Below are 55430 nucleotides of genomic sequence, written 5' to 3'. Positions count from 1 at the left end.
TGACCCGTTGATTGAGCAGCTGGCGTCCGAGTCCCGGGAGTTTGATGGCACGGGTCGGGATCCGGAGCGCAACTGCTGGCTGGCCGTGCATCGGTATGTGCACGGTGTGCTGCCCAGCGAATACGACATCCGCGAGGTGCCGGAGGAGCTTTATCTGGCCGTGCTGGCTGCCCGCCGAGGCCAGAACTGAGATCCGGGCAGAATTTTCCCGGATGTTCGCTCGGCTTCGGTGGCCAACAAAAAACCCCGACCTTGGCCGGGGTTTGCTGAAGGACTAATTGGATAATTGAGTCAGGAAGACCAGCCCAGGAAGACCGGCCCCGGAAGACCAGCCCTTAGATCAGGCCCAGCCCTTAGAAGACATGTCTTCGACGTAGGCAGCGACATCGGCGATGTCACCTTCGCTGAGCTTGCCACCGAAGGCAGGCATGGCGTTCTTGCCGTTGGTTACCTGGTAAGCAATGGCAGCTTCGTGGCCTTCGCTGTAGTTGGCCAGGTAAGCGGTTAGGGCATCCTGCTTAAGGGTGCGCTCGGCGTTAACAACGTTGCCACCACCCATGTGGCAAGCGGCGCAGTTGGCGGAAAAGATCTGGCCGCCATGGGCCACATCGGCAGCGAAGCTAGGAGCAGCACCCAGCACGAGCGCCAGGCAGAGAGCGATCAGAGAGAAGAGACGGCGCATGGGGGGCGCTTAAAAGCATGGGCAACTAGACAAAATTAAGGCGTGAACCGGGCTGATGTGACCCCTGGCAACCAGGTTCGAAACAATTGCCACAAAGTTGGCTGTGCGGTGGGATCAGCCAGGTGCCAAGACGTTGATTTCAGCGGTCATCCCTGCTGCCCGATGGGGCTCACACCAGATCGCGTAGCGGCCGGGCGTATCAAATTTTTGCTCCCAGCTTTCGCCCAAAGCGAAGCTGAGCGGTTCATGGCTCCATTCGGGATGGCCTGCAACGATCAAGTTGTGGGGGCCGAGCCCCCGCACTTCAAAGCTCACTGTGTCTCCGGCGTTGATCGTCAGCTGCTCGGGTTGGAACACCAGAAAGCCTTCGTCGTTACCCAGCAGCATCGTGAACACGAGGCAGCCCAGCAGCAGCCTCCCGATCAGCCAACCATGCCTGTGCTTACTCATCTGTGCGGCAGGCCAGCGGTTTCGAACACCGCTTGGAGCGTTGGTGCGTAGCTCACCAGGCCGAAGCGTTCTGGTGGGCTCACCGGCTTGTGCACGAAGTGGCGCTGGCGAATTGAGAAGCGATCCCAGGCATTGACTTCAATGCGTAACAGTTTGATCAGGGCTTCGATCAGCCAGCCCTGCAGGTCGATCCCAAAGGGTGGCTGCCAGCTGCGGCGCCAACGGCAGAGCTGGGTCACGGTGTTATTGACGCTGATCGGCGCCTGGCCGAGCACCAGGCGCCGCAGAGCTCCCTGGTTTGGTTCCGGATTGGGCTGATGGGGCTGGGTGGCCAGATGGGCGCACACCAGGGCTATGTCGGCGGCGTGGATGAAGTGGAAGCTGGCCTCGGCGCGTAGCCACTTAGCAAGCCACAACCAGCGGGTTGCCTCCCTCAGCCCGGCGGTGAGATAGCTGGTGGGATGGCGGTCGCCCGGACCCAGCTGACCCCCAAATACCAGGGTGGGAAATACGGCCACAATTTTGGCGGCCAGGGGGTGGTCCTCCAGTTGCTGCAGGCAGAGGGCCTTGGTTTGGATGTATTCGGTGCCAAATTCCGCTGCCTCGGGCAGCAGCTGCAACTGGCGATCCAGAATTGAGGCAGTGGAGAAGTAGATCACCTGCTCTAGCCATACAGGGCTGGTGAAAGCCAGCAGCTGCTTGACCGCGTCCACGTTTACCTGCTGGGCTCTTAGGGGATCGCCCCAGGCGGTGGCCGTGTGGATGATGCGAGTGGCGGTGGCGATTGCACCGGCATGGGGCGTTAGCTCCCGCAGGTCACCGACCAGCAGGGTGACCCGAGGATCATCTGCAGAAACAACCGTGAGCTTGGCTGGATCACGGAGCAGGAGCAGCAACTCCGCATCGCTGTGGCGATAAAGCTGCTCGGTGATGTACTGGCCAACGCAGCCACTAGCCCCTGTGATCAGGATCCGCTGGGGCCGGGATCCTGCCGCGGGGCTGCTCAAGCCGCCGCTCCGATGCGCTCCATCACACTCTTGCCGGCTTCAAAGAAGGCGCGGCCGTTTTCTTCTGGAGTGCCCGGCAGGATGCCGTGGCCCAGGTTGAGAATGTGCTTGCGGCCGCGGGCTTTGCGCACGGTGTCGTCGATCCGGGCCTGGATGGCCGCTGGGGTGCCGAATAGCAATCCGGGATCCACGTTGCCCTGCACGCCAATGTGCTCGGGTAGGCGGGCCAGGCCCTCGGCCATGTCCACGGTCCAGTCGAGCGAAATGATGTCTACCCCTGTGCCTGCCATGCGCTCGAGCACGCCGGCGCTGCCGGAGATGTAGAGGATGAAGGGGGTATCGGGGTGGGTTTGCTTAACCAGATCCACCACCTTCTTCTGGTAAGGCGCCGCGAAGCTGTCGTAATCCATGGGGCTGAGCTGGCCGGCCCAGGAATCGAACATCTGCACCACCTGGGCGCCGGAATCGATTTGAAAGCGCAGGTAGGTGGCAATTGACTCGGCGAAGTGGTCTAGGAGCTTGTGCAGCAGCTCCGGCTCTTTGAAAGCCATCGCCTTGATCACGGCGTAGTTCTTGCTGCTTTTGCCCTCCACCACATAGGCGGCCAGGGTCCAGGGGGCACCCACAAAGCCGAGTACAGCAGCTTCATTGCCAACAGATTGACGTAGACGGGTGAGCACCTCACCCACAAACGGCATGCTCTCGGCCGGCTCCAAGGCCCGCAGTGCCTCTACTTGGGCAAGGTTGCGGATTGGGTCCTGGATCAGGGGCCCCTGGCTCTCAATGATGTCGAAGTTGATCCCCATGCCCGGTAGGGGCGTGAGGATGTCTGAGAAGAGGATCACGCCGTCGGGCTTGAAGGCCTGGAAGGGCTGCATGGAGATCTCGTAGGAGAGATCTGGGTTTTCCGAGCGCTCGCGGAAACCGGGATGGCGGTCGCGCAGGTCGCGATACACCTTCATGTAGCGCCCGGCCTGGCGCATCATCCAAACCGGGGGCCGCTCCACCTGCTCACCTCGGGCGGCGCGCAGCAGCAGGGGGGCGGCTTCGGTCATGATTGCAAGCAGAGCGAAGCGAGAACTTACCCGAGCAGGGCCCCGGAACCGGTGGCTTCGTTACAGGTGTCTTCATCCAACTGCTGGCTGCGGATTTCGTCCCGACGGAAGACGAGCACTGCAAGGGGTGGTAGGCAGAGATCCAGGGATTGGTCATAACCATGGATGCCCCACTGGTCGGTGAATTTGCCGCCCAGGTTGCCCAGGTTGCTGCCGCCATAGCGCTCAGCATCGGTGTTGAAAGCTTCCTCATAGAAGCCCTCCAGCGGCACGCCCACTCGGTAGTGGGAATGGCTCTGGGGAGTGAAGTTGGCCACCACAACAAGCCACTTGCCCGTTGCACTTTCACGCCGCATGAAGCTGATGATCGAGTGGCGATTGTCGTTGCAATCGATCCACTGGAAGCCGAATTCACTGAAATCGTCGCCCCAGAGAGCCCGCTCCGATTTGTAGAAGACGTTGAGATCGTCGACGAGACGCTGGAGCCCCTGGTGAGAGTCGTGCTGCAGCAGCTCCCACTGCAGATCGCCCCATACGTTCCACTCAGCCCTCTGGCCAAATTCCATCCCCATGAAGATGGTTTTCTTGCCGGGATGGGTCCACATATATGCCAGCAGTGCCCGCACGTTGGCAAATTTTTGCCAGTCGTCACCAGGCATTTTGTGCAAGAGGTTGCTCTTGCCATGCACAACTTCGTCGTGGCTTAAGGCCAGCATGAAGTTCTCTGTGAAGGCGTACCAGATTGAGAAGGTGACGTTGTTCTGATGGAACTGGCGGAACCAGGGATCTAGCTCGAAGTAATCGAGCATGTCGTGCATCCAGCCCATGTTCCATTTGAGGTTGAAACCGAGGCCGCCAATATTGGTGGGCTGGGTAACCATGGGCCAGGTGGTGGATTCCTCGGCGATCGAGAGTGCTCCAGGGAAGTGCTCGAACAGCACGTGGTTGGCCTGTTGCAGGAAAGTGACGGCCTCGGTGTTTTCACGGCCGCCATGGTCATTCGGCAACCATTCACCATCTGGGCGCAGGTAGTCGCGATAAAGCATGGAGGCCACCGCATCTACGCGGATGCCGTCGATGTGGAACTCCTCAAACCAATAAACCAGGTTTGCCACAAGGAAGTTGCGCACTTCGTTGCGGCTGTAGTTGAAGATGAGGGTGCCCCACTCCTTGTGCTCGCCGATGCGCGGATCGGCATGCTCATAAAGATGGGCGCCATCAAAGAAGGCCAGGCCGTGGGCATCTTTGGGGAAGTGGCCTGGCACCCAGTCGAGAATCACGCCAATGCCTTCGGCGTGGCAGCGATCCACGAAGGCGCGGAATTCATCCGGTGTGCCAAAGCGGCTGGTGGGGGCGTACCAGCCCGTGACTTGGTAGCCCCAGGAACCATCGAAAGGATGCTCCGAGATGGGCATCAGCTCGATGTGGGTAAAGCCGCGGGCTTTCACATAGGGGATGACCCGATCAGCTAGCTCCGGATAGGTGAGCAGGCGAGCGCCTGGTTTGAGATCGGCTGCAGGCACCGGCGGGCGCGGTGTGCCGTCAGCTTCGATGTAGGGCTGGTCGGCAGCGCCGTGCATCCAGCTGCCCAGATGCATTTCATAAACAGACACCGGCTGGTCGAGGGGGTTGCGGCTATCCCGCTCCTGCATCCAGCCCGAGTCTTGCCATTGGTGCCCCGCAAGCGACTCAACGATCGAGCCATTGTTGGGACGAATCTCATGGCGGAAGCCATAGGGGTCTGCTTTTTGATAGCAGTGACCGTTTTGAGCTCTTACCTCGTATTTGTAAATCTCACCTGGCTTAAGCCCGGGAATGAATAGCTCCCAGGATCCACCCACCCTTGCCTGCATCGGATGGTGGCGGCCATCCCAGCCGTTGAAATTGCCCAGCACCGCCACGCTGCGGGCATTGGGGGCCCAGAGGCAGAACTGAACGCCCTTGACGCCGTTGTGCTCCACCACGTGGGCACCCATGCGGCGCCAAATGTGGTGGTGGTTGCCCTCTGCAAACAACAGGCGATCCAATTCGCCCATCCATTCATGGCGAAACGACCAGGGATCGGGCTGCACGTGTTCGATGCCGCCGCGGTTTACCCGCACCTGGTAAGCGGTACCGGGATCACTGCCCCAAGCTGCTTCGAAAATCCAAGGGTGATTCGGAGTGGCCATCGGCAGCGATTGGCCATCGATCAGCAGCTCAACACGCTCTGCCTCAGGCATCCAGACGCGCAGCACCCAACCGCCCGATTCGAGGGGCTGGGGACCCAGCACCGCAAACGGGTGGTCGTGCCGGCACTCAGCCAGCCGCTGGCAATCCTCCGCCATCCAGTTAAGGGTGAGCAAGGACATGTACCAGCAGCGATCGGAAGGCGAGCTTAGGCGGCTTAGGGCTCAGCGCACCGGCTTGGGGGTGATTGGATCACTGGGAAAGTCGATGCCGATTATTTCGTTGTTGGCATTAAGGATCACAAAGAGGGAATCGCTAAGTCGATTGAAATCGCTACTTACCAGTACAAGGCGCTGGTCGCCGCCGCCCTCGGCCACCACAACCTTGCGGATCCGTACAAATTCGCCGGTTTGACGTTGCAGCTGCTGCCAGCGCAGCTGCAGGGTGCTCGCGGAGATTTCCTTCTGCAGTGACAGGCTCAAAAAGCTGCGCGCTGAGATGAACTGGCCACTGCTTAGGGCGGTGACAAATCTCTTGGCAACCGCGCCGGGCGCCTCATCGGTTACATCCAGGTGGTAACCAGCGAGTTTGCCCTCGGGGTTGAGCACGATGAACAGCTCTCGCTTGCCCATGCTTGTGGTGATGCTGGCCTCAACAGTGGTGTTGCGCAAACCTCCTTGCACGCTGAGCAGGGTCCAGCTCAACAGTTTCGGCTGGGTGCGCATTGTCTCCGCCACCATCGAAGGGCTGCTAACCGCCTTGAGTTCCTCTGAGAATTGGCTGTAGCGCAGGTTGGCATCGCGGCTTTTTACTGCTGCCAAGATCCGATCAGCCGCGGCTCGGGCTGCTTCGACGCTGAGGGCTGGGCGATCCACACCACCGCTCTGACTCTGGGCCAAAGCCGCACTGCCTGATGTTCCTGGCAGTGCCGCCATGGTGATGCCCAGGCCGGTGGCCAGCGCAAGCATGCCGAGAGCCATGCGGCTGAGGGCCTGGGGCTGTTGAACAGGGCGCAGGTGGCGCAGCGACATCGCAAAAACAAACATTTGGCTCAGTGTGCCCCAAATTTGCCGCCCAAGAGTGGCAGCAGCTGCAATTGGGAACCAGCCAGTTCAAGCTCCAGCGTGATCACTCGATGGTGCGGGCCGGTAGGCCCGAAGGTCTCGAGGCCGTCGCCGGGGTTTACGGCAATCTGCGGCCAGGCCGCTCCCGCTAGGGAGAGTCGCAACCGTTCCCCGGGGCAGAGCTCAACTAGCAGGGGCTGCAATTGAACTTGCTGCAACGATTTTTCGCCTGCTAGCTGCTGGGTCCTGGCCACGCCCGTGCTCAGTTGGAGCACCCTTCCCTCGGGATCAACCACCGAGAGAGCTGCACAAAGGTCAAAGCTGGGTTGGTCGGCCCGCACAGAAATGGTCAATAGGGGCCGACCTTCCAGCTCCAGGGGCGTGCTGAGTGGTGAACTGCTGAAGCAGATCACATCACTACGGCGGTCCAGGTCGCCGCGTTCACACGGGCCTGGATCGAGGCCAAGGTGGCCGCCCCGGCCTGGAACTGGTCGCCAGGGATCGTGCACCAGGGCGACCTCGCCGCTGCCAAATCGATCGAGCAGCAATTCGCCCTCCTCCGCGTCGATTGTGGCCAGGCCACAACTGCGTAGCCCCCAGCTCAGGGGGCTGCTGTCTGAATTGGGGGCCTGCCAACGGCGGCTTGAGTTTTTGCCGCTTGTAAGGGGGTCTTTCTCTACAAGAACTGCAGCGCTGAGTTCTTCTGTAGCGGCTTGATCCTGAAGATGGTGCTGAAAGAAGGCCAGTTGCAACCGATCAAGGCCGCCGTTCCAGTCGAGGTGGGTGTAGGCGCCAATGCGCAGCAGCGGCGAGCCACCTGCGGCGCGAGCTTGTTCGAAGAGGTTCAAGATGCCGCGCAGATGGGGGTCATACCAGCCACCGATCAGCAGCATCGGGCGCTGCCATAGAGCTGCGACTGGTTGGTGGCAAACCCACCTGGGGGCCTCGCTTGCCGGCAGCTGCAGCCAGCGGCAGGCCATGCCTTGGGGGTCATGGCGCTTGAGCAGGTCCAAGCCTTCAGCCAGAAAGTTGCCCGAGCCGAGGCTGCGGCGAATCGCTTGCCAGCCGGCATCGTCCCCAAGTTTTTTGCAGCGCAGGGCTGCCAATTGCAGTCCCCAGGCGAGGCCTAGGGCCCACCAGTGGGCTCCTCCCTCGCAAGCCCAGTCGCCGCGCTCGTCCAAACCAGCCATGGCCGGTGCCAGGCAGTCGGGCAGGGCCGCCGGATCGTCGCTTAGCAGTTGGGTCAGGCCTTGGTATGAAAATCCATAGCAACCGACTCTTCCGTTACTGCCATCAAGTTTGCGAACCCAGCGGATGGTGTCTGCCCCATCGGATAACTCCTGCTCGAAACCTTGGAACGTCCCCTGGGAAGCACCTTGACCGCGCACATCTTGAACAACTACCAGAAAGCCATGGGCTGCGTACCAGCTGGGATGGGCGTAGGTAATAGTTGAGGCAATCGCTCGGCCGTAGGGCTGGCGCATCAGCAGCACCGGCCATGGTCCCTGGTCTGCTGGTTGCCAGACTCGGCTGATCAGCTGGGTGCCATCCCGGCAGTCCATGGCCTCGTCTCGCCATTGAACCTGCAAAAGGTTTGGAGCCGGGCTGCTCACTCAGCGCACGTCGGGGCAATAAAGCCCAATCACATAGGTGATAAGAACCTCAGAATCCATGAGGCTGAGGTTTTCTTGGCGGGCGATCTGGCTCACGGCCGAGCTGGATGTGGCGGAGAGCCCCTGGGCGTTGAAGCCCTGAAACTGGCTGCAAAGCGCCTTTGCCCTCGCAGGGTTTTGCTTCACGGACTCAAGCAATTGGGATTGGGCCAGGGCAGGTGACCACAGGGCTGCCAGGCTGATCAGCAGAAGCGGCACCAGGCCGAAGATGTAACGGCCGCAGGTCGAATTAATGGGGGGGGAGTGGAGATTTGACAACGTATGCAGCCCCAAAGCTTCTCCATTTGAGCCACCAGTGGCGGCGGCTGGTGGCTGCTCTGGATCAGTTCGTGGAGCGGCGCTGAGCGCGCCGGATCCATTCGCTCAAGGTGGTCAGATCGAGCAGGGGGGAGGCCATGCCGGTGAGGCTTCGTTGCAGCCGGCCCATCTGTACCAAGAGTTGGTGCGGATCACTGGCCGCCAATCCAGCCCTGCTAGCGATGCCGGCGTAGAGCAGCAGGGCGGCTTCTGCCGGCTCGAGTCCCACCTCCACCACTAGCCGGGCCTGGCCCCGAAGCTTGATCAGCCGGGCCTCGCTGGCGCCGCCGCTGCGGCCGAGCCGGCGCAGGTCCTGGTCTTGGAGACCGGCGAGTTGGGGCCAGTCATCGATGCCGGCCAGCTCCAATTGGCGTTGTTCACGCTGAAAGTGAATCGGCAGTTGCCACATGGCTAGGGCTGTAGCTCAACATCACCACTTGTCAGGCTGCGGGTGGCTTCTGCCAGCACCACTGGCTTGCTCAGCCCCGGGGCGATCGTCTCGACGCGGCGCAGTCGCACATGCACCAGGTTGTCGGCGCTGCTGCGGCCGCCACCCCTGAGGTTTTGGGCTACTTGCTGAACTGTTGGTGCGGCGGCCCCATCCGCTAGGCCGTCTGGCGCTGCTGCCACCACCAGGTCGATGCCGTTGTCAAACACCACCGGCACACTCACGGCCCCAGCTAGCTGCACCCGAGGGGTGTAGCTCACCGCAAAGGCCAGGCAGGAAACGGCGAGCAGGGCCGTGAAGCTGGTGACACCAACCAGCCGAAAGCGAATCCCCCAGCGGCTCAGATAACCAACAATCGTGGTCAAAGCCAGGACCCCACTGGCGGCCCCCAGCCATTTGCCCGCTGTCAGCAGGATTGGATCAGCGGCCATAGGGCTGGTTGTTTGGGTTAGTGCCTTTATATTGCGCCCGTCGCAGGGGTGGCAGCCCACGGGAATGGCGGAGTTGCCAGAACAGAACCCTGGGCCAGTCACCGCTTCGCCGTCACTTGCACCCCCACCCTCGCCCCAGGGCCAGGGCAGCTTCCGCTTGCTGGCGGCGGTTACAGGCGGCTGCGGTGCCCTGCTTCTTTTGGTATGGGGCGGGGATCAGGCCCTGAGAAAGCTCTACGAGCACTGGAGACCTCGGCTTGAGCAGCCGCTCAGCCAGCTTGCTGGCCATCCCGTTGAGCTTGGCGAATATCAGGGTCTGGGCTGGGGTGGTCTGCGCATTGGGCCCAGTCGCATCGCCCCTGGGCGGCTGGATGGCTCCTCAGTCTTGGTGCGTTCGGTTTTGATGAGCGTGGATCCGCTAGCCAGCCTGCGCCAGCGGTTGCCAGTGGTGCATGTAGGCCTGGCTGGTGTGCGCGCTGAGTTGCGGCGCAACTCCCAAGGTCAGTATTGGGTGCCAGGGCGCCTTGCTAAAGGCAGCGAGCCGCCGCGCCTGGATCTCAGGTTGCGCCTGGTGGATCCCGCCTTGCTTAACCTGCAGCCTTCCGGTACGAGCCTCCGCCTCACGGGCCGTTGTGCAGTGCGGCCCCATCGCCGGGAGGTTGAACTGGCGGCATGGCTGCGAGCCGATGGAGCTGGTGACTCTCTGGCCATGGAGCTCAAGGGCAATTGGCAGAGTCAGCGCTGGGATGGAACCCTGCGGGCAAAGGCCTTGCAGCTAGCCCCTCTGCAGCGCCTCTTAGGCCTGCCTGGTCAACTTGCAGGTCGCGCAGATGGCACGTTCGCCTTGGCCTGGAGGGATCGACAGCCCTTCTGTCGAGGTGGAGCCCAGCTGCGCCAATTGCGCTGGCGGCCTGCGACCGGCCTATCCCGACTGGAGTTGCCATCCAGCCAACTGCGCTGCAGCGGCCAGGCGCTCGAGTTGGACCGCTCTGCTTGGCGCTGGGGCGCACCGGGCAGCAAGGGCCTGCAGGGCACCCTGCGGCTTGAGGGGCTGTGGCAGCGAAACCAGCTTCAGTTGCGCCAGTTTGAGCTGGCCCGCGGCCGCTCCTGGCTAAGGCTCAAGGGGAGCTTGGCCAGGCGTTTCGATCTGACGGGTCAATGGCAGCTCCGGCCCGGTGACCTCCCCCTGCAAGCCGGCACCCCCGCCTGGGTGTTGAACCAGCAAGTGGGCGGTTCAGTGACCGCCAGTGGGTCGTGGCGCCTGCCCCAGCTCCAGGCCCGCTTTGGTCAGCCCAGTAACCCGTTGCTGGGTCGCTGGGATGCGGTTTTGGATTGGCGCGACAAGCGCCTAGTGCTGCAGCGTTTCAGTAGTGCCCACCTCTCCGCCCGTGGCGTGTTGCCCCTGGGCCTGCGGGCCGGTGAGGGGCTGGTGCCAGGCCAGCTCGATCTCAACTTGGAGCTGCAGCGCTACCCCCTCGAGCGGCTCGATCTGCTTGTGGGCACCCAATTGCAGGGAATCTTGCAGGCCACTGGCCGGGTTCGGGGCCCTCTCAAAGCCTTGAAGCCAGACCTGGATCTCCGGATCGACCAGCCCGGTGCCGGCCCCCTTAGCTTGAGGGAAAACTGGCAGGGCCAGTGGTTTGGTGATCCGGCTGGTGGTGGGCGCCTACGCATGCAAGCCCTCGCCCCTGCGCCGGTGGGGGTGCTTACGGCCCGCCTCGATTCCCATTGGGTCCCCCGTGCAGTTCGCCTTGACCGGGCCGGCGGCACTCTGGAACTCAACGGCAGCCCTCGGGCCTACCGCTGGCAGGCATCCCAGTTGCCCCTCGACGGATTGCAGCTAGCCCTGGGGCCAAATTCGAGGCGGCAACCCCTGCAAGCCCGGCTGAGCGGTCAGGGCCTGCTTGAACTCCAACCCCTGGCCTTCAGCGGTAGCGCCCAGCTTGATCGACCGGTGTTTTTGGGCGTCTGGGGGAAATCGGCCCAGGCGAATATCCGCTATGCCAAGCGTCGCTACTCAGTCCAAGGAGCTATCTCTCCCCTTGCTGGGGGCAACCTTGCCATCGATTGGAGTGGCGTGTGGCATGGCGCCTTCCGAGCCCGCCTTCAGGGTGAGCGATTACCGCCGCTGTTTTTGCAGCAGTTGGTCAGGGCCTGGCCCCAGTGGCGCGGAGTGAGCGCGCCGATCCTGGGCCGGGCCAGCGACATCGGCACCCTGCTGATCGATACCTTTAGCGGCAGCGTTCAGGACCAGCTGCGGGCCCTGGAGCTTGCTCGAGCTCGGCTGAGCGCTGCCCGGCTGGAGCGTGACCGGCAAAGCAGTCCTCAGGAGCGACTGCAGCGGCTGGCAGGTCAGATCGACGCCGACCTGCGCCTTGACGGAGCCAGCCTGCTAGAAGCCCGCGCCGACCTCCAGGCCCGCGCCCACCTGTGGTTGCCTGAGGCAAACCAGGACCAGCCCCTTACCTCCGTGCCGGTGCTGGTGAAGTTCACCGGGCCCCTGCGGCGGGGGGCTGGCAATTTCAGCCTGGCCGACCTGCCCCTTGAGCTGTTGGCGCTGCTTACCCCTGTGCCCGCGGGATTGCGGGGCCGCCTATCTCTGCAGGGGCGCTACCGCCTCGGAAATCCCCAACCTGAGCTTGCCCTCAACATCAGCCTGGTTGATGGCTACCTAAGGGAAACGGCTTTGGTGCTGGAGCGGAGCACCATTCAGCTGGAGCAGGCCAGGCTGCTCCTCGATCTTTCTTTGCGGGCGGCCGGGGCTTCAAGCAGCGTCGAATTGGCGGGTGTTGTGCCCTTGGATCCGGGGAAGCAGGGTCTTGAACTGCGCCTGGCTAGTCGTGACGACGGCTTGCGTTTCCTGGCGGGGCTTGCCCAGCCTGCCCTGCAGTGGAATCAGGGCAGCGGCGACCTGCAACTGCTGGTGCGCGGCAGCGTCAGAGAGCCGATCGCTAACGGATTTTTGCGTTTCAGGGGTGCTCAGTTGCAGTTCATCGGCCAAAAGGTTCGTGACGTCGATGCCACCGTGCTGTTCGACTTTGAGCAGCTCCTGCTTCAGGAGTTCAACGCCAAGGTGGGAGATAAGGGAGTGGTGCGTGGTAGAGGAAGCCTGGGGCTGTTTCGCCCTGAGGCCACAGCTGATGGCAAAGACGCCAACCTGAAGGTAGAGCTTGAAAAGGTGCCCTTTGCCATGTCTCGGATCAAGGCCGTGGCTGATGGGTCCCTTCAAATCGGAGGCAGCGTTGCTGCCCTTGATATTGGCGGGGAGCTGGCAATATCAAGGGGCAGCGTCAACGTTCAGCCGGCCCGACTGGCCAGTGAAGCCAATCTTGCGGCACCGGTAGCTAGCGCTGTTGAATTGCTCGAATCCCGCTGGAATTACGACCAGCCCTTGGTACTGCTCGGTCCCGATGTGGAGAGCAACGCTAGTGAGGCCCTGCGTGCCGCCGTACCTAACGCCAGCTTTGTGGGTTTCGATGACCTGAAGCTGAAGCTGGGTCCCGACCTGAAGGTGGGTATACCCAACCTGGCAAGTTTTGGTACCAGTGGGCTGCTGCGTCTCAATGGACGGCTGGATCCGAGCCTGCGCTTGCAGGGTGTGGTGAGGTTGCTGAACGGCCGACTCAACTTGTTCACCACCACCTTTGGACTCGACCCCGAATCTCCAAACGTTGCGGTGTTCACACCCTCCATGGGATTGATTCCTTTTCTTGATATCTCCCTGCGTACCAGGGTCTCCGACAACCTGCCGAGCACCAGTGGTATTGGGACCGCCGGCAGCCTGTCGTTGCAAGACTTTCAGGCGGCTGGCGCCACCAACTCCCTCGACCAGCTCAACTTGGTGAGGGTTTTCCTGAGTGTGAGCGGCCCGGCGGACCGGCTTGCCGACAACCTGGTGCTGCGCAGTTCGCCACCGCTCTCGGAAGATCGGCTACTGGCCCTGATCGGCGGCAATACTCTGGCCGGCCTGGCGGGATCGGCAGGCGGCACTGCTCTTGCCACCGCCCTAGGCCAAACCCTGCTTTCGCCCCTGCTCGGCACCCTCGGCGATGCCTTCGGCCAGCGCCTCAGCTTTGCCCTTTATCCCACCTACGTGAATCAAGCTGTTTCCAGTGGCGCCGCACGTCGATCAGGCCGGGTGCCGCCCCAGCTGGTGCTGGGAGCTGAGATAGGTCTTGATCTCTCGGAACGCTTCAATGCATCCGTGTTGGCTGCCCCCAACCGCTCCGACGTACCCCCCCAATTAAATCTGAATTTCAAAGCCTCAGAATTGCTCAACCTGCAAGGGGCCGTCGACGCCCAGGGTGCCTGGCAGACCCAGTTGCAGCTGTTTTTCCGCTTCTGAGCTTGTTTATTTCGATGCAGCGATTCCGATGAACCAGTTGATCGGGGTGGATCTCGGTGGTAGTGCCATCAAGTTGGGGCGCTTCAGCGAAGCCGGCGATCTGCTGGCGGAGCTGCAGGTGCCTACGCCCCAGCCAGCGGTGCCTGGTGCAGTGACAACTGCGATCGTGGCGGCGGTGCAGCAACTAGATCCTCAGCGGCTGGCCGATCGAGTTGGGGTGGGCCATCCGGGGCCGAGTGACCAGGCCGGCCGGGTGGCGCGCATCGCCATAAACCTGCCGGGTTGGCTGGATGTGCCCTTGGCCAATTGGCTCGAGCCCCTGCTGGAGCGCCCGGTGACCCTGGCCAATGATGGCAACTGCGCCCTGCTCGGTGAGCACTGGCTCGGGGCGGCCCGCGGAGTTGGCGATGTCTTGCTGCTCACCTTGGGCACGGGCGTGGGCGGAGCGGTGTTGCTTGATGGCCACTTGTTTACAGGTCATCGGGGGGCGGCCGCCGAGCCCGGGTTGATCGGCCTCGATCCCGCTGGTCCGCCCTGCAACAGCGGTAACAACGGCTCACTGGAATCCTTCTGCAGTCGCCGTGGCTTCGATCGCCTCTCCAGCGTGGATCCGGCCGAACTCTGCCGCCGGGCCACTGGCGGCGATGGCGAAGCCCTGGCGGTGTGGCGGGCCTATGGCCAGCTGCTGGGGCAAGGTTTGAGCTCGCTGCTCTATGTGCTCACTCCGGAGCTAGTGCTGATTGGTGGTGGCCTCAGCGGCGCCAGCGATCACTTCCTGCCAGCGGTGTGGCAAGAGGTGGAGCAGCGGGTGCAGGCGGCCAGCCGGGAGGGTCTGACGATTCGTCGCTGCAGCCTCGGCAACGGAGCCGGCCGGCTGGGGGCGGCTCGCCTGGCGCTGCAACGTTTGGCGCCCAGCTTGGGATGATGGCTTGATGATTCCTGATCCCTCCCCTGACCTGCTGGCCCGGGCGGCCCAAGTGCGCCGCTGCGCCATGGCTCTTGGCCAACTCGATGATGGCCAGCGCCGTCTGGCCGTGCTGGCCATGGCAGAAGCTCTAGAGCATGCCAGTGAAGCCATCTTGGTCGCCAACCAGGCCGATCTTGAGGCGGCTGCTGCCGAGGAGCTGGCGCCGGCGCTGGTAGCCCGGCTCAAGCTTGATGGTCCCAAATTGGCAGGGGCGATCGCGGGTGTGCGCCAGGTGGCGGAGCTTGCCGATCCGGTTGGCCGCCGTCAGCTCCACACCGAGCTAGATGCGGGGTTGGTGCTGGAGCGGCTGACGGTGCCCCTGGGGGTGCTGGGCGTGATCTTTGAGGCGCGGCCAGATGCGGTGATGCAGATCGCCTCCTTGGCAATTCGCTCCGGCAACGGCGCCCTGCTCAAGGGTGGCCGCGAGGCCACCCGCAGCTGTGAGGCCATTCATGCAGCGCTGCGCCGTGGCCTTGCCGCTAGTGCGGTGCAGCCCGATGCCCTGGAGCTGCTCACCAGCCGGGAGGAAAGCCTGGGGCTGCTGAAGCTCGATGGTCTGGTGGATCTGATCATTCCCCGAGGTTCCAATGCCCTGGTGCGCTTCATCCAGGACAACACCCGTATTCCTGTGCTGGGTCATGCCGATGGCATCTGCCACCTGTTTGTTGATCGGGCCGCCGACCTTGAGCTGGCCCTGAAGGTGGCACTGGATTCCAAGACCCAATACCCGGCAGCCTGCAACGCGATCGAAACCCTGCTGGTTGACGCGGCGATAGCTGCCGATTTTCTGCCCAGGGCCGTGCTGGCCTTCGGGGCCGCCGGGGTTGAATTGCGCGGCGATGCCGCCGCCATGGCGCTGGGTGTGAGCAATGCAGCCTCAGAGGACGACTGGAGCACCGAATATTCAGACCTGATCTTGAGCGTGAAAGTGGTGGCCGATCTGGATGCCGCCCTCGAGCACATCGCCCGCTACGGCTCGCGCCACACCGATGCGATCTGCACCGGAGCTGCCGCCACTGCCGACCGCTTCCTGGCTGCGGTTAACAGCGCCGGGGTCTACCTCAACTGCTCCACCCGCTTCGCCGATGGCTTCCGCTACGGCTTTGGCGCCGAGGTGGGCATCTCCACCCAAACCATGCCCCCCCGCGGCCCCGTTGGGCTGGAGGGTTTGGTGACCTATCGCTACCGGCTGCGCGGCGAGGGCCATATTGCCGCCGATTACGCCAGCGGCGTGCGCCAGTTCAGCCATCGCCCCCTGCCCCTTTGAGCTTCCTTCCCGTTTGCAATGGCTGGACCGTGAGCGATGCGATTCAGGTGCGAGGCCTGCGGCTTTGGGCCCATGTGGGGGTGCTCGATTTCGAGCGCAGGGATGGCCAGTGGTTTGAGCTGGATCTGGAATTGGGCGTGGATCTCAGTGCTGCTGGCCGCAGTGATGCCCTTGGCGACACCCTGGACTACAGCCAGTTGATCACCGCCCTGCAACAGCAGGCCCGCAGCCTGAGCTGCCAAACCCTGGAGCACTACAGCGAAAGGATTTTCGAACGGATCGAGGAGCTCTATGGCCCGGTGCCGGTCTGCATTGAACTGCGCAAGTGTCAGGCCCCGGTGTCTGGTTTTGAGGGGGTTGTGGCGGTGCGGCGCAGCCGGCATCACTAGGCAAATTTGAGGCAGAACCCGCCTCTGTGGTGAAAGTCAGGTTCGCTGCCGGGATGGGCCACGGCCCAGTATGCCAGCTCTCCGCTGGAGCTTTGGAGCACGGCGGACACCCCAACTTCGAGCCCCGCAGCTGCCCGGTGGGTGCCCAGCGCTGGTGGCAGCGCGCAAGTAAGGCTCAAGCTCAATTGTTTGTCATCGCCCCTCACGCTGAAGGGGAGTTGCTTGTAGGCAGGTTCCTCAGCTAGCCCCTGCCGGTAGCCCTCTAGGTGATAAACGTTCCAGTGACCGGCGGGCGAAAGGTTGTACTCCCAGTAGTCGCTGTTACCTGCAGCGGCAAGAAAGAATTCCAGGCAGGTTGCTTGCCAAAGAAGGTCTTGTCGCAGTGGTGGGCCGCTGCTGCGAGCAATCCTCAACTTGGCTAGTTCGCCCTCAAGCTGGAATGTGATCTGCAGAGTATTCTCAGCCACGTTGAGTTGGCCATGGAGTGAGTAGAGGTCAAGTTCCCCCTGCATTTCGGCTGCACAAGGAATTAATTTGAAGCTGGTGCTGTTCATCGCAGTTTTGCCACAATCTGCCGGATTTTTTCTTCCTGGGCCTCAATGCTTTCGGTGAGACGAAATTGCACTAGAGCCCTTGCGAGGTTGTGGTTGGGATGGGTGGTACGAAAGTAGACATTCCCAGCTAGATGGTCACTTAAGAAGCGTAGGCCTAGCTCGAAGCTGATCAGCCTTACCGACACGTAGATGTAATCTAGGTCCGTATCACTTAGGGATGTTCTTGCCGCGTCCAGGTAGCCCTCCAGGAGGGTCTCGCAGAGATCGAGATCAAATTTGACGCTATCAGGCTCACAGGCTTCTTCCCCCGCTGGATTGCAGGCTGAACGCAAGCAATCACCAATGTCGTAGTGCACCAGGCCTGGCTTAACTGTGTCTAGATCCACCATGCTCACGGCAGTTCCCGTGTGAGCGCAGAGCATTACATTGTTTATTTTGGGGTCACCGTGAATAGGCCGCAGCTGCAGAAGGCCCGCTTTATTGGCGTCCTCAAGGATCGGTGCCAGTTCGCGGCGTTGCTCTACGAATGCAGCACACCATTGCTCCCGACCGTCCTGACCTATTGGGCTGCATAGCAGAGCTTGGTCGTAGGCCGCCAGGTAGGTCGGTGTGACGTGGAAACCCGGCAGGGTGTCGGCTAGTTGCTCTGGGGGCAGCTCGCTGATCAGCAAGTGGAATAGCCCCAGGCCGCGACCTACCTGCCGGGCCTGCTCCCGGTCCGTGATCGCCTCAACCGTCACGGCCTCTTCGATGTAGCTCTGTAGACGCCAAAATTGGCCCTCTGCCCATAGCCAGGGTCGGCCGGTATGGCGGTTTGCGATTAGCCGCGGCACTTCCCATCGTTGTCCGATCAGAGGATGCTGCTCGGCATGCGCGCTGAGCGCCTCCAGGTTTTGCATCACCAGCTCCGGTTGGGGAAACACCCCGATATTGAGCCTTTGCAACACGTAGCGGCTTGCTGTTGACCCCCCCGAGTGCACCTCCAACAAATAGGTGTCGTTGACGTTGCCATTACCAAGGGGCGCAATCGTTGTGACAGGTCCGGGGAGGGCAAAGGCCTCGGCGACCGCCACCAGCTCCGGTGCAGGAGTGGCCATCAGGCGGCCACCAGCCCGGAATGGCGGATCAGCGCCTCGCTGCTTGGCTGACGCCCTCGGAAGGCTTCGAACACCTCAGCTGGGGAGCGGCTGCCACCCAGGCTGAGCACGGTGTCGCGGAAACGGCGGCCGGTGGTCACGATCTCCTCCTCCTGCTCCAGGCCCACCTCCTCGAAGGCACTAAAGGCATCGGCGCTGAGCACCTCAGCCCACTTGTAGGAGTAGTAGCCGGCCGCATAGCCGCCGGCAAAAATATGGCTGAAGGCGCAGAGGAAGGCGTCCTCGGCTATGGGCTCAAGCACCGTTGTGGTGGCAGCGATTTGGCGGCGCAGTTGATCCGGACTCTCACCGCTGTCGGGGGTCCACTGGCTGTGCAGGCGTAGATCGGTGAGGGCAAAGTGCACCTGGCGCAGGGTGGCCCCCCCAGCCATGAAGGTGCGGGCTGCCAGCAGCTTTTGGTATTCGGCTTCCGGCAGTGGTTCGCCGCTCTGCCAGTGGCGTGCCATGCCCATCAAGGTGGCCCGGTCGTAGCACCAGTTCTCCATGAATTGGCTGGGTAGCTCTACCGCGTCCCACTCCACGTTGTTGATACCGGCGGCCTGGGGCCGCTCCACCGTGGTGAGCATGTGCTGGAGGCCATGACCAAATTCGTGGAAGAGGGTTTCGACCTCGTCGAAGGTCATCAGGCTGGGGGTGTCCCCCACCGGTGGGCTCTGGTTGCAGATCAAGTAGGCCACCGGCAACACGGGCTCGCCGGTGGCGCTGCGGGAGCGGCCGAGGCATTCATCCATCCAGGCACCACCGCGCTTGCTGCCAGGGCGGCTATAGGGATCAAGGTAAAAACCGGCCAGGGGCGCCCCGTTACGGGCTTCGAGCACTCGGAAATAGCGCACATCGCTGTGCCAGATCGGTGCTTCCCCATCTGCGGCCACTATTTGTATGTCGAAGAGGCGCTGGCAAAGAACAAACAGTCCCTGCAATACCTGCTCCAGGGAAAACCAGGGTCTAAGGGCCTCGCTGTTGAGCTCGAAACTCTCCTGACGCAGCACCTCTGCCCAGTAGCTCACGTCCCAGGGCTTGAGCTCAGCTGCCTCGGGTGCCCCGTGGCGCCTGGCGCAGGCAGCAAGGGCGGCGAGCTCCTGCTGGGCCACTGGGAAGGCTGCAGCGCGCAGGTCTTCAAGTAGGTCTTCGACCTCTTGCACCGAGCCTGCCATTTTGGAGGCCAGGCTTACCTCGGCCCAGTTGGCATAGCCCAGCAGCTGGGCTTGCTTCAACTTCAGCTCCAGGATTTGGGAAATCAGGGGATTGTTATCCAGTTCGCCGCTGGCGGCCCTGCCCACCTGGGCGCGGTAGACCTTTTCGCGCAGGTCCCGGCGCTCACTGAATTTGAGAAAGGGCACCACCCTCGGCATATCTAGCCCCAGGCGCCAGCCGCTTTCACCGGCATCAGTGGCAGCTTGGGCCAGCAGCTGCCGCAGGCTGGCTGGTAGGCCGGCCAGTTCGGCTTCGCTGTTCAAAGTGAGGCTCCAGCCGTTGGTGGCATCGAGCACGTGGTTGCCGAAGGCGGTGGCGAGTTCGGCGAGCCGCTCACAGGCGGAGTTGAAGGCTTGCTGCTCCTGCCCCTCCAGGCCCACGCCCCGCAACTGCATGTCCCGTAGCTCCGCCGCCAGGATGCGGCTCTGGGTGGCATCGAGCTGGCTGGGATTGGCTTGCAGTGCCTCGAGAGCCCGATATATCGGACGCGATTGCCCAGCGCGGTTGCCGAATTGCACCACGGCCCCCTGCTGCTGTTGGTGGGCCTCCCGCAGGGCTGGTGTGTTGCAGACGCCATTGAGATGGCTCACCACACCCCAGCTCCAGCGCAACCGCTCGCCAAGCTGGTGTAGAGGCTCCATAACCTCCTCCCAGCTGAGCGACTCGGATTCGCCTAAGCGCAGCTCAAGCCTGGCTTCCTGGGCGGAGAGCGATTCGTTTAAGTCACTCAGTAAGGCAGGGATCGCCTGCTCTACCTGCTCCGGCGTGATCGCATCGAAGGGCGGAAGACCCTGACCAACCAGCAAGGGCAGGGGTGCGCTCAGGGTCATGGATGGGTGATTTGGTGCACCCATTCCAGCCGATCCAGCAAGACTTTGTGAGTTAGCCCAGGGCGGTGGCCCGGCCCATGGCAATCAGTGCAGTTGCACTCAATTGCTGGGCCAGGGCGTTGGTTGAGGCCTCATAGACATCGATTGCCAGCCTCGGCCAAAAGCCAATCGCCAGGGTTGGTATCAGCAGGGTGAGACCAATAAAAAGCTCCCGTGGACGCATGTCGCCCACCACAGCTAGGGCCGGAATTCTGGGACCGAAGAACACCCGGCGGCAGAGGCTGAGCAGGTAAACAGGAGTAAGTACTAATCCGATCGCTGCCAGCACGATGGCGATCACCCGGAAGCCGATGGTGAAGTCGTCGTTGGCGGTGATGCCGAGAAACACCGTGATCTCGCTCACAAAGCCACTCATCCCTGGCAGGGCAAGAGAAGCAAGAGAGCTTGCCAGGAAAAAGGCGAAGGTGATCGGCAGGGCCTTGGCGAGGCCGCCCATGTTGGGGATTGAAAGGGTTTTGGTGCGTTCGTAAAACACGCCGGTAACAAAGAACATGGCAGCTGCGATCAGGCCATGACTGATCATCTGCAACATGGCGCCGCTGATGCCAAGGGCATCTACTGCACCAATACCGAGCAGCACAAAACCCATGTGGCTCACGGAGCTGCAGGCAATTCGCCGTTTGACATTGTCCTGGGCAAAAGCATTCAGGGCGCCATAGACGATGTTGACAATGCCCAGCACAATTAGGGCTGGTGCCAACCTCAGATGCACCTCTGGAAGCATCTGCACGTTGAAGCGCAGCAGGGCGTAGCCACCCATCTTCAGCAGCACCCCTGCCAGCAACATCGATACGGGCGCATTGGCTTCACCGTGGGCGTCGGGCAACCAGGTGTGGAGGGGGAACATTGGCAATTTCACCCCGAAGCCCACCAGGAAGCCCAGATAACAGAGCAGGCCAAAGGTGCCACCGGGGGAACGGCTGGCGAGCTCTGAGAGGTTGAAGCTGAAGCTGTCGCCTGAGAAGGCAAGAGCAAGGCCGCTCAACAAGATCAGCAGGGAGGCTGTGGCGGTATATAAAATAAACTTAGTGGCCGCATATTGACGTTGCTTGCCACCCCAGATTGCGATTAACAGATATACCGGTACCAGCTCAAGCTCCCAGGCAAGGAAGAAAAGCAGAAAGTCTTGGGAGAGAAAAACCAGGCCCTGGGCTGAGGCCTGAACCAGCATCAGGGCGAAATAGAGGCGGGTTTTAGTCTTGATGTTCCAGCTGGCTGCCACCGAAAGCAGGGTTACCAGGCCTGAGAGCAGCACCAGCGGCGTGGAAAGGCCATCAGCTGCCAGGGACCACTCCAGGCCCATGGCCGGCACCCAGCTGACCCTTTCCACCAGTTGCAAATCACTGCTGGAGCCATCGAAGTGCCTGCTAAAGCAGAACAGCATCAGGCCAAGGTCAATCGCCAGGGTGGCGAGGGCCAGGGTGCGGGGCCACTTGGGGTCGCTGCCATCTCCTGGCAGCAGGGGCATTACCAGGGCGACTGCTGCTGGCAGCAGCACGATCAGGCTCAGCCAGGGAAAGGCCGATTCCGCTGCTGGAACGCCCAGGCTGGACGCGGCTAGCAGGGGCATGTTGACGTCCATCACGGCCCGATTGCAGATCTGGTGATTCGCTGAACAAGGCCGAGGTCAGGCGGTGCTCAAATCGAGTACCAACCTATCAGCCCCGGTTGCTCGACTGAGTAAATTTACTCACTGGCGGCGAGCTTCTGGTCTGGCAGGTTCTCCCAGCGGCTGCCCAGTTGCTGGATGGCCAGCACCTCGGAGCGGGACTCAACCCCGGCTTGGTGCCAGGCCCGCACCATCGCCCTGCTGACGTTCTCGGCTGCTGGTTTGGGGCACAGGGCAAGCAGGCTTGGACCGGCGCCACTGATCACGCAACCCCAGGCTCCCGCTGCTAACGCCGCCTCCCTCACGGCCTTGCCACCGTGAATCAAGCCCCAGCGGTAGGGCTCATGCAGGCGGTCGTGCATGCCATCGGTGATCAGGTCGCCATTGCCGGTGCGCAGCCCCTGCAGCAGCAAGGTGAGGGAGCCCAGGTTGATCACCGCATCCCCCACCGGAATCGATTTGGGCATGGCCCGCCTTGCTTCGCTGGTAGTGAGCCGGATAGCGGGGATTGCCACCACGGCCTGTACCAGGGGCGACCACTCACAGCGCACCACTCGCCAGCGGTGGGACGCCGCTTTGGCTGTCATGCACAATCCCCCCACCAGGGATGGCACCACGTTGTCGGGATGGCCTTCGATATCAATGGCCAACTCCAGCAGCTTCTCGCGGCTGAGGGGCTCGCCCACCAGCGCATTGGCGCCGATAAGCCCAGCCACGATCGCTGTGGCGCTGCTGCCTAGACCTCGGGCCGGCGGCACCGCCAGCCGCACTCTTGCCTCAAGGGCCACCGGCTCCTCGCCAGCTTCTTTCCACACCCGTTGAGCCGAGCGATACACCAGGTTGTCGGGCCCACCGCGAAGGTGGGCACCTTCGCTGCCTTCAATAATCAGATCAAAGCGCTCGCTGCCTCCCTCGATGCAGCGCATCTGGAAGACGTTGTCGAGATCCAGGGCAGCCCCCAGACAGTCAAAGCCTGGGCCCACATTGGCGGTGGTAGCGGGAACGTGAACCTCAACCCCTTGTCCGACCCGGGGGCGCACCATGGGACAACTTCTGCTGCGCCCAGTGTCTCAGGCCAGCAGCATGCGCGCCCGGCAGGCCGCGCTGAATTGGCCAATGGCCGGATCAACCACGGCCGTGATCGGCATGCTTGCCAGCACCGGCTCTAGCCGACCTTTATTAAGGAATGCCCGGTTAAAGGTGGGCGAACGCAGGTTTTCCAGCAGTTTTCCTGCGGTGCCGCCGGCCAACCACACCCCTCCCCGGCTCAGACCCGCCAGGGCCAGATCGCCACACACACTGCCGTAGCAGCCGATCCAGATCTCCAAGGCTTCGCAGGCCAGGCTTTCCCCTAGGGCAGCGCTGGCTGCCACGGCAGCGGGCAGTTCCGACCCTTCGGCTAGCGGGGAAAGGGCATGGTCTCCGCCGGGGTGGCGGATGTGAAGCAGCCAGCGCGCCACTTCGCCCAGGCCCGTGCCGCTCACCACCCGCTCGATCGAGACTCGCTCCAGGCTCCGCTCTTGAGCGAGCCACCGTTTGAGCTCCCATTCCTGCTGGCTGCGGGGGGCGAATTCAGCGTGGGCGGCCTCGCTGGCCACCGCTACCAGCCCAGTTGGGGTTGGTACCCCGTAGGCCACCCCCAGACCCGTTCCCGCACCTAGCACCAGCAAGGGCGCCTCCGGCCTCGCCACCCCCGGGCGGATTGGCGCCTGTTGCTGTGGGGTGAGGTGGGGCAGCCCGTAGATCAATACGGCGAAATCATTGACCAGCTCAAACCGCCCTATACCTGTGGCCGCAGCCAGCTGGCTGCCATCAAGCTGCCAGTGAAGGTTGGTTAGTTGGGCCTGACCCGCCTCCACCGGCCCAGCCACCGCCAGGCAGGCGGCAGCTGGGCTGGGCTGGCCAACACCCAGAAAGCTGTCAAGCATTGGGGCTAGGTCGTCCCAGTCGGCGGATAGGTAGCGCTCACTGCGCAGCAGCTTCAATTCACCCCCGGCCTGCAGCTGATACAGGGCGAGAAGTGTCTTGGTGCCGCCGATGTCCCCAGCTAGAAGGGTGGTCACTGGCCGGGTGTAGTGACCGCCGGCAGGCCCAAGCCGGCTGCCCGCTCGGCATTTGCCGTCACTGCTGCAGCCAGCAGGTTGGCCACGGCCACGCTGCCGAGCTCGCCTTCGCGCCTGCTGCGCAGGCTCACGGCACCTGTTTCAGCCTCCTTGGCGCCGATCACTCCCAACAGGGGGATTTTCATCTGCTCGCCGTTGCGAATCAGCTTGCCGAGGCGCTCGCCGGAATGGTCCAGGGTGGCGCGGATGCCAGCGGCCTTGAGCTGCTCCAGTAGCTGCTCGGCGTAGGCCATCACCTCATCGGTAACGGGCAGCAGCCGGATCTGCTCGGGTGCCAGCCAGAAGGGGAAATCGCCGGCGTAGTTCTCGGTCATGATCCCGAAAAACCGCTCCAGCGAACCGAAGATGGCCCGGTGAATCATGATCGGGCGCATTCTTGAGCCATCAGCGGCTACGTACTCCAGTTCGAACCGTTCTGGCAGGTTGAAATCGAGCTGGATGGTGGAGCACTGCCACATTCGCCCGATCGCATCTTCGATTTTTAGGTCGATCTTGGGACCGTAGAAGGCGCCGCCGCCTTCATCGATCTTGTATGCCCAGCCCTTGCGATCGAGGGCCTCGATCAGGCCTTGGGTTGCCAATTCCCACACTGCGTCTTCGCCGATTGATTTCTCCGGCCTGGTGGAGAGATTTATTTCGTAGGTCTTGAAATCGAAGGTGGAAAGGATCTCTTCTGTGAGATCAAGGATGCGCAGGATCTCATCGCTGATCTGCTCTGGTAGGCAAAACACGTGGGCGTCATCCTGGGTGAAGCCGCGCACCCGCATTAGGCCGTGCATCACACCCGGGCGCTCATAGCGATAAACGGTGCCCAACTCGGCCCAGCGAATTGGCAGCTCCCGGTAACTGCGCAAGGTGCTTGCGTATGTGAGCACGTGAAAGGGGCAGTTCATGGGCTTGAGCTGGTATTGCCGCTCATCTACTTGCATGGGGCCAAACATGCTCTCGGCATAGAAGTCGAGGTGGCCGGAAGTCTTCCACAGGCTGATATCAGCCACGTGTGGTGTGTACAGCAGTTCGTATCCAGCTGCGAAATGGGCCTGACGCCAAAAATCCTCGATCAACAGGCGCATCCGCGCCCCGCGGGGATGCCAGAACACCAGTCCAGCCCCGGCCTCATCCTCGATCGAGAACAGATTCAGGTCGGTGCCCAAGCGTCTGTGGTCCCGTCGTTTGGCCTCTTCCTTGCGCCGCTTGTGTTCCGCCAGTTGTTCAGCTGTTTCCCAGGCGGTGCCGTAGATGCGCTGCAGCTGGGCTTTGGTTTCATCGCCACGCCAATAGGCGCCGGCGACGCTCTCAAGCTCGAAGGCCTTGGGGTTGAGCTCGCTGGTATTGGCTACGTGGGGCCCGGCGCAGAGGTCCCACCACTCCTCCCCCAGGGTGTAAAGACTTATGGGCTCCTGGATCCCCGCCAGGATCTCCAGTTTGTAAGGCTCGTTTTGGGCTTTGATCCTGGCCTCGGCTTCAGTGCGGCTTACTTCGATCCGCTCAAGCGGCAGACGCCGGCCAATGATCTTGCCCATCTCCTTTTTTATTGCCTTGAGATCGGCCTCGGTGAAGGGATCGGGATTGTCGAAGTCGTAATAGAAGCCGCTCTCGGTCCAAGGGCCAATGGTGACTTGGGCCTGGGGAAAGAGCTTCTGCACAGCCATGGCCAGCACATGGCTCATCGAGTGACGGATGCGCAGCAGCTGGTTGCTTTCGCTGGTTTTGGGCAGGGCGATCGGAGCGGGCTCGGAGCTGCTTGGGTTCACGGGCACTGATCGCGCGGCTAACTAAGGCGAATGTCGATCCTACCCAGCGCTCCTAAGCTGGATCTATGGGTTTTTCTCCTCCAACACCCGAGCATCAATCCCCCGGCGTCCTGCTTGATCAGCTGCTTGGGTCCTTGCTCGACGACTTCAGTTCCTGGTTTGAACGGGGTTTGTTGCTGCTAGATCACTGTCCGGAAACCGTGATGCCCCAAGACCAGCAGCTGATCCCGCGCGATCACCTGGTGCAGGCCCGCAAGGAACTCTGCGCTGCCACCAGCTTGCGCCAGGCGGCTCCGATACCAATGGCCCTCGAGATGGAAACCCTGGCTCCCTGGCATCAACTGATGTTGTCGGTGTGGAATCTTTCGGCGGCCCTGCGCCGGCATGGGGTGACCCTGCCGTGATGGGCGAGCGCCGCAACCTGGCTTTGAGCTACGTCCTCTGGGCCCTAGGCCTGGTGGGAGTGTGTGGCGTGCATCGCTTTTACAACCGTAAGCCCCTCAGCGGCACTCTCTGGTTGCTCACTTTTGGCCTCTGCTTCGTGGGCCAATTGGTTGATCTCTGGTTGATGCCCGAACTGGTTGACCAGGCGAACCGGCCTTTGGTGTTATCAGGCTCGACCCTCTCGGTTGAGCGGCAGCTAGTTCATCTGGCTAGGCGCAGAGGTGAGCTGGGCTTCACCCTCAATGACGCCCTCGTTGAGATGGAGTTGCCGGCTGGGGTGGAGAGTCGCCAGGTGCGTGATGAGATCCAAAGGTTGCTCCATGCTGAGCTGCTGGATGTCGGCAATGACGAGCGGGGCCGGGTGATCTACAAGGAGCCTTGAGACAGCGACGTTTTTTGCTGTTGCTGGGGCTGGCGGCTGGAGCGTCGCTGCCCATGGGGTTGTGGAGTTGCCCCCTGCGTCAGCTCACGGGCATACCCTGCCCCACCTGCTACTTAACGCGCTCCGTGCTGGCGACCCTGCATGGCGACCTCGCCCAGGCCCTGGTGTGGCACGCTTTTGGCCCGGTGCTGGTGGGGCTAGCGCTGGCCCTGGGGCTCTGGACTTTTTTAGGTGGCCGCCTGGCGTCTCGGCGGCTGCTGCAGTTGGCCTGTTCCGCTGCGCTGCTCGCATTTGGCTACTGGCTGCTGCGGCTCTGGGGCTGGAGCCAGGGCCAGCCTTTGCCGACCTGAACTGCCTAGAAAGCTCCTAGGCGGGCGGCAAGAAACCCAGTGTTTCCCGCACCCGTTTGAGGGTCTCATCGGCCACGGCCGCAGCCTTGTGTTGGCCATTGCGCAGCACCTCTGCCACCGCGCCTGGCTGCTGCCGCCACTCCTGATAACGCTGCTGCACGGGCCTTAAGGCCTCTACGGCAGCTTCTGCCAGCAGGGGCTTAAAAGTGCCCCAGCCCATGGCGCCGCACTGCTCGGCTGCCTGCGAGCGGCTTTTGCCGGCCAGCAGGGCGTAGAGCCCCAGAAGGTTGTCTGCTTCCGGGCGCTCCGGATTACCGAATTCCAGCCCCATGGTGGGGTCGGTTTTGGCCCGTTTGATTTTTTTAACCACCAGTTCCGGCGGATCCAGCAAGCTGATCCGCGAGCCCTCGTTGGGGTCGCTTTTGCTCATCTTTGAGCTGCCATCAGTGAGGCTCATCACCCGGGCCCCTTCGCGCAGGATCAAGGGCTCGGGCACCTTGAGCACAGGAATTACTTCACCGTCTGGATTGCGCTTGCCAAAACGAGCGTTGATGCGCTGCTGGGCAATGTCGCGGGCGAGTTCGAGGTGCTGCTTTTGGTCCTCCCCCACTGGCACCAGATCAGCGTCGTAGAGCAGGATGTCGGCAGCCATCAGCACCGGGTAATCCAACAGGCCCACAGACACCTGGTCTCCGTGTTTGATTGCCTTTTCCTTGAACTGGATCATCCGCTCCAGCCAATTGAGCGGGGTGACGCAGTTCAGCAGCCAGGCAAGTTCGCAGTGGGCACTCACGTGGCTCTGCACGAACACGGTTGAGCGATCGGGATCTATGCCGCAGGCGAGATAGAGAGCTGCTGTTGAGAGCGTGTCCTCGGCGAGCTGGGCTGGCTGATGGGGAACTGTGATCGCATGAAGATCCACCACACAAAAAAAGGTGTCGTGGCTGCTCTGGAGATCAACCCAATTACGGATTGCGCCCAGCCAGTTGCCGAGGTGCAGAGCCCCAGTGGGTTGCACCCCAGACAAAACCCTCGGCCGTGCCATGGGACTCAGCTCGCGGTGCTCTCAGGATTTTCGGTGCTCTCAGAGTTTTCGGGGCTCTCAGTGCTCTCGGGGGCAAGATCTTCGGCGGCAGCTTCGATCTGCTCGTCCGGGGCAGCCTCTTCAGAGTTGGTCTCGATGGGCTCAGCCACGGGAGCAGGAGGCTTGCTTGGGCGAGCAAAGGGATCGATTCGAGGTGCCCGCTCCTGGCGGATCACCCGGTTCTCGCCACCCCCCGGCCGGCGCTCCGCGCGGGGTGCATCACCCCGTGGACCGGCCTGGGCCCTTTGCTGAGCGACTAGTTCGTCGAGCTTTCCATCCTCGAGCAGCTGGGCCACCGTGCGAATGGCGAAGCCCAGGGCAGCCACTGTGGAGCGCAGCGCGAAGCCCTCCTGAATGGCTCTGGCGGCACGCATCTCGTTGTCGCTGAGCCGGATGCGGAATCCGCCGGGTTCGCGGTTGCCTGGCGGCCGGCCGCCACCGGCGCGCCCTCCCTGGTCATCGCGAGATTGAGAGGGGGTGGTTTCGTCGGCCATCGCCTCAGCCTGTGCAGTCAGGGGCAAGTGTGCCGCATCGGCTGGCCAAGGGGGGGGTGAGCCAGTGCAGCCGATGGGGCTCCCGCTGCCCGCTGCGAGCTAGCACGATCAGGGGCAAGGACCGCACGGTTCCTGGTTGAAACTGGTTTCTATAGGTCTCCAGCAGCTCCAGATAGGCAGTAAAAGTCCAGCCGTGGTTGCCTCGCTCCTGGTGACCCCAAAAGTGGCGCAGCGCCTCCTGGCAAGCCGGTTGACCGAATTCCTGCCAGCAGCGCAGCTGGGCTGACCAGGCCGGCTGTCCGGCGGCGATCCAGGCCCGATAGCGCACCAGCTCCGGGGCTTCAGCACTGGCATCTGGCGGCAGCACCAGGGCAAGCTGCTCCAGTGATATGCGGCGCAGCCTCAGCCAGCAGCGCTCCAGCAGGGCCACCGGCAGGTTGCCAACCCAATTGGGAGCAGCCTGCAGCTCCACTGCCCAATCCAGCAGCTGGGCCTGCTGCCTCAGTGTCAGTTGCGGCAGGTGCTCAGCCATGGGTGCCCTTAAAGGTGATTGCGGCGCTGGCGTATTCCCGGGGTTCGAGGTGGATCGTGCAGCGCACCCGACCAAACCGGGCCTCTAGGTGCTCCTCCACCAATTCGGTGATCCGGTGCGCAGTTGGCAGGTTATTGGTGTCCACAACCATGTGCATGTCGATGAACACCTGCTGGCCGAGCACCCCGCGGCTGGCGATGTCGTGGCAGTTGAGCACCCCCGCAACTTCCATCGCGACCTGGTGAATGGCCTCCGGAGCAATGGCGATCTGATCAACCAACTGGGGCAGGTTGGTTCGCAGCACCGACCAGCACACCCGCACCAGAAGCAAGCACAGCGGAATTGCTAGGGCGACATCGAGCCAACTGAGGTTGAGCCACAGCGCTCCGGCCAGGCCCACCAGCACCACCGCCGTTGTCCAGATGTCGCTGCTGGTGTGGGCCGCATCGGCCTTGAGCAGCGGACTGCCTAGCCTTCCTCCCTCGGCCCGCTCGTAGCTAGCCAACAGAATGTTGATGCCGAGCACGAGCAGTAGCACCAGTAGCTCCCGGCTGTCCATTCGCAAGGGCTGGAGTCCGGTGCGCAGCCTTCCCAGGGCGGCCTGCAGGATCTCGAAGGCAGTGAACAGGATGAAGGCTGCAATTGCCAGGGCACCCACCGCTTCGTACTTGTGGTGCCCGTAGGGATGGTCCCGGTCTGGTTCGGGATCCGAAAGTGCGTTGGTCACCAGTCCCAACAGACTTGAGAATCCGTCAGTGGCACTGTGCATGGCATCCGCCAGCACGGCTAGTGAGCCACTCAAGAGGCCCAGGAGCAATTTCAACAGCGTCATGCTGATGTTTACGGCCAGGGCCACCAGCAGCACTCGCTTCACTTGTTCGCGAGTGTCTTGGCGAAGCTCCATTGGGTTGTCCAATACTCCTGGAGCTGGCAAGGCAGACCCCCGACTCGCGCCCAAGCTATTGGCATTTGCCGCCTGCGCAGCGTCTCAGGCTGAGCTAAAGATGCATCAGCTTGTCCAGCGCCGTTGACGCCGCCGGTGACCCTCCCCCAGCTCGCCGGGTTAGCCATGGTCCGCCAGGCCATGCCCACGACCCTCAAACCTTGGCTGCCGGCTATCGGCACCGGGGTCATGGGCTGGTTTGCCCTCGATGGGCTGCTGCGGTTGAGCCACCTGCCCATCGCCTCTGGCCTCACCTTGGCGGGCCTGGGCCTGGGTGCTTCGCTGCTGCGGCGCCGCCAACCCCGGGGGCCAGCCCCTACGGATGTGCCCGGCTGGCTGGGGCGCCTGGAGCAGCTTGAGGGCCAGTTTTTACGCTTGGCAGGGGAGTCAACCCCAGCCCAGGCTGAGCTAGCCAGCCGGATGCGCAAGAACCAACTGGCAGCCCTGCGCCAGGAGCTTGATCGGCAGGGCTTGCAGTTGGCCTTAGTGGGTACCTGTCCTCCGGCTCTGGCTCTGCAACCAGATCTGATCGAGGCCCTCCGTGGTGCCGAGACACTTCAGTTGCACTGGGCCCACCCCTTGCCGGCCTGGAGTAACGATTGGTCTTGGCCTGAAGCATTTGCAGCCTGCGACCTGCTGATCCACCATCTGCGCACGCCTCTCTCAGCTGCCGATCTGCGCTGGCTCGAGGCCCTACCCGCCGCTCAGCCCGCCTGGCTGCTGGTGGAATTCAACAGAGGTGACCAGACTCTCGAAGCTCTTGCCGCTGAATTGCGCTCCCAGCTTGGACAGGATCTCTCCCAGCGATTGCTCTTTTGGAATGGCCTGCCCACGACACTTACAGCCAGCATTTCGCCCCTAGCCCGGCAGCTCGCCAGTGCCGGAGCGGAGCTGCGCCGCGGCCGGCAGCTGCGTCGTCTTGAGCAATTGCATGGCCTTTGGCAGTGCGAGCTTGAGCAGTTGCGGCGGCAGCACTTTCTGCCACTGCAGCGGCGCACCCAATGGCTGGTGGCGGCCGGTGTCGTGGCGGCGCCCCTGCCGAGCCTCGACCTGCTGGTGCTGGCGGTGGCGAATGGCTTGATGCTGCGCGAGATGGCTCGCCTCTGGGATTGCCCCTGGACCTTCGAGCAACTGCAGGCCGCCGCTAGCGAGCTAGCCAAGGCAGCACTCGCCCAAGGGGTGGTGGAGTGGAGCAGCCAGCTTCTTACTGGCCTGGTCAAATTGCATGGCGCTACCTGGCTGGTGGGGGGGGCGTTGCAGGCGCTCAGCGCTGCTTATCTCACCAGGGTTGTGGCCAGGTCCATGGCTGACATGTTGGCCCTCTCGGCGGGGGTGAGCGAGCCGGATCTCGCCGAGATCAAACGCCAGGCACCCCTGTTGGTGGCTAAGGCAGCGGCGGCTGAAAAACTCGACTGGCCTGCTTTTCTCGAGCAGGGCCGGCAATGGCTTCGCAACCAGTCTGAGACTGGCTCCCTGGCCGAAAGCGTCTGAGGGAGAGGGCTCAGAACTGCATGAATTCAAATTTATTCGCTAATGCTGCGTTGTCCTTCGCGAGGTTTCGGCAGGATTCAAGATTCAGGCAGGCCACCGCGCTCCTCTTCCCGGCCCTGCTGGTCGGCATGCTGACCGGCTGCCGCCAGCCGCTAGCCGGCTCCTCGGCCTCCACAAGCGATGGACGCCCCCTGGTACTCACCACCTTCACCGTGCTGGCCGATATGGCCCGCAATGTGGCCGGAGACCGCTTGCAGGTGCGCTCGATCACTCGGCTGGGAGCAGAAATCCACGGCTACGAACCCAGCCCCAGCGACCTGGAGGCCGCCCAGGGGGCAGACCTCATCGTCAGGAACGGGCTGGGGCTGGAGCGATGGGTCGATCGCTTCATCCAAGCCGCTGGTAATGGAGCCGAGGTCACGCTCAGTGATGGCATGAGACCCCTGTTGATTGAGGGAGATGCCTATGCCGGCAAGCCCAATCCCCACGCCTGGATGTCGCCCCAGCGAGCCCAGCATTACGTGGACCGGCTGGTGCTGGCCTTCTCAGCCCTCGATCCGGCCGGGGCTGACAGCTTTCGGGCCAATGGCGAGACCTACAAGCGCCGGCTGGGTCAGCTGGATGCGGACCTGCGGGCGGCCCTGGCGAGGGTTGCGCCCGCCCAGCGCCTCTTGGTCAGCTGTGAGGGTGCCTTTTCTTATCTGGCCCACGACTACGGGCTTGAGGAGGCCTATCTCTGGCCTGTGAATGCGGAGAGCCAGGTCACCCCCCGACGCATGGCCCGTCTCATTGAGACGGTGCGCAGGCGTCGAGTGCCCGCTGTTTTCTGTGAGAGCACGGTGAACGCCGATGCCCAGCTAGAGGTGGCCCGAGCCGCCGGTGCCCGCTTCGGCGGTACCTTTTACGTGGATTCGCTCTCGGATACTTCCGGCCCCGCTCCCACCTTGCTGAAGCTGCAGCGTCACAACGTCGATCTGATCGTCAAGGGTCTAGGACCCGACGCAGTTGGCCGCTGATGCGCATCGAAGCCGACCACCTGTACGTCGACTACAACGGCATCGTGGCCCTATTCGATGCTTCGTTGCGGCTGCCCGCCGGTTGCATCTGCGGCCTCGTAGGCATGAATGGCGCAGGCAAGTCCACATTGTTCAAATGCCTGACGGGCTTTGTCCGCCCATCCAGGGGCCGCATCCTCATCAACGGCCAGAGCGTTGCCCAGGCCCAGCGTTACCAGGCGGTTGCCTATGTGCCCCAGAAGGAGGGCATCGACTGCAGTTTTCCCATCTCTGTCTGGGACGTAGTGATGATGGGTCGATACGGCTCGATGAACCTGCTTCGCCTGCCCCGCTCCGCGGATCGGCTGGCAGTGGGTGAAGCTCTCGAGCGGGTTGAGCTGCTCGATCTGAGCGACCGGCCGATCGGGTCCCTCTCCGGCGGACAGCGCAAGCGGGCTTTTCTGGCCCGCGCCATCGCCCAGGGAGCCTCTGTGCTGTTGCTCGACGAACCCTTCAACGGCGTAGATGTTCGCACCGAGAAGCTGATGGCTGCTCTGTTTCTCCAGTTCCGCCAGGAGGGAAGGACGATTCTGATCTCATCTCACGACCTAGGGCAAGTGCGCGATTTCTGTGATCTGGTGGTCTTGATCAACAAGACCGTGCTCGCCTTCGGCGAGACGGCAAAGGTGTTTACCCCCGAAAATTTAGCCCTCGCATTTGGCGGTTTACCAGCGGATCTGCTGGTGCTGGTGAACGGCAGGCATGAGGAAACCGGCCCATGACCTTGCTGTTGGAGCCCCTCAGTCACGCCTTTATGGTGCGGGCCTTACTGGTCAGTGCCCTGGTTGGTGGCAGCTGCGGTCTGCTCTCCTGCTATATGACCCTCAAGGGCTGGGCCCTGATGGGCGATGCCGTCTCCCATGCGGTCATGCCTGGAGTGGTGGTTGCCTACTCCCTGGGTCTGCCGTTCTCCCTGGGGGCATTTGTCTTCGGGGTGGGATCGGTGGCCTTGATCGGCTTCGTCAAGCAGAAGTCGCGGATTAAGGAAGACACGGTGATTGGCCTGGTGTTCACCGGTTTCTTTGCCCTTGGGCTTGTTCTTGTGTCGAAGGTGCGCAGCAATATCGATCTCACCCACATCCTTTTTGGCAACGTGCTGGGCATCTCCAGTTCTGACATCTGGCAGACGTTGTTGATATCGGCGCTGGTGGTGGTAGTGCTCTTGGTGCTGCGGCGGGATCTGCTGCTTTTCTGTTTCGATCCCACCCATGCCCGCTCGATCGGCATCAACACCGGCCTTTTGCACTACACCCTGCTCTCGGTGCTCTCACTGGCGGCCGTGGCGGGGTTGCAGACCGTAGGGGTGATCCTTGTGGTGGCGATGCTGGTCACCCCGGGAGCTACGGCCTACCTACTCACCGATAGCTTCGATCGCATGACCCTGCTCGCCATTGCCAGCAGCGTCTTCTCCAGCCTGCTGGGGGTCTACATCAGCTACTGGAGTGACAGTTCCACCGCCGGCTGCATCGTCCTGGTGCAGTTCGGTCTGTTCCTTCTGGCTTTTCTGCTGGCCCCCCGTTACGGCATCCTGAGGGGCAAAGGCCTCCAAGATCCATAGGCATGCCAGATCAGGGCTGGCCCTGGTGGCCGCTGTTGCCGCTCTACCCCTACGGACGCCGCCGCACCTTGGTGCGCGAACTGATCCCAGGCCAGGTCTGGAGTTTCGAGCAGCTCCAAGGGGTGTTTTACGTGGCAGTGCCGATCCGGATGACGGTGGTGCGTGTGCGGGGTGGTCTGTTGCTCTATGCCCCCGTGCCCCCCACGGGAGAGGTGCGGGCAGCTCTTGCCGAGCTGGAGCACCGCTACGGGCCCGTTTGCACGATCGTGCTGCCCACCAGCTCTGGCCTCGAGCACAAGCTGCCGGTGCCGGCGATGGCAAGGGCGTTCCCCGCTGCTGAGGTGTGGGTGACACCACGGCAGTGGAGCTTCCCCTTACCGCTGCCGCTGGCTTGGCTGGGGTTCCCGGCCCAGCGCACCCGGGTGCTGTTTGAGCAGGGGCTTCCCCATGCCGATGAACTGCACTGGCTACCGCTCGGGCCCCTAGACCTAGGCCTGGGCACCTTCATGGAGGCGGCCTGCCTGCACCGCGCTAGCGGTTGCCTGCTGCTCACCGATGCCCTAGTGGCCATCAGTGAGCAGCCCCCAAAGCTATTTGATGCCGATCCGACGCCGCTGCTTTTCCATGCCAGGGATCGCGGTGATGCGCCCCTGCTCGACACTCCTGATTGCCGCAGACGGGGCTGGCAGCGACTGGTGTTGTTTGCCTCCTATCTCCGCCCAGATCATTTGCAGGTGCCTGGCATCAGGGAGTTGCTTGCCGGCCTGCTGGCCGCGGGGGTGCGCTCTCCGCGGGCCTATTTCGGCCTCTATCCCTTCCGCTGGCAGGAGGGCTGGCAGGCTGAATTTCGGAGTTTGGTGCCCGGCCCTGAGGCCGCACTGCTGGTGGCGCCTGTGTTGGAGCGGCTGGTCTTTCCCCGCTGCCGGGCCGCCCTGGTGACTTGGATCCGCACTTTGGCTGGCCAATCCGAGATCCGCTGGCTGGTGCCGGCCCATTACGAAGCTCCGGTGGCCTGCAGCCCTCAGCAACTAGGGGAGCTTGCAGACTGCCTGGAAGGGCGAGATTGGGCACCAGATAGGGGCAGCTGGGCCTACCTGAGCGGCATTGACAAAACCCTCCTGCGCTTTGGAGTGGTGCCAGAGCAGCCCGCGGTGCCTGGACCAGGGTTTCTGGATTAGGGGATTCTGGATTAGGGATTTCTGAGTTTGGACTAACTCAGAGCCTGAGATCGCCTGGGTCGGCATCGAGGTCGCTGTCCAGATCTCCGCAGCCCAGCAGGCTCGTGTCCAGTTCCATGCGCTGCTCCATCTGGCGCAGGAAGTAACCGGTCATCATTGCCGAAGCCAGCAGGCCAGCCAGGTTTTCTCGGTTGGTCTGAATCTTGACCTCGAACTGCTCGCCGGGGAGCATCCCCAACAGCCCTTGGACGTTGTGGCGAATGATGTCCTGGATGTCGCCACTGGCTGAGCGAGCAACCCTTTGCAGCACATCAGGAGACTGCTCCTGCAAGTACTGAATCAACGAGTTACCGCTGATTGCTTCGTTATCGGTGGTCAGGAACTCCGGGTTGAACATCGCCGGCGTGCGCTGCATCCATATTGCACCTTACCCCAGCTCAATCGTCGTACTAGGGGGGTGGCCCATGGCGGAGATCCGTAACCAGCCAAACCGATTAAGGGGCCAGTAGCGAAGCACCGCCGTGCCGATCAAGGCCTTTTGAGGCAGTGGCCCCCAGAGGTGGGAATCCAAGCTGGCATTGCGGTTGTCTCCCAAAACCAGCAGATGGTCTGGGGGCACCGTGAGGGGTTCCAGCTGGTAGTCCATCGGTTCAGCTGACCAATCAATCGCCGCCTTGCTGCCGTTGCGCCAAAGCACACCATCGCGCACCTCCACTTCATCGCCCGCTTGGCCCACCACCCGCTTGATCAAGGCCGCTTTGGGGTCGTAGCCAGCGGCTATTAGGGCTGTGGGGGGATGGAAAACCACCACGGTGCCGATCGGTATGGGGCGATGCAGCCGGGCGCGCAGCTTCTCCACCAGCACCCGATCCTGCAGTTGCAGGGCCGGGAGCATTGATCCCGAGGGAATCCAGCGGGGTTCCAGCACCGCCCAGCGCAGCACCAGGGCCAGCAACACCCATACCAGCACTGGCACAACCTGGCGGCGCAGGGTTTCGACCAAGCTGGGGATGCTGCTGCGGGGCGAGGACGACAAGGGAGCAGGGGAGACTGGTTCAATCCATCCTGAACCGCCCTGGCGTGGAGTTGGCCCGTCGCAATCTCGAGGCGGCGCTGCTGCTGCTGAAGGCCCTGATGGGCCAGGGGCTCAGCCAGGCTGTGTTGTGTCCGGGCAGTCGCTCCGGTGCCCTGGCCCTGGCCCTGGGCGTGCTCGAGCCGCGCGGGCTGGTGCTGTACACCGCCATTGATGAGCGCTCTGCCGCTTTTTTTGCCCTGGGATTGGCCAGGGCGACTGGAAAAGCAGTTGCGGTTGTCACCACCTCGGGAACCGCTGTGGCAAACCTGCTGCCCGCCGCGGTGGAAGCGGACTATGGCGCCATCCCCCTATTGCTGATCAGTGCTGATCGCCCCACCCGGCTCAAGGACTGTGGGGCAAACCAGACCGTGAACCAGGAAAGCTTTCTGGCCGCCAGTGTGCGCTGGTTTGGCCAGGGCGATGGCACTGGACTGGCTGCCATGACGGACGCTGCCATCGCCGCCCTGGCTCGCCAGGCATGGTCTGAAACCCGGCCCCCTGGCCTGGCCCCCGGGCCAGTGCACCTCAACCTTCCCTTTGCCGAACCTCTACATGCCAACGGGCCGGCGCTGCTTGAGGCAAGCGCCCACGGTTCTCTTGAGCCAATTCCACCTCCATTGGGCTATCTCGCCCTGGGGGCTGCTGGTTCAGGGATACAGGCAACGCTCTTCAGCCCCGCTCCCGATCCAGGCCAGCCAGGCGTGGTTGTGGCTGGTCCCTGGCGCGGCCTGCCCCAGCACTGGCCTGGTTATGTGGAAGCTTTGCTGCGCTGGCAGCGGCGCACGGGCTGGCCCGTGCTGGCAGATGGACTCAGCGGGCTGCGGGGGTTGGCTGACCTCGATTTGATCAGCAGCTACGACCTACTGCTCGAGGCTCCTGAACCCATGCTGCGTTCAGCCCAGGTGCTGCGCCTTGGCCCCTTGCCCGCCAGCCGCCGCCTGCAGCGCTGGCTGGCCGACCAGAACGCTCTCCAGTGGCTAGTAAGTGAGGGTGAGCCGAGATGTCTTGATCCGCTCGGCAGCGGATGGCACGGCAGCGGATGCCAGCAGAGCGCAGCCGGTTTGGCCGGCTGGAGCGCCAGCTTGCCTCCATCTTTTTGGGCCGGCGGCCCCAGCGCCGAGGCCCTGCAGTTTGGCTCTCGCTGGCGCCAGCGGGAGCTGCAATTACAACTCTGGCTGGATCAGCAGCTGGCCAGCGGTGATGGCGCTGAAAATGGAGTTAACGAGCTTTGTTTGGCGCGCCAACTGGGGCTCCTGCTGCCTGCCGGCTTGCCGCTGGTGCTTGCCAACAGCAGCCCCGTGCGCGATTGGGAAAGCTTCGCCAATCCCGCTGCCCCCTGGCGAGCGGTTTATGGGTTTCGAGGGGCGTCAGGCATCGATGGCACCCTCTCGATCGCCTGCGGGGTCGCTGAGGCCCATGGCCAGGCGGTGCTGCTTACGGGTGATCTGGCCCTGCTGCATGACAGCCATGGCTGGCTCTGGCAGCGCCAACTAAAGGGGCGACTCACCGTGATCCTGATCAACAACGGCGGTGGCGGCATCTTTGAGCAGCTGCCAATTCGCACCACGCCTGAGCAGGCCCTGGATTTCGAGAGGCTGTTTGCCATGCCCCAGCAGCTTGATCACTTGGCTTTGGCTGCAGCCCATGGCGTGCCGGGGCGCAGGGTGGAGCAGCTCGCTGACTTGCCATCCCAGCTGGACTGGGCGCTGAATCAGCCGCTGGCACTGCTTGAGCTGGTGAGCGATCGCCGCGCCGATGCACTCAGGCGCCAGACCTTGCGCAGAATGGCCGCCCAAGCCCTGATGCTGTCTTGAGCCCTTCCTCCCCGACCCCGTCAGCGGTGCAGTGGCTGCCCGCCGGCTCCTACGAGGACATCCTTTTTGACCTGTGCGAGGAGGGGATCGCCCGCATCACGATCAACCGACCCCACAAGCGCAACGCCTTCCGGCCCCGCACCGTGCACGAGCTTTGCGACGCCTTTTCGCGAGTTCGCGACAACCCTCGGGTAGGGGCGGTGTTGTTTACCGGAGCCGGCCCAGCGGCTGATGGTGGCTGGGCCTTTTGCGCTGGCGGCGATCAAAGCGTGCGCGGCGATGGGGGCTATCTCGACGAGTCGGGTTTGCCCCGTCTCAATGTGCTTGATCTGCAGCGCCTGATCCGCAGCTTGCCGAAGGTGGTGATTGCCTTGGTGGCCGGTTACGCGATCGGTGGTGGCCAGGTGCTGCACCTGCTGTGCGATCTGAGCCTGGCGGCTGAGAACGCCGTATTTGGCCAGACGGGACCACGGGTGGGCAGTTTTGATGGCGGCTTTGGCGCCGGCTACCTGGCCCGGCTGGTGGGCCAGCGCAAGGCACGGGAGATCTGGTTTCTCTGCCGTCAATACGGGGCTGACCAGGCTTTGGCCATGGGCTTGGTGAATGGGGTTGTGCCCCTAGATCAGTTGGAGACGGAGGGGCTCAGCTGGGCGCGCGAGGTGCTGCAGCACAGCCCCACGGCGATCCGCTGCCTTAAGGCTGCCTTCAACGCTGAAACCGACGGCATGGCAGGGATTCAGGAACTGGCCGGCCAGGCCACCCATCTGTTTTATCGAACAGCGGAGGGCCAGGAGGGGCGCAATGCCTTCCTTGAGAAGCGACCGCCGGACTTCTCCGATGCACCCTGGCTACCCTGAAAACAAACAGATTTCATCTCAGGGCAGTGGGTTGGTTGGGGCTGCTGCGATTGCTTCCGCTCCTGCTTGTGGGAGCCGACTTATTTGCGCCACCCCTTGCCGTTGCAGCTGTGGAGCCATCTCAGCAGCGTCGGCTCGTACTTGACCGGCGCCAGCGCCAGTTGTTGGTACTAGAGGGCAACCAGGAGCGCAAACGCTTCCCGGTGGGTGTCGGCCGGCCGGGTTGGGAGACCCCGGTGGGTCAGTTTTCGGTGATCGAGCTAGCGGTAGATCCCACCTGGGAGCACCCAGCCACCGGCCAACGCATCCCGCCCGGACCTGCCAACCCCCTCGGCAGCCGTTGGATTGGCTTTCACCGCGACTGCAAGGGTCGCGCCGGCTTTAATGGCAGCGAGCACCTTGTGGTGAAGGGTTGCGTCAGTTCTGGCTTCCACGGCACACCCCAGCGGCACAGCGTGGGGCAGGCCGTATCGCACGGCTGCGTGCGCCTACTGGATGAGCATGTGCGGGAACTGTTCGATCTGGTGGAGATGGGCACGCCCGTGACGGTGCTGCCCTAGCGCCAACCGTAGAGTTGCGCCCACCTCCGGTAACTCTGGGATGCGGGTCTTGTTTGCGGCGGCCGAATGCGCGCCGATGATCAAGGTCGGGGGCATGGGTGATGTGGTGGGCTCTTTGCCCCCGGCCCTAGCTGCCTTAGGCCACGACGTACGCATCATCCTGCCGGGTTACGGCAAGTTGTGGTCGAAGTTGAAGGTTTCGCCCGAGCCCATCTGGCGTGGCCACACGATGGGTAATGACTTCGCTGTCTTTGAGGCCCGCCATCCCACCAACGGCCTCATTCTCTATTTAGTCGGCCATCCGGTGTTCGATCCGGAGCGCATCTACGGCGGTGAAGACGAGGATTGGCGCTTCACTTTCTTTGCCAGCGCGACTGCGGAATTCTGCTGGCATCACTGGAAACCTCAGGTGCTGCACTGCCACGACTGGCACACCGGGATGTTGCCTGTGTGGATGCACCAAGACCCGGAGATCAGCACCGTTTTCACAATCCACAATCTCAAGTATCAGGGACCTTGGCGCTGGAAGCTTGATCGGATTACCTGGTGTCCCTGGTATATGCAAGGGGACCACACGATGGCGGCGGCCTTGCTGTATGCAGATCGGGTCAATGCGGTGTCTCCCACCTATGCGATGGAGATCCGCACGCCCCAATACGGTGAGCATCTAGATGGCTTGCTGAATTTCATCAGTGGCAAGTTGCGCGGCATTCTCAACGGCATTGATACCGAAGACTGGAATCCAGCCACTGATGCCAGCCTGCCAGCCCAGTTTTCGGCTGCGGATTTAGACCCCCGTGCCATCAATAAGCAGGCCCTGCAGGAGCGCTTTGGCCTGGCTGTGAATCCTCGCTCCTACCTAATGGGAATGGTGAGCCGGCTAGTCGATCAAAAAGGTGTCGACCTGCTGCTGCAGGTTGCTGATCGGGTGTTGGCCTACACAGACAGCCAGGTTGTTGTTCTGGGCACGGGGGATCGCACCTATGAGTCGGGGCTATGGCAGATGGCAGCGCGCCATCCCGGCCGCTTCGCCGTTTTCCTCACCTACGACGATGCCCTCTCTCGGCTGATCTATGCCGGCAGCGACGCCTTCTTGATGCCGAGCCGCTTTGAGCCCTGCGGTATTAGCCAGATGCTGGCGATGCGCTACGGATCGATTCCGGTGGTGCGGATGGTGGGTGGTCTGGTGGACACCGTGCCCCCCAACGACCCCCTGGCTGGCAGCGGCAACGGCTATGGCTTCGACCGCTATGAACCAATCGACTTCTACACGGCGATCGTGCGCTCCTGGGAGGCCTACCGCAATCAGGCCAGTTGGCAGGAACTCCAGCGCCGGGGCATGGGCGTGGACTTCAGCTGGGCCCGCTCGGCGCTCGAATACGACGCCATGTACCGCGACGTTTGCGGGGTAAAAGAGCCAACGCCTGAGGCTGCCGCCGTTGAGCGTTTCTCCCAGGGTCAAGATGCGGACCCCAGCCGGCGGGGCCTGGCTTCCCTGCTGAAGCGTCGTTGAACCCCTTTTGGTGACGCCACCCACCTCAGCCCCCGAGAGATCGGGCCGTTCGGAGCCGCCAGCTCCCTATCCGGCCCCTTACGTAGAACCTTGGGGCCGTCTTGCAGGGGACCTGCGTGCCGCCCTTGCCAGCACGGTGCTCAAGCTGAGGGAGCTGGTGCGCCGCAACCGCGAGGGGGACTTATCGGTGCCTGGCTTCTGGCCCCAAGCACTAGCGGCTTTTTTTTGGCCGGTGCTGTTAGCCCTGGGCTTGGCAGTGGTGGCGTGTTCGCTGACGCTGCTGATAAAGACTGTCTTCTTTAGCCCCACCCCCACTACTTTTGATATTGCTAATAGTTCAGCCTCTCAACCATCTGATGAACAAGTTGCTGAACGACTTGCCCCCCGTTCTGAGCTGCCGCTCCCGCAGGCCCTAGGCCAGCCAGCTGCTCGCTCTGTTGGTTCAGCGCCAAGCTCCCCTGAGCCTCCTGAGCTTGCAGAGCCTGCTTCTGCCGTGCGCCTTGAGCTCGACCCCCTGCTGGCCCTGCTCTCAAACGATGACCCCGATGGCAGCATTTCTTCTGCCCGCCCCCACCCCGAGCAGGGGCTGCTCGACCTAGAGCTGGTGAGTACCTGGGCAGGCTTGCCATTGCAGCGACGCCAACAGCAAGCCGATCTCTGGCTGCAGCGCAGCCGTGAGTTGGGTTACGAGCGTCTGCGCCTGGTAGCCCCTGGCGGCAATCTGCTGGCTCAGGCCGCCAGGGTGGGAAGCGGCATGGTGCTGTTGGAGGCGGAGACAATTCCTCAGGCATGATCCTCCGCATCGCCCCCGACTGCCGACGATGAGTCTGCGTTTAGCCGAGTTGCAGGAGCTGTGGGGTCAACCCGCCACCGGCCCCCTGGCCGTGGATCAGGCGGAGCTGAAGCTTGCCCCCCAGGCCATCTGCACCGATAGCCGCCAACTAAGCGGCGGCGACCTTTTTCTGCCGCTGATTGGCGAGCGCTTCGATGGCCATGGCTTCCTTGCCGTTGCCCTTGAGGCTGGTGCCGCCGCCCTCATAGCCCAGGCGGGCCACCTTGCGCCAGCCTCCCAGGCAAGTGTGTTGGCTGCTGCCGCCGCAGCTCACGTGCCCCTCTGGCTGGTGCCGGACACCCTGCAGTCTTACCAGGACCTGGCGGGTCTTTGGCGCCTGCAGCTTGCAGCGCCATTGGTGGCGGTGACCGGCTCTGCCGGTAAGACCACCACGCGGGAACTTATCCGTAGTGCCCTGGCTCCGCTTGGGCCTATTTGGGCCTCCAGCGGCAACGAAAACAACGACGTAGGCGTTCCCCTGACCTTGCTTGGCGCAGGCCCTGATCAGGCGGCCTTGGTTGTGGAAATGGGCATGCGGGGCCTCGGTGAGATCGAACGGCTGAGTCGTTGCGCCAGCCCCGATGTGGCAGTGATCACCAACATCGGCACAGCCCACATCGGCCGGCTTGGTAGTCGCGAGGCAATCGCAACGGCTAAGTGCGAAATCGTGGCTGGTTTAAGGCCCGATGGCTTGGTGGTGATCCCGGCTGGTGATCCCCTGCTGGACCGTGCCCTGGCCAGGGTGTGGTCTGGCCGGGTAGTGCGGGTTGCCCTGCAGGGAGAAGGCCATGAAGCTGCCGCAGATCTGGTGGGCAGCCTTGATTGCCAGGGGGAGATTCTGGAGTTGGCCGGAGTGGCCCTGCCCGTGCCGCTAGAGGGAGTGCATCACGCCCGCAACCTGATGCTTGCCATGGCGGTAGCTCGAGAGCTCGGCCTTGAGCCTGAGCGTTGGCGGCCCCTCCAGGTGGATCTACCCGGAGGGCGCAGCCGCCGTTTGCAGCAAAATGGCGTACTTGTACTTGACGAGACCTACAACGCCTCACCGGAGGCGGTGCTTGCCGCCTTGGAGCTGCTGGCCCAGCAGCCTGGCCGCCGCTTCGCGGTGCTCGGCACGATGCTCGAGCTGGGCGAGCAGAGTCTCGCTCTGCACCGCAGCGTGGCCGAGCGGGCAAGGCAACTAGACCTTGATGGGCTGGTGATCGTGGACCAGGGTGAGGAAGGGGCAGCCATGGTGGCGGCGGCCACTGGCCTATCGCGTTTAAGGCAGGTGGATTGCCCGGAGGCTGCGGCAGAGCCATTGCTGCAATGGCTGCAGCCTGGAGATGTGCTACTGCTCAAGGCCAGCCGGGGTGTTGCTCTGGAGCGCTTGATCCCGCTTCTCTAATAGGGCTCGCCCGGCTCGACGCCATCGGCCATGATGGCTACGGAGCAGCATTTCACGATGTTGTGCCTTCGGGCGAAGGTCCTGGGTGGTGGTTCACTCGGGGCCTTTCTGCTTTCAGCCCAGATACCAATGCAACATGGCGGCCAGCTGGCCCACCATGCCCTTGCCGGTGAGAAGCTCGCCGGCGATTGCTGCGGCAAAGCCCAGCATGGCCATCCGTCCGTTTAATAATTCCACCCCGGCCAGGGCAGCCTTGTTCCAGGGTTTGGGGCTGGTCATGCTCTCGCCAAACCGTTCTACCGGCTCGTAGAGAAAGCCCTCCTTATCTGGTGAAGCCGCAGGACGTCTGTTGCGATTCATAAAAGCTGGGGAAGATTGGCGCAGCCTATGGGGCTGGAGGGCTTGGCTGGTTTAACTGGGTGGACCAGTTTTCCTTGACAAGTTGGCGAGCACGGCCCAAGGCGAGCGAGCCGGCCGGCACGTCTTTAGTGATCGTCGAGCCGGCACCAACGGTGACGTTTTCGCCCAGGGTCAGTGGTGCTACAAGCACGGAATTTGCCCCGGTTTTGCTGCCGGCGCCCACCACGGTGCGGTGCTTGCGCACGCCGTCGTAATTGGCGGTGATTGTGCCTGCTCCCACGTTAACGCCAGCGCCCAGATCCGCGTCGCCGATATAGCTGAGATGGTTTACTTTCACGCCATTGGCAAGACTGCTGTTTTTCACTTCCACAAAATTGCCGATGTGACAGTGCTCTGCCAATGAGGTGCCGGGGCGTAGCTGGGCGAAGGGGCCAATGGCGCAGTGATCAGCCACCTGCACTTGGCGCAGCACTGAATAGAGCACGGTCACACCTGCTCCCAAGCTGCTGTCTTCGATCAAGCAGCCGGGCCCGATGCGGCAGCCATCGCCGATGGAGCTGCTGCCGCGGAAGTGGCACTGGGGTTCAACAACAACATCCTGACCAAAGCGGCAGTCTTCGCTGAGGGTGCAGCTAGCTGGATCCACAAAACTCACACCCTTAGCCATCCAGTGGCGCTTTAGCCGCTCCTGCAGAGCCGTCTCGCATTGGCTGAGCTGAAGCCGGTCGTTGATACCGGCGATTTCGTCAGCATCAGCGACCTCTCGGTGCATGGCCGGCTGGAGCAGGGCCACCGTATCGGTGAGGTAGAGCTCGCCTTGGTCGTTGTCGGTGGTGAGCTTGGGCAGCACCTCGGCCAACTTGGCCCAGTTGAAGCAGTAGATACCGGCGTTGGTTAGGTGGTTGAGACGCTGCTGGTCGCTGCAGTCGCGGTGCTCAACGATCGCGCTGACGGAGCCGTTGGCATCGGCAAATACCCGCCCGTAGCCACTGGGATCGTCCAGCCTGGCCGTGAGCAGGGTCACGGCAGCGCCACTGCTGCGGTGCTGCTCAAGCAGGGCCGCAAGGGTTTGGGGGCGTAGCAACGGCACGTCGCCATTGAGCACCAACAGATCGCCGCTGAAGTTATTTAGCGGTTCGAGCAGTTGCTGCACGGCGTGGCCAGTGCCGTTCTGGGGCTGCTGCAGCACGAATTCCAGGCCGCTTAGGCCCTGCAGCTGCTGCTCCACCCGCTCGGCCTGGTGGCCAACGATCAGCAGGCGCCGCTCTGGCTGAAGCTGCTCGCAGCTGGCCAGTACCCGCTCCACCAGGGTGGCCCCGGCTAAGGGCTGGAGCACTTTGGGCAGGGCGCTCTTCATGCGGGTGCCCTTCCCTGCGGCCAATACGGCGACGGCGAGCATGGTCAGGCGGTAACTACTGGCCGGGAATCTACGTGGACTACCTGTCAGCTTGCCTGCTGCTTGAGGCGGGCTAGGTCGTCCCAGAAGCCCGGATAGGAGACCGCTGCCGCTTCCGGCCGGTGCAGCAGGGTGTCACCCCGGGCGATGCCGGCAGCTACCGCCAGACTCATGGCAACCCGGTGGTCGGTTTCACTGTCAACCTCTGCTCCGTGCAGTTCGGTGCAGCCATTGATAGTCATGCCGTCTGCGAATTCCTCGATGCGGCCGCCCATCGCACCGAGCTGCCGTGCCATGACCGCGAGGCGGTCTGTTTCCTTGACCCGCAGCTCTTCGGCGTCACGAATACGGCTGATGCCCTCGGCGCTGCAGGCGGCTACAGCCAGCACTGGGATTTCATCCACGAGCCGGGGGATCAGTTCACCACCAATATCAAAGGCTTGCAGCGGGCCGTGGCAAACCCGCAGGTCTCCCACCGGCTCTCCGGCCACATCCCGGCGGTTAAGCACGCTTATTTGGGCGCCCATCTGCTCCAGCACCTCGAGGATGCCGGTGCGGCTGGGGTTCAGCCCCACGTTCTGCACTGTGATCTCAGCGCCTGGGGTGATGGCACCGGCCACCAGCCAGAAGGCGGCGGAGCTGATGTCACCTGGCACCACCACCGCTTGACCTTTGAGCGTTTGCCCCGGGGTCAGGGTCACCACCGTATTGCCCGCACCGCCCACAGACAACTCGGCGCCGAAGGACCGCAGCATTCGCTCGCTGTGATCGCGGCTCTGGGCCGGCTCGATCACGGTGGTGGGCCCGTCAGCGGTGAGGGCGGCAAGCAGGATGGCGCTCTTCACCTGGGCTGAGGCCACTGGGGTGTGAATGGTTGTGCCGCGCAGCGGCTGCCCCTGCACCGCTAACGGTGCGAAGTTGCCGTCACCGCGGCCACCGATCTGGGCACCCATTTGGGCCAGGGGAGCTCCAACCCGCCGCATCGGCCTGCCTCTTAGGGAGCCATCACCAGTGAGCACGAAGTGGCGGCCAACCCGGCCTGCCAGCAGCCCCAGCATCAGCCGCATGGTGGTGCCCGAGTTGCCGCAATCGAGCACATCGCCAGGTTCCTGGAAGCCATCAAGGCCGGCGCCTTGGACAGTCACTGGCTGGCCGGCCTGAATCGGTGATACCTCCACGCCCATGGCCCGCAGGCAGGCGGCCGTACTGAGCGGGTCCTCCGCTGGTAGCAAGCCCTCGATTCTGGTTTCTCCTTCGGCGATAGCCCCAAACAAAAGGGCCCGGTGAGAGATTGATTTATCCCCGGGTACCTGCACGGTTCCCACCAGAGTGCTGCCGCCAGCCAGGCTGAGCGGGGCGGATTTAGCGGCGGAATGGGCCACGAAGCAGTGACGGCAGTTGGCCGATCCTATGGAGCGCGCCGCTGCCCGACTGATCCATAGGCGTGCCAGTGGCATAGAGGACCGTGACCAGCGCCAATGGCGAGGGCGGAGCGCAAGCCGCCTTCCACGTAGCGCTTGGCCTCGATCACGGCCTCCTGAAGGGATAGCCCGAGGGCCCGCTGGGCGGTGATCGCGGCCCCCAATGTGCAGCCACTTCCGTGGGTGTGGGTGGTGCTGATTGGCGCGTGGCTGAGCCACTGGCCAGGGGCATGGCGCTGCAGCAGGTAGTCGCGGCCGCGCAGCTCTGGCCGGCCGCCGCCCTTGACCAGCACCGCTGCTGATCCCAGCTCCAGCAGCCTCTGCGCCGCTTGCTCAACCGCCCGCTCTAGATCGGTAGCCGCCTCGATCGTCACGCCGCTGAGTAGCTGGGCTTCATGCAGGTTGGGGGTGAGCAGCTCGGCTTGGGGCAGCAGCAGCCGGTAGGCAGCGATGGCGCTGGGCTCAAGCAGCACTGAACCTGCCCGCGACACCATCACCGGATCGATCAACTTCGGGATCGTCAGCGGCGCCAGGGCGGCAGCAGTGGCCTCAATTAGGCCGACGTTGAGCAACATGCCAGTTTTAACGGCCGTTACCGGCAGGTCTGTGAGCACCGCGCTGATTTGGGCGCTCAGGGCCTCTGGCGACAGAGCGTCCACGCGGCTGACACCTGTGGTGTTCTGGGCGGTGACGCAGCTGATGGCCGAGCAGCCGTACACCTTCATGCTCGTGAAGGTCTTTAGGTCGGCCTGGATGCCGGCGCCGCCGCTGGAATCACTGCCCCCGATTGTCATAGCGATGGCGGGAGTCATCGGCTTGCTCCAGCAATGAACGATGGGGAGGCCCATGGCTTAACCAAGCATCACCCCACCCTCGCCATCGGATCCGGCCACGGCGCTGCGCAGGTCGAACAGCAGGTCTTCGAGACTGAGTTCCGCCAGCGCCTTCTGCCGGACCCGCTCTAGCCGTAGCTGCAATGCATTAGTCACTTGATCGGCTGGAGAGCTGGCCGGCTCCGACGGTGCAGACCGATTCGCACTTTCTTTCAATGCCTCGCCAACTCTCAAAGCTTCGCCGACTATCAAAGCTTCGCCCAGCCCTGCGAAAATCTGCTCCATTGAAATGTCCCGCGCTGGCCTGGTGAGTCGGTAGCCGCCCACCCGACCCCGCCTCGCATCCAGCAGCCCGGCTCGGCGTAGGCGCAGGAGCAGCTGTTCCAGCATGGGTTCGGGTAGCTCATGGGTCGTGGCCAGCGAGTGGGTTGACTGCCACTCCAAGGGCCTTGCTGCCAGCTCCAACAGGGCCTTAAGAGCATGGCTGGCCTGGCGAGAAAGCATCACGCCTTAGCCGTTGCCCGCCCTGCAAGCCGCTCCAGCACGTGCTCCAGGGTGTAACCAAATAGGGCTGGATCTGGCTCGTCCTTACCGATATCTGCCAAGCCAAGCTCGGCCCAACGGGCATCGAGCCTGGACTCCAGCTCGGCGGGACGGCTAAGCGGTTCGCCCCAGGGGTGGCGCTTCTCTGGACCGATCTTGGTGGTGGCATCGATCGCCAGCCTGCCGCCCAAGCCCAGGCGCTCGCTGGCGAAATCGAGGCTGTCAAAGGGGGTGTCTTCGAGCACAAATAAATCCCGCTGCGGATCCACTTGGGCACTGATCGCCCAGATCACTTGGCGCGGGTCGCGGATGTTGATGCTTTTATCCACCACCACCACAAATTTGGTGTATGTGAACTGGGGCAAGGCGCTCCAGAAGGCCATCGCCGCCCGCTTGGCTTGGCCTGGATAGGCCTTATCGATGGCAATCACAGCCAGTTTGTAGCTGAGCCCCTCCATCGGCAGAAAGAAATCGACGATTTCAGGGATCTGCTGGCGCAGGATCGGCGTGTAGATGCGGTTTAGGGCGATCGCCAACATGGCGTCTTCCTTGGGGGGCCGGCCACTGAAGGTGGTGAAGTACACCGGATCACGTCGCTGGGTGACGCACTGGATCTGGACGAGGGGCGAATCTTCGACGCCGCCGTAGAAGCCCAAGTGGTCGCCAAATGGTCCGTCAGCCAGCTCAGAGCCAGGGGTGATAGTGCCTTCCAGCACCACCTCACTGTGGCTCGGCACCTCCAAATTCACCGTTTTGCACCTAGCGAGCCGGACGCCCTCGCCGGCGTAAATGCCAGCAAATAGCCACTCGCTCAACTGCACCGGGATCGGCGTGGCGGCCGCCATCACCAGCAGCGGATGCACGCCGATGGCAATGGCGATTTCAAGTTTTTTGCCCATCGCCGCCGCCTTGCGTAGGTGGCGGGCGCCACCGCGCACGCTCAGCCAGTGCACGGTCATTGAGTTCGCCGACTGTTGTTGCAGCCGGTACACGCCCACATTGGGTGTGCCAGTTTCTGGATCCTTGGTGATCACCAGGCCCAGGGTGATGATGCGGCCGCCATCGCCGGGCCAGGGCCGCAGCAGGGGCAGGGCGTCAAGGTTCACTGCCTCGCCCTTGAACACCTGCTGGTGGCAGGGAGGGGTGAGGTCGAGATCGGGCCGGGCCTTAAGCACATCCAGCAGCACAGAGCCAAAACGCACCGCCTCCCGGGCCCCCTTGGGGGGGCGGGGTTGCTGCAGCAGGGCCAGGCGCTCGCCTAGCCGTTCCAGCTCCTCTGGTTGCTCCATGCCCATGCTCCACAACACCCGCTCCTGGGTGCCCAGCAGGTTCACGGCCACCGGCATGGTGGAGCCAATCACATTTTCAAACAACAGGGCCGGGCCGCCAGCTGCCAGCACCCGGTCGGCAACCGCTGCTAACTCCAGGTCTGGATCCACCGGCGCGGTGATGCGCCTCAGCCGACCCCGTTGCTCCAGGAGGTCGATGAAGCCGCGCAAATCCCGGCGACTGCGTTGACTAATTCCCTTATTCGGCATCGACTTTTATGAGCGGTGACTACTGTGACGCACCTGAACTGGGGCCGCGGCTGTGCAAATTTCCTACTTCCACTCCTCTGAATGCGTGCCACCCGTCAGGTCCCTGGCGGAGGGTGGGCCCGATGCGGCTGTAGTTATCGACGTTCTACGGGCAACGACCACGATTGCTTGGTCCTTGCAGAACGGAGCTGAGGCGATCGAGGCCTTCGCCAGCCTGGAGGAGCTTGAAGCTGCAGCGGCTGCCTGGCCGGCGCAGCAGCGACTGCGTGCCGGTGAGCGTGGCGGCCAGAGGGTGGCGGGCTACGACCTGGGTAACTCTCCCCTTGCCGTAACCCCCGAGCTGGTGGGTGGCAAACGCATATTCATGAGCACCACCAATGGCACCCGCTCCTTAGCGGCCGTTAAGTCGGTGCCTCTGTTGCTGACGGCCTGTCTCCCCAACCGCACCGCCGTTGCACGGCGTCTGCTTGATCAGGAGTGCTGCCGGGTCTGGATCGTGGGCAGTGGCTGGGAGGGTGATTACTCCCTCGAAGACAGCCTCGCTGCTGGTGCCGTTGCTTCTGCGGCGATTGAGATGGCGGTGGCTCCCCATATCGGTGTGAGCTTCGGCAACGACGAAATGCTGGCGGCCCTTGCTCTCTGGCAGCAGTGGCACCTCGATACCGAGACCTGCTTGCGGACTGCAAGTCACGGCCAGCGCCTGATCAATCTCGGCGACCATGACGCCGATTTTGCTTGCTGCGCAGCTGTCGACAGCCTGCAACTAGTGCCCTTCCAGGCCGAACCCGGGGTGCTTAAGGCCAGTTGATCCCAGCTGCGCGAACCGCCTCTTGGCGCTTCCTTTAAAGTTTGACGGACTGGTTGGGGCAGTGAGTGGGCAGTTTTCTGGCGGCAGCTGTGCAACTCACCAGCACCCCGGATCCGGATGCGAATTTTGCTTCAGCGGAAGAGCAGATCGAGCTGGCTGCCCGTCGCGGCGCTGAGTTGGTTGGGCTCCCCGAAAACTTCGCTTTCATGGGGGAGGACGAGCAGCGCCTTGAGCTGGCCCCATCCTTGGCGGAGCGTTGCAGCAGCTTCCTTGTCACGATGGCGCGCCGCTATCAAGTGACCTTGTTAGGCGGAGGCTTCCCGGTCCCAGCGGGGCCAGGTCAGACCTTCAACCGCGCTGAGTTAGTAGGCACGGAGGGCCAGCTTCTGGCTCGATACGACAAAATCCACCTCTTTGATGTCGACTTGCCCGACGGCAACACCTATCGAGAATCAGCCACGGTGCAGCCCGGAGACCAACTTCCCCCGGTAGTTGATGTGCCCGGTCTAGGCAGGATTGGCCTGTCGATCTGCTACGACGTTCGCTTCCCTGAGCTTTATCGCCACCTGGCCCAGGCAGGGGCTGATGTTTTGTTTGTGCCCGCAGCATTTACCGCTTTTACCGGCAAGGACCACTGGCAGGTGCTGCTGCAGGCCCGGGCGATTGAAAACACTGCCTACGTGGTCGCCCCCGCCCAGACGGGCCAGCACTACGGACGCAGGCAGAGCCACGGCCATGCCTTGGTAATCGACCCTTGGGGCACTGTGCTGGCAGATGCCGGCGTAAGTGTCAGCGCTGCCATTGCCCCGATCGATCCGGGCCATGCCCAGAGGGTGAGGGCCCAGATGCCCAGCCTGAGGCACCGCCGGCCGAACCTGTTCTGACTGTCCCGATGCCCTGGTCCGTCAGATTCCGCTGGAGTGCTGCTCTGGCAGCGGTTGCTTTGCTGATGGCCGATCTACCGGCCTGGGCTTCTTCCCTCGCGGCCTGGCGCGTTTCCCGCAGCGGTCAGCTGGAGTTACGTACCAGTATCGATGTACGCCCCCAGGCCTTTTTTGAGGCTGGTACTGGCTTTAGGGGCCCCCGGGTATGGGTAGACCTGCCCGGTGCCCCATCGCGCACACGCACTGTGCGAGGCAGTGGTGCCTTGCGTGAGGTACGGATTGGTCGTCCAGATGGCTTCACAACCCGCCTGGTGCTGGAATTTGCGCCAGGTACCCAGCTCGATCCCTCTGGCCTGCGCCTGGTGGGCACCTCCCGGGACCGCTGGCGCATGGAGTTGCCGGGTCTTGGTAACCAAGCTGGGCTTGGCCTCGGCGAGGGAGACCTCGATGCTGTTGCCAGCTTTGGCGCCGATCAGCAGACCTTCTTCCCCACCGCAGCTACGCCCCTCTCCGCCGATGGCTTGCCGGTTGTGCCCCGGGGCCGCTTCAAGGTGGTGATCGACCCTGGCCATGGGGGCCCCGATCCAGGTGCCGTCGGCATTGGTGGCCTACGGGAAACCGACGTAGTGCTTGATGTTTGTCTGCAAATCGCCCGGCTATTGCAGGCCCGCGGCGTCCAGGTGTTGATGACACGCACCTCTGAGGTGGACGTTGACCTGCCTCCCCGGGTGGCCCTGGCCAACAGCAGCGGTGCCGATCTGTTTGTGAGCGTGCACGCCAACGCCTTGAGCATGGCCCGTCCCGATGTGAATGGCATCGAGACCTTTTTCTTTGAGGGTGCGGGATCGCCCTCCCGTCGCCTGGCTGCGGCCTTGCAGGAGCAAATGGTGGCCATTTCCCCTGGCAGTCCTGATCGCGGCGTGCGCACCGGACGCTTTTTCGTGATCCGCCGCACGGTGATGCCCTCCGCCCTTGTTGAGATGGGCTTTGTCACCGGTGAACTTGATTCCCGGCGCCTCGCCGATGCCAATTTTCGTCGTCGCATGGCTTTAGCCCTGAGCGCTGGGATTCTTAACGCCCTGCAGGGTCAGCCATGAGCGCTTTGGTGGGGCTATTTGACAGCGGCTTGGGGGGCCTCACGGTGCTGCGGAGGCTTCAGGAGCGCTATCCCCATTCCTCCTGCCTTTATCTCGGGGATACGGCCCGAGTTCCCTACGGTCAGCGCAGCGTCGCCGATATTCGCTCCATTGCCGCTGAGGTGGTGGGCTGGCTGCGTCACCAACAGGTCGGGGTTCTGGTGATGGCCTGCAACACCTCCAATGCCCTCGCCCTTGATGTGGCCGTGGCGGAGGCCGGCGTTCCCGTGGTGGGCCTGATCAACAGTGTTGCTGCCGACCTAAACAGCGAGTGCGTGGGGGTGCTGGCTACTCCCGCCACAGCCGCAAGCGGTGCCTACAGGCGGGCAATCCATGCCTGCCGGCCCCACACCTCTGTGCTTGAGGTGGGCTGTCCCACCTTCGTGCCCTTGATCGAGGCCGGAGATCTCCAGTCTCCAGCCCTGATAGGGGAAGCCAAGGCATACCTGGAGCCCCTACTCGCAGCCGGTGTCGACACGGTGGTGCTGGGCTGCACCCACTACCCGATGCTGCGTCCCTTGCTCACGGCCCTGCTGCCTCCCCATGTGCGGCTTGTTGATCCAGCTGAATCGGCGGTACGGCGCCTAGGGCCCCTTTTGGCAAGCATGGGCGGCATGCCGGAGGGCGAACTCGCAGCGGTGGAGGTGGTGACCCCAGCCGAGCGCACCCGGGTCTGCGTCAGTGGATCTGCGGAGGCCTTTGCCGACGGGGCGAGCCGCTGGTTGGGTTACCGGCCTGCCGTTGAGCGGGTGGACCTGCGGTCGATGGGGCAAGCCTTCTAGGATCACGCCACGGCGGAGGTGTTGTGGCAACGGTTGCAGAGCTGCTCCAGCCCGTAGAGGCTGACCTAGATGCCCTGCTGGCCGACCTGCGCAGCCTTATAGGAGCTGGCCATCCAATTTTGCAGGCTGCAGCAGAGCATCTGTTTGCTGCAGGTGGTAAGAGGCTGCGACCCGGCATTGTGCTCTTGCTATCGCGGGCAGTAGCCCCCGACGGTGAGCTGGGGCCCCGCCACCGCCGCCTGGCGGAGATCACTGAAATGATCCACACGGCTTCGCTCGTCCACGACGACGTTGTCGATGAGGCTGCAACCCGGCGTGGAGTTGACACGGTGCACAGCCGTTTCAATCATCGAGTGGCGGTGCTTGCGGGGGATTTCCTTTTTGCTCAGGCCAGCTGGCATTTGGCCAATCTCGATGATCTCGAGGTGGTGAAGCTGCTCAGCCGTGTGATCATGGATTTGGCAGACGGCGAGGTGAAACAGGGCCTTTTCCGCTACGACACCGGCCAGAGCTTCGAGACATACCTCGAAAAGAGCTACTGCAAAACAGCCTCGCTAATTGCAAATAGCGCTAGAGCAGCTGGGGTGCTTACCGGTTTGCCAGGGGCCCAGCTCGATGATCTTTATCGCTTTGGCCGCCAGTTGGGTTTGGCCTTCCAGGTCGTTGACGACATTCTCGATTTCACTGGCAGTGATCAGCAGCTCGGCAAGCCAGCTGCAAGCGATCTGGCCTCCGGTTATCTCACCGCTCCTGCCCTTTATGCACTCCAAGAGCGCCCTGCCCTGGCCGGCTTGATTGAACGCGAATTTTGCGAGGAAGGTGATCTCGAGCAAGCTCTTGAGCTGGTGAGGGGTTGCGAGGCCATTCCCCGCACCAGAGCCTTGGCTGAAGGCTTCGCCCAGGAAGCAGCTCAAGCCTTGGAATGGCTAGCCCCCTCCGAACCGCGCAGCGCCTTGCGGGCCCTGCCTGATTTCGTCCTTAGTCGCCTCTACTGACGCTGTTCAGCCAGCTGCCAGCTCACATCTCTGAGGGAATTGAGGCGGGTCACTCCGTCAGGGGTGGCTTTGGCATCTGCGTCGCTTGGGAGAAGGGCATACACCTGACAACCGGCGGCTACTGCGGCCTCGATGCCGGCGTCTGAATCTTCGAAGGCCCAGCAGTCGCCGGGATTGCGGCCTAGGCGTTTAGCTGCGAGCAGAAATGGGTCCGGCGCCGGTTTGCCCGCCGCCAGGGCTGGATCATCGCCGTAAACCCTTACCTGAATCAGCTGCAGCCATCGGTGGGGTGCAGCCTTACGCCGCACCGCGTCCTGGGTGCTGCTGGTGACGAGGGCCATGGGGACCTGGTGATCCCTGCACATCTGCACCAGTTCGGCGGCGCCGTCCATTGCGGCAGCGGTGGGCACCAAGGCATCGGCCAGGGGTTGGCGCACGGCCAGCAAAGCCTCACAACTCGGGGGATTGGAGCCGGAAGCTTCGATCCAGCGGCATACCAAGGCAGCACAATCCAACCGGCGCTGGCCCCGCAGCCTGAGCAACTGTTCAGCACCGAGCTGGCAACCAAAGTGGGCGGCGGCTTTAAGCCAAGCCGTGGCCTGCAGTGGTTCGGTGTCTAGAAGCAGGCCGTCGAGATCGAACAGGCAGGCGGCAGGACCCATGTATCTATCCTGCATCACGACGGCCCATTACATGCCGGTGCAAGGAGCCTGGGACTGCGGCGCCACCTGGTTTAATTTTTCTATGGCAACCGCCCGTTAGAGACCGCCTGTTAGATACCGCCCGTCAGTAACCGCCTGTCTGCCACCTATGCCTGATGCCACAACGGGCCCGACGATCGAATCGGTGCTCCAGGAGCAACGGTTGTTTGAGCCGCCTGCTGAGCTGGCCGCCTCGGCCCGCATTGGCTCTCTAGATGCATACCGGGCCCTATGCAGCAAGGCTGATCGTGATCCCGATGCCTTCTGGGGCGACCTGGCCCGTAGTGAGCTGCACTGGTTTGAGCCCTTCGACTCGGTGCTCGATTGGAGTGATCCGCCTTTCGCCAAGTGGTTTGCTGGGGGCACCACCAACCTGAGTTTCAATTGCCTCGATCGCCATCTCGCTGGCCCGCGGGCCGATAAGACCGCCCTGATTTGGGAAGGGGAGCCCGGCGACAGTCTCAGCTTTACCTACCGCCAACTTCATGCCGAGGTGTGTAAGGCGAGTAATGCCCTCAAGGCACTTGGCATCGGCAAGGGGGACCTAGTTGCCCTTTACATGCCGATGGTCCCTGAGGCAGCCATTGCCATGCTGGCCTGTGCTCGCATTGGTGCCCCCCACTCGGTGGTGTTTGGCGGCTTCTCAGCCGATGCCCTGCGGGATCGGCTGATCGATGGCCAGGTGAAGGCGGTGATCACCGCCGATGGCGGTTTCCGTAAGGACAAGCCCGTGCCCCTTAAGCCAGCGGTGGATGAGGCACTCGCGGCAAATGGCGGCGCACCAAGCGTTGAGCATGTGCTGGTGGTGCAGCGGATCAAGGGCGACTGCGCCATGGCTGCCGGCCGGGACCACTGGTGGCACGAGCTGGTGGATGGGCAGAGCGCCGAGTGCCCCGCCGAGCCCATGGCCAGCGAGGACCGCCTATTTGTGCTCTACACCTCCGGCTCCACCGGCAAGCCCA

Annotated in this window: 55 protein-coding genes (2 of these 55 cut by a window edge); 25 read left to right on the top strand and 30 right to left on the bottom strand. The window is 63.0% G+C overall.

Annotation, left to right across the window (positions count from 1 at the left end; all coding sequences use genetic code 11):
* Positions 1-190 carry the 3' portion of a hypothetical protein gene (locus KBY83_RS01155; RefSeq protein ID WP_255017886.1) on the top strand. The gene continues 17 nt to the left of window position 1, outside the view, so 190 of the gene's 207 nt are visible here — the last part of the coding sequence; the start codon falls outside the window, past its left edge; its stop codon occupies positions 188-190.
* A 150-nt stretch (positions 191-340) separates the two neighbouring features.
* Here the strand turns inward: KBY83_RS01155 and KBY83_RS01150 are convergent, their stop codons facing one another.
* The 10 genes from KBY83_RS01150 to KBY83_RS01105 all read right to left on the bottom strand — a co-directional run bounded on the left by KBY83_RS01150 (position 341) and on the right by KBY83_RS01105 (position 9276).
* Positions 341-682 (bottom strand): c-type cytochrome, encoded by a 342-nt coding sequence (locus tag KBY83_RS01150; protein WP_106501929.1) that lies wholly within the window; start codon positions 680-682, stop codon positions 341-343.
* Positions 683-796: 114 nt separating this feature from the next.
* Complete coding sequence (locus tag KBY83_RS01145; RefSeq protein WP_255017885.1) at positions 797-1132, bottom strand: plastocyanin/azurin family copper-binding protein; 336 nt, start codon at positions 1130-1132, stop codon at positions 797-799.
* The gene (locus tag KBY83_RS01140) at positions 1129-2139 is read right to left on the bottom strand and encodes an NAD(P)-dependent oxidoreductase (RefSeq protein ID WP_255017884.1); all 1011 of its coding nucleotides are present in this window, start codon (positions 2137-2139) and stop codon (positions 1129-1131) included. Before KBY83_RS01140 ends, KBY83_RS01145 begins: the two co-directional genes overlap by 4 nt.
* Complete coding sequence (gene hemE, locus KBY83_RS01135) at positions 2136-3194, bottom strand: uroporphyrinogen decarboxylase (RefSeq protein WP_255017883.1); 1059 nt, start codon at positions 3192-3194, stop codon at positions 2136-2138. The genes KBY83_RS01140 and hemE overlap by 4 nt, the downstream gene beginning before the upstream one ends.
* A gap of 26 nt (positions 3195-3220) precedes the next feature.
* Complete coding sequence (glgB, locus tag KBY83_RS01130; protein WP_255017882.1) at positions 3221-5545, bottom strand: 1,4-alpha-glucan branching protein GlgB; 2325 nt, start codon at positions 5543-5545, stop codon at positions 3221-3223.
* A gap of 42 nt (positions 5546-5587) precedes the next feature.
* Positions 5588-6409, bottom strand: a complete 822-nt coding sequence (locus KBY83_RS01125; protein ID WP_255017881.1) for a DUF3887 domain-containing protein — start codon at positions 6407-6409, stop codon at positions 5588-5590.
* Positions 6410-6414: 5 nt separating this feature from the next.
* A complete protein-coding gene (locus tag KBY83_RS01120; protein WP_255017880.1) occupies positions 6415-7989 on the bottom strand; it encodes a CocE/NonD family hydrolase in 1575 nt (524 codons plus the stop codon).
* Between the two features lie 51 nt (positions 7990-8040).
* Complete coding sequence (locus KBY83_RS01115) at positions 8041-8298, bottom strand: hypothetical protein (RefSeq protein ID WP_255017879.1); 258 nt, start codon at positions 8296-8298, stop codon at positions 8041-8043.
* A gap of 124 nt (positions 8299-8422) precedes the next feature.
* Complete coding sequence (locus tag KBY83_RS01110; protein WP_255017878.1) at positions 8423-8806, bottom strand: DUF4332 domain-containing protein; 384 nt, start codon at positions 8804-8806, stop codon at positions 8423-8425.
* Positions 8807-8808: 2 nt separating this feature from the next.
* Positions 8809-9276 (bottom strand): Ycf51 family protein, encoded by a 468-nt coding sequence (locus tag KBY83_RS01105; protein ID WP_254997196.1) that lies wholly within the window; start codon positions 9274-9276, stop codon positions 8809-8811.
* Between the two features lie 64 nt (positions 9277-9340).
* On the opposite strand from KBY83_RS01105, the gene KBY83_RS01100 reads away from it, so the two are divergent.
* From KBY83_RS01100 to KBY83_RS01085, 4 genes are read left to right on the top strand one after another with little or no spacing between them, the layout of a single operon-like run.
* Positions 9341-13621, top strand: coding sequence for a translocation/assembly module TamB domain-containing protein (locus KBY83_RS01100; protein WP_255017877.1), 4281 nt, complete (start codon positions 9341-9343; stop codon positions 13619-13621).
* 28 nt (positions 13622-13649) lie between these two features.
* Complete coding sequence (locus KBY83_RS01095; RefSeq protein ID WP_255017876.1) at positions 13650-14546, top strand: ROK family protein; 897 nt, start codon at positions 13650-13652, stop codon at positions 14544-14546.
* A gap of 7 nt (positions 14547-14553) precedes the next feature.
* Complete coding sequence (locus KBY83_RS01090; protein WP_255017875.1) at positions 14554-15855, top strand: glutamate-5-semialdehyde dehydrogenase; 1302 nt, start codon at positions 14554-14556, stop codon at positions 15853-15855.
* Positions 15852-16244: a dihydroneopterin aldolase gene (locus KBY83_RS01085; protein ID WP_255017874.1), complete on the top strand. Its 393-nt coding sequence runs from the start codon at positions 15852-15854 to the stop codon at positions 16242-16244. Before KBY83_RS01090 ends, KBY83_RS01085 begins: the two co-directional genes overlap by 4 nt.
* Here the strand turns inward: KBY83_RS01085 and KBY83_RS01080 are convergent.
* The 7 genes from KBY83_RS01080 to thrS form a co-directional block, all read right to left on the bottom strand.
* Positions 16241-16756, bottom strand: a complete 516-nt coding sequence (locus KBY83_RS01080; RefSeq protein ID WP_255017873.1) for a DOMON-like domain-containing protein — start codon at positions 16754-16756, stop codon at positions 16241-16243. The two genes, KBY83_RS01085 and KBY83_RS01080, sit on opposite strands and share 4 nt — an antisense overlap.
* Before the next feature lie 38 nt (positions 16757-16794).
* Positions 16795-17895 (bottom strand): phosphotransferase enzyme family protein, encoded by a 1101-nt coding sequence (locus KBY83_RS01075; protein ID WP_255017872.1) that lies wholly within the window; start codon positions 17893-17895, stop codon positions 16795-16797.
* Positions 17895-19979 carry a M3 family metallopeptidase gene (locus KBY83_RS01070; protein WP_255017871.1) on the bottom strand — a complete coding sequence of 695 codons (2085 nt, stop codon included), beginning with the start codon at positions 19977-19979 and terminating at the stop codon, positions 17895-17897. Before KBY83_RS01070 ends, KBY83_RS01075 begins: the two co-directional genes overlap by 1 nt.
* Positions 19980-20031: 52 nt before the next feature.
* Positions 20032-21621 (bottom strand): NAD(P)H-quinone oxidoreductase subunit 4, encoded by a 1590-nt coding sequence (locus tag KBY83_RS01065; protein WP_255017909.1) that lies wholly within the window; start codon positions 21619-21621, stop codon positions 20032-20034.
* 104 nt (positions 21622-21725) lie between these two features.
* Positions 21726-22691, bottom strand: a complete 966-nt coding sequence (gene thrB, locus KBY83_RS01060) for a homoserine kinase (protein WP_255017870.1) — start codon at positions 22689-22691, stop codon at positions 21726-21728.
* Between the two features lie 27 nt (positions 22692-22718).
* Positions 22719-23711, bottom strand: a complete 993-nt coding sequence (locus KBY83_RS01055; RefSeq protein ID WP_255017869.1) for a glucokinase — start codon at positions 23709-23711, stop codon at positions 22719-22721.
* On the bottom strand, positions 23708-25441 hold the full coding sequence (thrS, locus tag KBY83_RS01050) for a threonine--tRNA ligase (protein WP_255017908.1): 1734 nt from the start codon (positions 25439-25441) through the stop codon (positions 23708-23710). Before thrS ends, KBY83_RS01055 begins: the two co-directional genes overlap by 4 nt.
* A gap of 149 nt (positions 25442-25590) precedes the next feature.
* Here thrS and KBY83_RS01045 point away from each other — a divergent pair, with 149 nt between their 5' ends.
* Genes KBY83_RS01045 through KBY83_RS01035 form a run of 3 tightly spaced genes read left to right on the top strand, consistent with a single transcriptional unit; the run spans position 25591 to position 26701 of the window.
* Complete coding sequence (locus tag KBY83_RS01045; RefSeq protein ID WP_255017868.1) at positions 25591-25929, top strand: DUF2605 family protein; 339 nt, start codon at positions 25591-25593, stop codon at positions 25927-25929.
* A complete protein-coding gene (locus tag KBY83_RS01040) occupies positions 25929-26351 on the top strand; it encodes a TM2 domain-containing protein (RefSeq protein ID WP_254993776.1) in 423 nt (140 codons plus the stop codon). Before KBY83_RS01045 ends, KBY83_RS01040 begins: the two co-directional genes overlap by 1 nt.
* Entirely contained in the window at positions 26348-26701 is a 354-nt protein-coding gene (locus tag KBY83_RS01035) for a DUF2752 domain-containing protein (RefSeq protein ID WP_315858908.1), read from the top strand. Before KBY83_RS01040 ends, KBY83_RS01035 begins: the two co-directional genes overlap by 4 nt.
* 16 nt (positions 26702-26717) lie before the next feature.
* Here the strand turns inward: KBY83_RS01035 and trpS are convergent, their stop codons facing one another.
* Genes trpS through KBY83_RS01015 form a run of 4 tightly spaced genes read right to left on the bottom strand, consistent with a single transcriptional unit; the run spans position 26718 to position 29715 of the window.
* The gene (gene trpS / locus KBY83_RS01030) at positions 26718-27746 is read right to left on the bottom strand and encodes a tryptophan--tRNA ligase (protein WP_255017867.1); all 1029 of its coding nucleotides are present in this window, start codon (positions 27744-27746) and stop codon (positions 26718-26720) included.
* Positions 27747-27751: 5 nt separating this feature from the next.
* A complete protein-coding gene (locus KBY83_RS01025) occupies positions 27752-28279 on the bottom strand; it encodes a hypothetical protein (protein WP_255017866.1) in 528 nt (175 codons plus the stop codon).
* 4 nt (positions 28280-28283) lie between these two features.
* Positions 28284-28811 (bottom strand): hypothetical protein, encoded by a 528-nt coding sequence (locus tag KBY83_RS01020; protein ID WP_255017865.1) that lies wholly within the window; start codon positions 28809-28811, stop codon positions 28284-28286.
* The gene (locus KBY83_RS01015; protein WP_255017906.1) at positions 28804-29715 is read right to left on the bottom strand and encodes a cation diffusion facilitator family transporter; all 912 of its coding nucleotides are present in this window, start codon (positions 29713-29715) and stop codon (positions 28804-28806) included. The genes KBY83_RS01020 and KBY83_RS01015 overlap by 8 nt, the downstream gene beginning before the upstream one ends.
* 135 nt (positions 29716-29850) lie before the next feature.
* Here KBY83_RS01015 and KBY83_RS01010 point away from each other — a divergent pair, with 135 nt between their 5' ends.
* From KBY83_RS01010 to KBY83_RS00990, 5 genes are all read left to right on the top strand, one after another.
* Positions 29851-31245, top strand: a complete 1395-nt coding sequence (locus KBY83_RS01010) for a YcjF family protein (RefSeq protein ID WP_255017864.1) — start codon at positions 29851-29853, stop codon at positions 31243-31245.
* Between the two features lie 128 nt (positions 31246-31373).
* On the top strand, positions 31374-32261 hold the full coding sequence (locus KBY83_RS01005) for a metal ABC transporter substrate-binding protein (RefSeq protein ID WP_255017863.1): 888 nt from the start codon (positions 31374-31376) through the stop codon (positions 32259-32261).
* Positions 32261-33022: a metal ABC transporter ATP-binding protein gene (locus KBY83_RS01000; protein WP_255017862.1), complete on the top strand. Its 762-nt coding sequence runs from the start codon at positions 32261-32263 to the stop codon at positions 33020-33022. The genes KBY83_RS01005 and KBY83_RS01000 overlap by 1 nt, the downstream gene beginning before the upstream one ends.
* Positions 33019-33858: a metal ABC transporter permease gene (locus KBY83_RS00995; protein WP_255017861.1), complete on the top strand. Its 840-nt coding sequence runs from the start codon at positions 33019-33021 to the stop codon at positions 33856-33858. Before KBY83_RS01000 ends, KBY83_RS00995 begins: the two co-directional genes overlap by 4 nt.
* Before the next feature lie 2 nt (positions 33859-33860).
* The gene (locus KBY83_RS00990) at positions 33861-35036 is read left to right on the top strand and encodes a DUF4336 domain-containing protein (RefSeq protein WP_255017860.1); all 1176 of its coding nucleotides are present in this window, start codon (positions 33861-33863) and stop codon (positions 35034-35036) included.
* A 37-nt stretch (positions 35037-35073) separates the two neighbouring features.
* Here the strand turns inward: KBY83_RS00990 and KBY83_RS00985 are convergent, their stop codons facing one another.
* Positions 35074-35433, bottom strand: a complete 360-nt coding sequence (locus KBY83_RS00985; RefSeq protein ID WP_255017905.1) for a DUF760 domain-containing protein — start codon at positions 35431-35433, stop codon at positions 35074-35076.
* 30 nt (positions 35434-35463) lie between these two features.
* Positions 35464-36048: a signal peptidase I gene (gene lepB, locus KBY83_RS00980; protein WP_255017904.1), complete on the bottom strand. Its 585-nt coding sequence runs from the start codon at positions 36046-36048 to the stop codon at positions 35464-35466.
* A 68-nt stretch (positions 36049-36116) separates the two neighbouring features.
* On the opposite strand from lepB, the gene menD reads away from it, so the two are divergent.
* Genes menD through murF form a run of 6 tightly spaced genes read left to right on the top strand, consistent with a single transcriptional unit; the run spans position 36117 to position 43071 of the window.
* Positions 36117-37925, top strand: coding sequence for a 2-succinyl-5-enolpyruvyl-6-hydroxy-3-cyclohexene-1-carboxylic-acid synthase (gene menD / locus KBY83_RS00975; RefSeq protein ID WP_255017859.1), 1809 nt, complete (start codon positions 36117-36119; stop codon positions 37923-37925).
* A complete protein-coding gene (menB, locus tag KBY83_RS00970; RefSeq protein WP_255017858.1) occupies positions 37922-38782 on the top strand; it encodes a 1,4-dihydroxy-2-naphthoyl-CoA synthase in 861 nt (286 codons plus the stop codon). The genes menD and menB overlap by 4 nt, the downstream gene beginning before the upstream one ends.
* 50 nt (positions 38783-38832) lie before the next feature.
* The gene (locus tag KBY83_RS00965) at positions 38833-39342 is read left to right on the top strand and encodes a L,D-transpeptidase (protein WP_255017857.1); all 510 of its coding nucleotides are present in this window, start codon (positions 38833-38835) and stop codon (positions 39340-39342) included.
* Positions 39343-39382: 40 nt separating this feature from the next.
* Positions 39383-40855, top strand: a complete 1473-nt coding sequence (gene glgA / locus KBY83_RS00960) for a glycogen synthase GlgA (protein ID WP_315858907.1) — start codon at positions 39383-39385, stop codon at positions 40853-40855.
* A gap of 10 nt (positions 40856-40865) precedes the next feature.
* Complete coding sequence (locus KBY83_RS00955; protein ID WP_255017856.1) at positions 40866-41648, top strand: hypothetical protein; 783 nt, start codon at positions 40866-40868, stop codon at positions 41646-41648.
* Between the two features lie 28 nt (positions 41649-41676).
* On the top strand, positions 41677-43071 hold the full coding sequence (gene murF, locus KBY83_RS00950) for a UDP-N-acetylmuramoyl-tripeptide--D-alanyl-D-alanine ligase (protein ID WP_255017855.1): 1395 nt from the start codon (positions 41677-41679) through the stop codon (positions 43069-43071).
* Between the two features lie 114 nt (positions 43072-43185).
* Here the strand turns inward: murF and KBY83_RS00945 are convergent, their stop codons facing one another.
* From KBY83_RS00945 to KBY83_RS00920, 6 genes are read right to left on the bottom strand one after another with little or no spacing between them, the layout of a single operon-like run.
* Complete coding sequence (locus KBY83_RS00945) at positions 43186-43431, bottom strand: chlorophyll a/b-binding protein (protein WP_255017854.1); 246 nt, start codon at positions 43429-43431, stop codon at positions 43186-43188.
* A 25-nt stretch (positions 43432-43456) separates the two neighbouring features.
* Positions 43457-44830, bottom strand: coding sequence for a bifunctional UDP-N-acetylglucosamine diphosphorylase/glucosamine-1-phosphate N-acetyltransferase GlmU (glmU, locus tag KBY83_RS00940; RefSeq protein ID WP_255017853.1), 1374 nt, complete (start codon positions 44828-44830; stop codon positions 43457-43459).
* 44 nt (positions 44831-44874) lie between these two features.
* Entirely contained in the window at positions 44875-46209 is a 1335-nt protein-coding gene (gene aroA, locus KBY83_RS00935) for a 3-phosphoshikimate 1-carboxyvinyltransferase (protein ID WP_255017852.1), read from the bottom strand.
* A 26-nt stretch (positions 46210-46235) separates the two neighbouring features.
* A complete protein-coding gene (gene thiD, locus KBY83_RS00930) occupies positions 46236-47096 on the bottom strand; it encodes a bifunctional hydroxymethylpyrimidine kinase/phosphomethylpyrimidine kinase (RefSeq protein ID WP_255017851.1) in 861 nt (286 codons plus the stop codon).
* Between the two features lie 3 nt (positions 47097-47099).
* Complete coding sequence (locus KBY83_RS00925; protein ID WP_255017850.1) at positions 47100-47585, bottom strand: Rrf2 family transcriptional regulator; 486 nt, start codon at positions 47583-47585, stop codon at positions 47100-47102.
* On the bottom strand, positions 47585-49162 hold the full coding sequence (locus KBY83_RS00920; RefSeq protein WP_255017849.1) for a UbiD family decarboxylase: 1578 nt from the start codon (positions 49160-49162) through the stop codon (positions 47585-47587). Before KBY83_RS00920 ends, KBY83_RS00925 begins: the two co-directional genes overlap by 1 nt.
* Before the next feature lie 52 nt (positions 49163-49214).
* Between KBY83_RS00920 and KBY83_RS00915 the strand changes: the two genes are divergently transcribed.
* The 5 genes from KBY83_RS00915 to sds all read left to right on the top strand — a co-directional run bounded on the left by KBY83_RS00915 (position 49215) and on the right by sds (position 53767).
* Complete coding sequence (locus KBY83_RS00915; protein ID WP_254941260.1) at positions 49215-49970, top strand: 2-phosphosulfolactate phosphatase family protein; 756 nt, start codon at positions 49215-49217, stop codon at positions 49968-49970.
* Between the two features lie 65 nt (positions 49971-50035).
* Complete coding sequence (locus KBY83_RS00910; protein ID WP_255017848.1) at positions 50036-50854, top strand: carbon-nitrogen hydrolase family protein; 819 nt, start codon at positions 50036-50038, stop codon at positions 50852-50854.
* A gap of 8 nt (positions 50855-50862) precedes the next feature.
* Positions 50863-51951 (top strand): N-acetylmuramoyl-L-alanine amidase, encoded by a 1089-nt coding sequence (locus KBY83_RS00905; protein WP_255017847.1) that lies wholly within the window; start codon positions 50863-50865, stop codon positions 51949-51951.
* Positions 51948-52772 (top strand): glutamate racemase, encoded by an 825-nt coding sequence (gene murI, locus KBY83_RS00900; RefSeq protein ID WP_255017846.1) that lies wholly within the window; start codon positions 51948-51950, stop codon positions 52770-52772. Before KBY83_RS00905 ends, murI begins: the two co-directional genes overlap by 4 nt.
* A gap of 23 nt (positions 52773-52795) precedes the next feature.
* On the top strand, positions 52796-53767 hold the full coding sequence (gene sds / locus KBY83_RS00895) for a solanesyl diphosphate synthase (protein WP_255017845.1): 972 nt from the start codon (positions 52796-52798) through the stop codon (positions 53765-53767).
* Here sds and KBY83_RS00890 read toward each other — a convergent pair.
* On the bottom strand, positions 53761-54429 hold the full coding sequence (locus KBY83_RS00890) for an HAD family phosphatase (RefSeq protein WP_255017844.1): 669 nt from the start codon (positions 54427-54429) through the stop codon (positions 53761-53763). The two genes, sds and KBY83_RS00890, sit on opposite strands and share 7 nt — an antisense overlap.
* A gap of 148 nt (positions 54430-54577) precedes the next feature.
* On the opposite strand from KBY83_RS00890, the gene acs reads away from it, so the two are divergent.
* A protein-coding gene (gene acs / locus KBY83_RS00885; protein WP_255017843.1) for an acetate--CoA ligase crosses the window boundary here: on the top strand, positions 54578-55430 show its 5' portion. 1130 nt of this gene lie beyond the right edge of the window; only the first 853 of its 1983 coding nucleotides appear in the window; the start codon lies at positions 54578-54580; its stop codon lies beyond the right edge, outside the window.

The sequence above is a fragment of the Cyanobium sp. WKJ7-Wakatipu genome (genome assembly GCF_024345355.1).
GTDB lineage: Bacteria > Cyanobacteriota > Cyanobacteriia > PCC-6307 > Cyanobiaceae > Cyanobium_A > Cyanobium_A usitatum.
This window is presented reverse-complemented; position numbering and strand designations above follow the sequence as displayed.

Coding starts and splice junctions, on each gene's coding strand:
- KBY83_RS01150 (WP_106501929.1), bottom strand. CDS start 682: ATGCGCCGTCTCTTCTCTCTGATCGCTCTCTGCCTGGCGCTCGTGCTG.
- KBY83_RS01145 (WP_255017885.1), bottom strand. CDS start 1,132: ATGAGTAAGCACAGGCATGGTTGGCTGATCGGGAGGCTGCTGCTGGGC.
- hemE (WP_255017883.1), bottom strand. CDS start 3,194: ATGACCGAAGCCGCCCCCCTGCTGCTGCGCGCCGCCCGAGGTGAGCAG.
- glgB (WP_255017882.1), bottom strand. CDS start 5,545: ATGTCCTTGCTCACCCTTAACTGGATGGCGGAGGATTGCCAGCGGCTG.
- KBY83_RS01125 (WP_255017881.1), bottom strand. CDS start 6,409: ATGTTTGTTTTTGCGATGTCGCTGCGCCACCTGCGCCCTGTTCAACAG.
- KBY83_RS01120 (WP_255017880.1), bottom strand. CDS start 7,989: ATGGACTGCCGGGATGGCACCCAGCTGATCAGCCGAGTCTGGCAACCA.
- KBY83_RS01110 (WP_255017878.1), bottom strand. CDS start 8,806: ATGTGGCAACTGCCGATTCACTTTCAGCGTGAACAACGCCAATTGGAG.
- KBY83_RS01105 (WP_254997196.1), bottom strand. CDS start 9,276: ATGGCCGCTGATCCAATCCTGCTGACAGCGGGCAAATGGCTGGGGGCC.
- KBY83_RS01100 (WP_255017877.1), top strand. CDS start 9,341: ATGGCGGAGTTGCCAGAACAGAACCCTGGGCCAGTCACCGCTTCGCCG.
- KBY83_RS01095 (WP_255017876.1), top strand. CDS start 13,650: ATGAACCAGTTGATCGGGGTGGATCTCGGTGGTAGTGCCATCAAGTTG.
- KBY83_RS01090 (WP_255017875.1), top strand. CDS start 14,554: ATGATTCCTGATCCCTCCCCTGACCTGCTGGCCCGGGCGGCCCAAGTG.
- KBY83_RS01080 (WP_255017873.1), bottom strand. CDS start 16,756: ATGCAGGGGGAACTTGACCTCTACTCACTCCATGGCCAACTCAACGTG.
- KBY83_RS01075 (WP_255017872.1), bottom strand. CDS start 17,895: ATGGCCACTCCTGCACCGGAGCTGGTGGCGGTCGCCGAGGCCTTTGCC.
- KBY83_RS01070 (WP_255017871.1), bottom strand. CDS start 19,979: ATGACCCTGAGCGCACCCCTGCCCTTGCTGGTTGGTCAGGGTCTTCCG.
- KBY83_RS01065 (WP_255017909.1), bottom strand. CDS start 21,621: ATGGACGTCAACATGCCCCTGCTAGCCGCGTCCAGCCTGGGCGTTCCA.
- thrB (WP_255017870.1), bottom strand. CDS start 22,691: ATGGTGCGCCCCCGGGTCGGACAAGGGGTTGAGGTTCACGTTCCCGCT.
- thrS (WP_255017908.1), bottom strand. CDS start 25,441: ATGAGCCATGTGCTGGCCATGGCTGTGCAGAAGCTCTTTCCCCAGGCC.
- KBY83_RS01045 (WP_255017868.1), top strand. CDS start 25,591: ATGGGTTTTTCTCCTCCAACACCCGAGCATCAATCCCCCGGCGTCCTG.
- KBY83_RS01040 (WP_254993776.1), top strand. CDS start 25,929: ATGGGCGAGCGCCGCAACCTGGCTTTGAGCTACGTCCTCTGGGCCCTA.
- trpS (WP_255017867.1), bottom strand. CDS start 27,746: ATGGCACGGCCGAGGGTTTTGTCTGGGGTGCAACCCACTGGGGCTCTG.
- KBY83_RS01025 (WP_255017866.1), bottom strand. CDS start 28,279: ATGGCCGACGAAACCACCCCCTCTCAATCTCGCGATGACCAGGGAGGG.
- KBY83_RS01020 (WP_255017865.1), bottom strand. CDS start 28,811: ATGGCTGAGCACCTGCCGCAACTGACACTGAGGCAGCAGGCCCAGCTG.
- KBY83_RS01015 (WP_255017906.1), bottom strand. CDS start 29,715: ATGGAGCTTCGCCAAGACACTCGCGAACAAGTGAAGCGAGTGCTGCTG.
- KBY83_RS01005 (WP_255017863.1), top strand. CDS start 31,374: ATGCTGACCGGCTGCCGCCAGCCGCTAGCCGGCTCCTCGGCCTCCACA.
- KBY83_RS01000 (WP_255017862.1), top strand. CDS start 32,261: ATGCGCATCGAAGCCGACCACCTGTACGTCGACTACAACGGCATCGTG.
- KBY83_RS00995 (WP_255017861.1), top strand. CDS start 33,019: ATGACCTTGCTGTTGGAGCCCCTCAGTCACGCCTTTATGGTGCGGGCC.
- KBY83_RS00990 (WP_255017860.1), top strand. CDS start 33,861: ATGCCAGATCAGGGCTGGCCCTGGTGGCCGCTGTTGCCGCTCTACCCC.
- KBY83_RS00985 (WP_255017905.1), bottom strand. CDS start 35,433: ATGTTCAACCCGGAGTTCCTGACCACCGATAACGAAGCAATCAGCGGT.
- glgA (WP_315858907.1), top strand. CDS start 39,383: ATGCGGGTCTTGTTTGCGGCGGCCGAATGCGCGCCGATGATCAAGGTC.
- murF (WP_255017855.1), top strand. CDS start 41,677: ATGAGTCTGCGTTTAGCCGAGTTGCAGGAGCTGTGGGGTCAACCCGCC.
- KBY83_RS00945 (WP_255017854.1), bottom strand. CDS start 43,431: ATGAATCGCAACAGACGTCCTGCGGCTTCACCAGATAAGGAGGGCTTT.
- glmU (WP_255017853.1), bottom strand. CDS start 44,830: ATGCTCGCCGTCGCCGTATTGGCCGCAGGGAAGGGCACCCGCATGAAG.
- thiD (WP_255017851.1), bottom strand. CDS start 47,096: ATGGGCCTCCCCATCGTTCATTGCTGGAGCAAGCCGATGACTCCCGCC.
- KBY83_RS00925 (WP_255017850.1), bottom strand. CDS start 47,585: ATGCTTTCTCGCCAGGCCAGCCATGCTCTTAAGGCCCTGTTGGAGCTG.
- KBY83_RS00920 (WP_255017849.1), bottom strand. CDS start 49,162: ATGCCGAATAAGGGAATTAGTCAACGCAGTCGCCGGGATTTGCGCGGC.
- KBY83_RS00905 (WP_255017847.1), top strand. CDS start 50,863: ATGCCCTGGTCCGTCAGATTCCGCTGGAGTGCTGCTCTGGCAGCGGTT.
- murI (WP_255017846.1), top strand. CDS start 51,948: ATGAGCGCTTTGGTGGGGCTATTTGACAGCGGCTTGGGGGGCCTCACG.
- KBY83_RS00890 (WP_255017844.1), bottom strand. CDS start 54,429: ATGGGTCCTGCCGCCTGCCTGTTCGATCTCGACGGCCTGCTTCTAGAC.